The sequence below is a fragment of the Nocardioides caldifontis genome (assembly GCF_008087345.1).
Taxonomy (GTDB): Bacteria; Actinomycetota; Actinomycetes; order Propionibacteriales; family Nocardioidaceae; genus Marmoricola_A; species Marmoricola_A caldifontis.
This window is the reverse complement of record NZ_VHIB01000016.1, coordinates 54,430-100,021: the sequence shown is the minus strand read 5'-3', so window position 1 is coordinate 100,021 and position 45,592 is coordinate 54,430. Positions and strand designations below refer to the sequence as shown.

Here is a 45,592-nt window from a genome sequence, read left to right as displayed (position 1 = left end):
TGGCCCGCTGCCGCATCAACATCGTCGCCACCAACGACACCGAGATCGGAGCTGACACCATGCCAGCACTCACCGCCTGACCCCACCCGGATCACGCAGCGCTACACCACTCCCGGGGACTTGACCGTAGTTCCACGCGAGGATCGGCGACGAAAGCTCGCAGCATCCGCCCGTTGCGTGTCGCGGTCGCGCCAACGGCTCCCGCCAAGAGCACCGAAACCGCCGGAAGTTTGCGCAACGCGAGGAGTCTCTCGACGCCACCCCGCGTCTTACTGCCTTCCCGGGCAAGGCTGGCCACCAACTGCGTAGCGAGCATCTCTTCCTCAGCCCGACCCCGCGCGCCGAGCTCGCAGGATGCCTCGACGAGGGGGCCCGTCAGGTCGGTGAGGCCACGAACTCGAGCGACCCCGGCTTGAGAGAGGCTGCCCTCGGGCGGGCCGAGCGGGAAGCGCGCCGCGTCGTTCAACGCTGTCGATACTCGCCGGGCCTCTGCGATAACGAGCTCTGCAGCATCGGCTGCCCGCGCTGGGTTGCTGACGCCCTCTCGGATGGCGCTGACCAGCAGGGCACCCCTCGCGTCTTGGCTGGCGGTGGCAGCGACGTCGGTAGGCCTGGCGGTAAAGCGTCGGTCGCCCAGAAGTTGCTGAATCCGGGCCACAAGACGTGTGGTCTCCTCGGTCTTGGTCGGGCCGAAGAAGTTGGTCCAGTTGAGATCCGTCAGAACCCGGGTTGGGGTGATGTCGTATGCCGGCACGCTAACGTCATCCAGTCGCACTGAGAAGATCCAGGACTGATCCGGATCCATTTTGCGAAACTCCTCGATGGCGAGTTGAATTTCCTCCCGCATCTGCGACTTGTGTCGCGACTCGCTTGCAGTCGAGAAGACCGGCAGGAAGGCAAGAGCATCCCCCTGTATTGCCTCTTTGATTCTGCGCTTCCATGCGTCACCAGGAAAGAGGCTGTGCACGTCCCTCCATACCGGGATGCCAGCGGCAGAAAGCACGCGCTCCAGTTCATCCACGGCAACGGTGTCCTCGCGGACGTACGAAATGAATGCGTGTGGAGTTGACTCTGGCACACGGCTAAGGTTACGAGACCTAGCAGAAACCTGCTGGCCGCGGGCGCCTGCCGGGCCGGGAGAGGGCGCTAATAGGTCTGGGCCCGATCCGGCCGCAGGGTCTCTACGCGTGCACCGGCGATGCCCGTGCCGTCCTGCTGTTCCGACTGGCCGCTTGGGCACGTCGGGTTGTTTCGAGGCTGTTGTGCCGCGCCATTTGACGGTCGGAGTTAAGCAACTAGGCAAGTGAAGTACCAAGGCGACTGCCCCTCGGCGGGTAGCGACATACCGCCGCCTTTGACGCAGCAGCTCGCGCCACGCGATCGTTCCCTTCCGCCGTTGTGCGGGTCGACCGCTCCTGCCGCCGGTCAAGGCGGCCTGCTAGTCGGTGGATGAGGCCTGGGCTGCTGGGGTAGAGCCAAACTGAGGACCAAGGAGGTGCCGCGATGAACCCGTCCCAGGCATATGACCGCGACCTGCACGACGATGACTCGCCCGCCGCTCAGGGTCGCTGTTCCTACCACCCGTCAGGAGATTCGGCGTGCACCGGCGAAGCCGTGGTGTCATACCAGGACTCGGCTGGCGCGTGGCAGGCCGGCTGCTCGCGCGCCCTTGAGCAACTGGTCGAGCGGGGCGAGATCGAGCCCCTTGGGCAAGGGGCATGAGTCGTCCCACCCGACGCGGTCCACAGCTTGACAGTCGGTCAACGCTGTAAATCATGGGTGCCTCTCGACCGGGCGCCCTAAGACGGGCGCGAGATGTCGATCGACCGCTTCCGAAAAGGCTCAGGTGGCCGTCACTCCAGACTCCGCGCAGAGCGGGGCCGAGTGGGCGGTGAGCCCTATTGGTCGCTTACGACGGCTAACGCCCGCTGCCATCACCGGCGAGTTCTGGAGTCGGCTTGTTGGCCGTGGTCAGTCACACGCACGCAAGGAGGCTGCAGCCGAACTCCGTCGGCAACGCCACAAGGGGCGCCCGCGATGCGCGACGCCGGTCGTCCGGCGCCGCGCCCCGCGGTCGGGCTCAGCAGCCCGGGACGTTCTTCGCCTTGAACGAGGCGCCGTTGCCGGCGTTGGTGCCGCCGATGCCGGCGTCCAGCGTGTAGGCCTTGCCGCGCGGCAGCTTCACGGTGCCGACCGAGGAGACCTTGCCCTTCTTCACCCAGCCCGAGGTCCAGTTGGCGAGCTCGTCGCCGTTCTTGGTCACGTAAGCCATGCCGGTGACCTTCGACTTCGCCTTGCGCGCGTCGACGCGGAGCTTGACCTTCCAGTCGCCCGACTTCGTCGCCACCTTGCAGGCCTGCACCTTTCCGCCGTCGAACGTCGACAGCGTCTTCCAGTCGTTGCCGGCAGCCTGGGCGGCGCCGAACGACGGGACGGTGATCGCCACGGTGGCAGCGGCGACAGCAAGGGTGCGAGAGAGGTTGCGCATGAACGTCCTTCACGGAGGGGTGGGCGGCGCGAGTTGGCCGGCGCGCCACGCTAGCCCGGTCCGTGGGTGGTTCGTGGTGCTTTGCGCGAATGCGGTCAGCGCCCCGCTCGGCCGGGGCCGCCCACGAACGTGCCGGTCCGGGCGTCGGCCGGCTTCCCCTCCTCGGCCACCAGCTGCCCGCGCAGGTACGTGCGGACCACCCCGCCCGTCACCTGTCGTCCGTCGAAAGGCGTCCAGCCGGCCTTCGACAGCACCGTGTCGTTCGACAGCGTGCGGGTAGCCGACGGGTCGACGAGCACCACGTCGCCGTCGGCGCCCGGCGCGATGCGGCCCTTGCGCGGCCACAGCCCGTACGTCTTGGCGGGGGTCTCGCTGTAGGCGCGGACGACGTCCTCGTAGGCGAGGTGGCCGCGGGCAGCGGCGTCGAGCATCAAGGCCATGGTGCTGTCGAGCCCTGGCAGCCCGAAGTGGACGTTCCAGATGTCGCCCTGACGCTTCTGCTCCAACGTCGAGGGGGCGTGGTCGGTGGACATGTGGGTGAGGGTGCCGCGCCGCAGCAGCTCCCACATCTCGCGCTCGTCCTCGTCGTTCCGCGCCCGCGCCGGCGGCGTGAACTTCCGCAAGGACCCGTGCTCGTGCACCTCGTCCTCGCGGAGCAGGAAGTACTGCGGACACCCCTCGGCGGCCAGCGTGGCTCCTCTTGCTCGCTCGGCGGCGATGTAGCTCGCCACCTCCGGGCTGCTGACGTGCGCGACCGTCGCGCGGGCACCGGTGCGGCGTACCAGCAGCGTCGCGACGGCCACGGCGACCAGCTCCGCGTCGCGGTTGCGCCAGTCGACGAGTACGGCGTTGTCGTCGCGCCCGAGCTCGTGGAGCATCGACTCCGCGCTCGCGGTGAGCGACTCGTCCTCGCAGTGCATGAGGCTCACGGCGCCGGTGAGCGCGGTCATCTCGAGGTGCGCCTTCAGCGCCGCCGCGTCGTGGCCCGGCACCCCGTGCGTCGTGCAGGTGAAGACCTTGAAGAACGAGACGCCTGCTCCCCACAGGTCGGCCACCACCTTGCTGTGACCCGGCCAGGCGTGGGCCGCCAGCCCGAAGTCGACGTTGGCCCGGTCGCCGAGGTGGTCGAGCTTGCCGCGGAGGTCGTCGACGCTGCGGACGGGCTGCCCGTGCGAGTGCTCGATGATCGTCGTGACGCCCGAGGCCGCAGCAGCGTTGGTGCCGGTCGGGAAGTCCTCGCGCTCGGTGCTGCCCGGATCCATCAGGTGCACGTGGGTGTCGACCCCGCCGGGCATCACCAGCAGGCCGCTCCCGTCCACGGTCTCCCGGGCGTCGGGCCGGTCCGGCCCGACGTACGTCACCACGCCGTCCGCGATGGCGACGTTGAGGCGGCGACGACCGCTGGGGGAGACGAGGGTGCCTCCAGCGATGACCAGGTCTGCGTCCGGCACGAGCGCTCCTTCGGTGAGTGGCTGTCCGCGACCCTGACCACTCCGCCGCGACAGATCGTGCATTTTATAGGATCCTTCTCCGAGAGTTCCACCCATCTGTCCGAGGAGCGATGGCATGACCCAGTCCCGCGTGGCGATCGGCTCGCTCGGCGGCACCATCACGATGACGTCCGAGTCGGAGGCCGGCGTGACGCCGACGCTCGAGGCGGCCGACCTGGTGGCCGCGGTCCCGGCCCTCGCCACGGTGGCGTCGCTCGAGGCGAAGACACTCGCCGTTCTGCCCAGCGCATCCCTGCGTCCCGAGGACTGCCTCGCCGCCCTGGCGTGGGCGCGCGCGGCCGTCGACGGGGGAGCGGCGGGTGTGGTGCTCGTGCAGGGGACCGACACGCTGGAGGAGACCGCCTACCTCTTCGACCTCTACTGGGACCGCGACGAGCCGCTCGTCGTCACCGGCGCCATGCGCGCCCCGCAGCGCCCCGGCAGCGACGGGCCCGCGAACCTGCTCGCCGCCGTCGTGACCGCCGCAGCGCCGGAGTCCCGGGGGCTCGGCGTGCTGGTCGTGATGAACGACGAGGTCCACGCGGCCGCGCGGGTCGTCAAGGCGGACTCCATGGCGGTCGACGCCTTCCGGTCGCCGGTGTTCGGCGTGCTCGGCCGGCTGGTCGAAGGGGTCCCGGTGTTCGGCAACCGGCCTGCCAGGGTCCCCGCGCTCGACGACCCGGCCGGCGCCTCGCCCCGGGTCGCCCTGCTCGCCACCCATCTCGACGACGACGGCGAGCTGCTGCGCCAGGCGGTCGCGGCGGGGTACGACGGCGTGGTGATCGCGGCGCTGGGCGTGGGGCACGTCCCGGCGGCACTGGCGGAAGAGATCGCGGCCGCAGCGTCGAAGGTCCCGGTCGTGTTCGCCACCCGTACCGGAGCCGGGACCACCGCCCGGTCGACGTACGGCTTCGTCGGCTCCGAGAGCGACCTGCTGGCGCGCGGTGCGATCGCCGCCGGATGGCTGACGCCGGTCAAGGCACGGCAGCTCCTGTGGGCGCTCCTCGCCCAGGGGCTGGGACCCGAGGACGTCGCGCGGCAGTTCGCGGCGCGGGGAGGGGCGGTCGCGTGACCCGCATCGCCGCGCCGCGGGAGACCCGCACCGCGCACGAGTTCGTCTACAACACGCTGCGAGCGGCGGTGCTGAACGGCACGTTGGCGGGTGGCGCTCGGCTCGTGCAGTCCGAGCTCGCCCAGCAGCTCGGCGTGAGCACGACGCCCGTGCGGGAGGCGCTGCGGGACCTGGCCACCGAAGGGCTCGTGGTGCTGGACCCGCACCGCGGGGCGGTGGTGCGCTCCCTGGACCTCGAGGAGGTGCGCGAGGTCTACGAGCTGCGGATGACCCTGGAGCCCCTGATGGTGCGGCGCGTCGCCGCCTCGATGACGGACGAGAAGCTCGAGCGCGCGGCCGAGCTGCACCGTCAGATGGCGGACCCTCGGGACCCGCAGACCTGGTCCCAGCTCAACCGTGACTTCCACGCGCTGTTCAGCGAGAGCGCCGAGAACTCACGGCTCGCCGGCATCCTCGCGAGCCTCCGGGACAGCGCGGCGCCGTACGTCGCCATGTCCTTGGTGGCCCGGCCTGAGCAGGCGGCGCAGGCCAACGCCGAGCACGCGGAGCTGCTCGACGCCTACCGGACCGGAGACGTGGACCGCGCCATCGAGCTGACGCTCGACCACCTCCGCGCGACGTTGCGGGTCATCGAGGAGCACTTCCCTCCCCGGCCCTGACGGCAGCTGTCGTACGACGGGACAAGAGCCACGGGTCGCGGAGGTCCAGGAACTCCATCGGCCCGACGAGGAGCCGCAACGCAGCCTGGTCGCGCCGGCGTACCTCGGCCGGCATCGAGCTCTCACCGGCCCGCGCCTCTGCCTCCGTCGAAAAGTAGAGGACCCTGGTGAACCGGTTCCCGTCCTGCTCGACGGTCAGAGTGCCGAGCAAGCACGGCAGGTGCGTCGCGAGCTCGACCTGCAAGGCGTCCTTGTGGCGGCGGGCCTCGCAGAGGTCGGTGACCTGGCCCCGCACGACCTGCACGAACCGTGCGCCGGCGGTGTCACCCGTCGTGAAGACGTCGGTCCGCGTGCCGTCCTCGACCGCGAGCCCGTCGAGAAGGGCTTGCCAGTCACCGCCGGCCGCTCGCGCGGACTCCTCGGAGTCGCACGTCGTCACGGCGATGAACGCGCCGTCCTCGGTGACCCCGGCGGTGAGGTCGATGGCCTCGGCGGCGGAGGCCCAGCGTGCTAGTGCCGCTCGTACGGCGGAGAGGTCGTCCGCACGACCGCGGACGACCTGGCTGAACATCAGCTCAGCCCTGACGTGCGCAGGGCGGGGTCGCGGCCGAAGATCCGGAGCAGGATGCCGGCCGCGGGCTCGCGCACCTCGGTGCCCTCGCCCCACGCCCAGTCCGCGTCGGTGGCGACGAGGCGGGTCCCGCGCAGCCGCTTGCGTGGGCTGCCGCCGACGGGGATGGTCATCGGCCAGCGCGAGGCGAGGGTCCAGTCGGCGACGAGCCGGAACGCCTCGGGGTCGACGGCGTGGTGGCGCCCGAGGGGGACCCGCACGTCGAGCCCGTGGACGACGGCGTCGGCAAGTGCGCCCACCATGGGTACGCCGGTCGGCCTTGCGCCGCTCTCGGCGTTCTCGCGCAGCTGGGCGAGGATCGCCGGCCGACCCCGACGGGTCCAGCGCAGGGCGGAGTCGGCGATCAGGCGGTTGACGCTGAACCCCGCGCGCACGGCCGCTTTCGACATCTCGGTGGCACCGGCCACCGGTGCCCAGGCGAGGTGGGCGGCGACGTTCTCCACCGTCCAGGCGGTGCAGAGGGACTGCGCGGTCCACTCGTCTTCCGACAGTGACTCCAGCAGCTCCACGAACGCCAGCCGTTCGTTGCGTACGAGGTCGGTCAGCTCGGTCATGGTTCCTCCACGAGGATGTCGATGAGCTCGGTGATGCGGGGCGTGGGATCGAAGTCGTCGGTCGGGTGGGCGAGCTCGTGGAGCACCAGGCCGGTGACGAAGTTGGCGAGCACGACCCAGTCGCGCTCGGGATGAGGGGACCGGACGGCGCGGAGCCACTGCAGCGCCCAGGCGTTCACGTCCGCGCCTCCCTCCCTCATCGTCTGCTGCAGCGTCGGGCGCATCGCCGCCTCCACCAGCAGGGAGTAGCGCGCCAGCGTGAGGCTGCGGTTCTCACGGGTCGACGCGATAGCGAACCGGCCGATCGTCCGTCCCAGGTCCTCCGGGGTGACGACGACCTCCGTCCGCGCGATCGCCTCGAAGGCGGCTCGCTCACGTTCGACGAAGCGCTCGGCGACCCCGATCAGCAAGGCGTCGCGCGACCGGAAGTGGTTGGACGTCGACCCATGGGCGAGCCCGGCCGCGTCGTCGACGGCGCGGTGGGTCAGCCCCCGCAGGCCGATCGTGCCGATCGTCTCGATCGCTGCGTCGAGGAGCTCCGCCTGCCGCGGGGTCATCCCGTGAGACTACACCTGTTGTTCTGATCACGACAGATGTAGTCCTGCGAGATCAAGACGGCTGGGTCGGCCACCCGCCCGAGAAGCTGAAGGCGATGCGCGACGGGTTGGCCGGGCTACGGCGGCGGGGCGCGGCCGTCATCGAGACTGCGCACAGCCCTCACGGCCAGCCGCGCGTCTCCCCCCGAAGACGGTCGGCACGGCCGAACCACCACGCCGCGAGCCCGCCTCCGACGGCGCCGAAGAGGTGACCCTGCCAGGAGACCCCCGGCTGTCCCGGGAGGACACCCCAGAGCAGCCCGCCGTACACGAGCAGCAGGATGACGCCGAGCGCCAGCTGCCCGGCGTTCCAGGAGAAGAGCCCGCGGAGCAGCAGGTAGGTGAGCCAGCCGAAGACCAGGATCGAGGCGCCGATGTGGATCGTCCCGGCCCCGCCGGTCAACCACACGCCGGCCCCACCGACGAGCCAGACCGCAGCAGTCACGGCCAACCACCGCCGGACTCCCGCGAGCAGCACCAGGAACCCGAAGACGAAGAGCGGCACCGTGTTGGCCAACAGGTGCTCCCAGGTGCCGTGCAGCGCCGGCGCGAAGAGGATGCCGTCCAGGCCGTCGTTCTCGAGCGGCTCCACGCCGCCGGCTCGTTCGAGCCGGCTCCCGAGCGCCTGGTCGAGGAGCTCGACGGCGTACAGGCCACCGATGAAGAGCAGGGACACTCGCAGTGCCGTTCCTGCGGCTGACCGCCGGCGGACCGGAGCGGACGCCTGCTGCCAACTCATGCGGCAACGGTAGCCAGGCGGGAGAACCCGCGCACTGCCGCTGCGGACGAGGACCAGCCTTCGCGGGGATCAGGTCGAGGAGAGGCCCCGGTTCGTCTCCGCCCGACGCCGCAGCAGTGCCCGCTCGCTCGCGTTCCTCGTCAGTGCGGCCGCCTCGGTGAACGCCTCGCTCGCCGCGGCGTGCCGCCCCGCCCGTTCGAGGAGGTCGCCTCGCACGCTCGGCACGAGCGGGGAGGTGGCGAGCGCGTCGACGTCGAGCCGTGCCAGCACGGCGAGCCCTGCAGCGGGGCCGAACGCCCGGCCGTGCGCGACCGCCCGGTTCACCTCGACGACGGGGCCCGGCGCGGCCTCGGCCAGGACGTCGTACAGCGCCGCGATCCGGCGCCAGTCCGTCTCCCCGGCAGACCCGGCACGGGCGTGCTGGGCGGCGATCGAGGCCTGAAGGAAGTACTTCCCGACCGGCTTCCCGCGCGCGCCCAGCGCCTCGGCCCGGTGCAGTGCCGCCATCCCGCTCTCGACCAGCCGCTGGTCCCACAGCGTCCGGTCCTGCGCCTCCAGCAGCACCGGCGCGCCGTGCTCGTCGACCCGGGCCGGCATTCGCGAGCCCTGGAGCTCGAGCAGGGCCTGCAGCCCCAGCACCTCGGGCTCGTCGCCGGCGAGGTCGGCCAGCATGCGGGCGAGCCTGATCGCCTCGCCGGCGAGGTCGGGGCGCATCCAGTCGTCGCCGGCGGTGGCGGCGTACCCCTCGTTGAAGATCAGGTAGATCACGGCCATGACGTCGTCGAGCCGGTCCGCCCGCTCGGGCCCGGTCGGCAGGTCGAACTCGGCGTGCGCCGCGGACAGCGTCTTCTTGGCCCGCGAGATGCGCTGACCCATCGTTGTCTCTGCGACAAGAAACCCCCGTGCGATCTCGGCGGTGGTGAGCCCGCCGACGAGGCGCAGCGTCAACGCGGCTCGCGACTCGGGGCTGAGCGACGGGTGGCAGGACAGGAAGATCAGCCGCAGGACGTCGTCCTCGATGTGGTCGACGTAGCCGTCGAGGTCGGGCATCACCGGCTCCTCCTCTCCATGGGCATGGCCGAGCTCGGCGACCCGACGGCGCAGGTTGTCCGCACGGCGGAAGTGGTCGACGCCGCGTCGCTTCGCGGTGGTCATCAGCCAGGCGCCCGGGTTGGTCGGTACGCCGAGGGTGGGCCACTGCTCCAGCGCGGCGACGAGTGCGTCCTGCGCCAGGTCCTCGGCCAGCTCCAGGTCCCGGGTCATCCGGGTGAGAGCGCCGACGAGGCGGGCCGACTCGGCCCGCCACGCGGCGTGCACGACCCCGTTGACGTCATCCGCAGGGGTCGCCGCCGGCACCAGGCCAGCGTAGTGAACGGCGGTCAGGCGCCGGGCTCCTCCGGCCCCTCGGAGATCTGCCGCAGCGTCGCGACCACCGTGACCTCGGGCCAGTGCTTCGCGTGCAGCTCGGCGAACTCCTGCTGGTCGGCCACGGCCTCCTCGACGGTGTCGTACTGCAGCAGCGCCCAGCCGCCGACCACCTCCTTGGCCTCGGCGTAGGGCCCGTCGACCCGGCTGACCTCGCCCTTGCGCACGACGAAGTTGACGGCGTCCTCGGTCCCGTAGAGGCCGCCCCCGTCGAGGAAGATCCCCTTGGCGGCCCGCTGGCCGATGTAGTCGTCCATCGCGTCGAACAGGGACTGCGGCGGCGTACCGACGCCCTCTTCCATCCTCACGAGACCCATGAATCGCGGCATGTGGATCACTCCTCCTGGTTGCCGGTGGCTTGCTTCTCGCGCATACGTCGAACGAGTCTCGACCTTTTCGACATCGACCCTCGAACTTTCTCGTCGCGCGCGGGCCTTCGGTGCGCCGGAGCCGTGACCGGGCTCAGTACCGGTAGCCGGCCACGACGCGCCCGCCGGTCTTCCGGGCAGCGTAGGACGCCGCCTGCTTGGTGTAGGAGTCGCGAGGGGACTGGTCGATGATCAGGACCTTGCCCTTGCGGGCCATGTACCCGGGCTCGCACGAGTCCTCGAAGTCGCTGCTGCACGACAGCCAGTCGCGCCACTCGTCCAACGCCCGACTGGTGCTCACGTATGTGGTCAAGTAGTACTCGCGGCGGTTCTTCGTGCCCGCACCGACCACGCAGTGCCACGACTTCTTGACGCGCGCGTCCGTCGCCAGCCCCTCGCTCGTGCCGTACTTGCACCGCATCTTCTTGGCCAGCTTCTTGATGTACGGCGTTGCGGTGTGGGCGTTCGCCGGGGTGAACGAGGCGGTCGCCATGACCAGCCCGAGAGACAGCAGCAGCGCTGCCACGACCTTCTTCATCCGCTTCTTTCGATCTCGCAGTGACGCAGGGCGCCACCCTAGGCAGCGGTCCCGGTCGGCGTCCTGGGAACGGTCGAACTGCCGATCCCTCAGCGGACCGCTGCATAGGCCTTGCACCCCAGGCACACCCCGGTCGAGGCGTCGAGGACCGCGGCGCCCAGGGCCAGCGAGGTGAGCACGTAGCCGAGCACGTCGACACCCACCACGAAGGCGACCAGCCCGAGGGCGGTGAGGACGAAACCGACGACCTGGCCGAACCTCGGCGGTCGGGCGTCGACCAGCTCGGCGGGGGCACCGAGCCGCGGCCAGACGACGCGCGCGAAGAGCTGCGCCCACACCGACCACTGGAAGCTCACGAACCCGGTGAAGCCGAGCACCGCGACCTGGGACGCGAGGAGGCCGATGCCCAGCGGCCGGACGAGCCCGACCACAATCAGCGAGACAGCGAGGACGAGAGCAGTGGCACCGGCGGTGAACCGCAGCAGCCGCGGGTCGACCCGGGTCCGGAGCGGGCACGCGGAGACACTCGTAGGGGCCATCGGCTCACCGCGAGCGGACACCCGACGGCGCCTCGTCCCGTCTCACTGGACCGGCACGTCGCCGGCACCGACGAGCGGCGGTGCCAGCTCCGGTGCCGCGGCGATGGTCGGCAGGGTAGGCACCGTGAGCACCGGGAGCGGCACGACCGGCACGACCGGGGTCGCGGTCGGCTGCGGCGGCTGCGCCGTCGCGGTCACCGGGCCTGGGGTCTCGGTGGGAGACGGCGACGGGGCTGCCGACGGGGACGGCTCCGGCTCCCCGGACGGGGATTCCTCGCCGGCGTCCGGCGGAGGCTCGACGTCGTCGGGCGTGGGCGAGGGCGTGGGAGTGGGCGCAGGGACCGGCTCCGGCGCGGGGGCGGGTGCCGGCTCGGGTGCGGGGTCCGGCACCGGCTGGGGTGCCGGGTCGGGCGTGTGTGGCGTGGTGGTCCCGCCGGTGTCACCGGTCGGCTGGTTCGGCTTGTCGGTCGATCCGCCGGAGGTGTCGACGGTCACCGTGGTCGAGCCGTCCGGGACGACGGCTGGCACGAGGACGGCGGGCAGCAGCTCGGGAGGCAGCCCCTGGGTCGCGACCGGGTCCGCCGAGTCGGCGACGACGGGATCGGCGGCGGGGTCCGGACCAGGGGCGGGCGCGGTGACGGTGACGCTCTGGAGCGTCGTCGGCGGCATCTCGGCGGCCCGCTGGGGGTCGCTCGCGACGCCGAGGGTGGCGGCAGCGGTGCCGAGCGCGACCATCGCGACGCTCGCAGCGCCGATGCCAGTCCCACCGGTCACGGCACCCGCCGCGGCAGCGCTCGCGACGACGCCGGCCGTCGCCCCGCCCGCCACCGCGGACACGGCCCCGCCGGCCGAGACCCCGGCCGCCGCCGTCGCTGCTGCGGTCGTCGCCCCCACCGTGGTCGCCCCCACCGTGGTCGCCCCCACTGTGGTCGCCCCCACCGTGGTCGCCCCCGCCGTGGTGGCCGCCGCGGTGCCCGCCCCGGCCGCACCCACGGCACCCGCCGAGGTGCCCGCCGTGGCTCCGGTGGCGGTGCCCGTCGACGTGCCGGTGGCGCCGAGGAGCGCGTCGCGGACACGACCGACCAACGCGACGAGCGCGGAGACCCCGAGCCCCGAGCCGGTCCCGGCGAGGTACGCCGCCGCAGTCGCCCCGAGCAGCAGCGGCGCGAGGACACCGCGGAGGTTGGTGTTGATATCGGTGAGCTCGAGGTGCATCGCGGTGCAGGAGCGGCACGTCTCGAGGTGGGCCTGCACCTTGGCGCTGTCGCGCTTGGCCAGCCCCTTGCGGACGTACCCGCCCAAGTGCTCGACCGTCCACCGGCAGTCGGCGTCGCGGGTGGTGGCGAGGTGCTCGGTGAGGAACGCCTGGCGGAGCCCCTCCCGGGCGCGGTAGGCGAGGGCGCACACCGAGTTCGGGGTCATCCCGAGCAGCGGGGCCACGTCGGCCGGCTTCTGGTTCTCGACCTCGAGGTGCCACAGGACCAGCTGCCAGCGTTCCGGGAGGCTGGCGAACGCGCGTGCCGCCGCCTTCGACTCGAACTCGTTGACGACCGTGTCCTGGAACTGGACCCCGGAGTCGTACGCCGTCATGTCGTCGGTGTTCGTGAGCCGCGCGCTCCGGCGGACCCGGTCGACGTGCAGCCGCCGGACCGCGGTGAGCAGGTAGGCGCGGAACGCGACGTCCGGGCCGCCCCCCTCGGTCAGGGCCCCCATCACCTTCGTGAACGCCTCCGAGACGAGGTCCTCGGCGTCGGAGCCGCGGGTGAGCTGGCGTGCCAGCCGGTGGGCCGCGTCCGAGTGGCGGGCGAAGAGCTCGCCGTAGGCGTCGAGGTCACCGTTGCGCACGCTCGCGATCAGCTCCGCGTCTGTCGGCGGGTGGACGACGTCGAGCATCTCGGTCATGGTGGCTTCCCCGGATCACCGCACGGACCCACGTGCGGTCCTTGAGGCTAACCCCTTCGCTGGGCCAGACCGCTCGTTCCGACTGGCCCGCACAGCGGGCCGATGGTCCCGACCTGGGGCTGCGTCGGGGAGCGCCGATACGGTGGGTGGGGTTGCCCATGGAACCGAGGAGATGTCATGGACCTGTTCGAGATCGGTGAGCCCGAGCGGGTGAGCCGCGAGGAGGCGGCCGCGCGGCTGCACGCACTGGCCGACTCGCTGGCCCGGAACAACTCCGTCGAGCTCGAGCAGGACGGTCGTCGGATCACCGTCCGCGTGCCCGCCGAGGTGTCCCTCAAGGTGGAGGTCGAGATCGGCGACGAGAACGAGCTGGAGGTCGAGCTCACCTGGTGACGTCCCGCGTCGGCGGCTGCAGCGGCGGGAATCCAGGGTGTCGCGTCGTGGTTGTGGGGACGTGGCCAGCGACTCCGACGCGGAGCGCGGCGAGTCGGCAGGCTCGGCCGTGGTCCTGACCGACGAGGGCCACCTCGTCACCAACTCCCACGTGGTCGCCGGGGCCGGAGGCGGGACGGCGACGCCGACCAGCTCCTCGTCGGCTCGCTCGTCGTCGCGGTCGGCAACCCGCTGGGGCTGGCCGGATCATCGAGACGCTCAAGGACCACGGGCCGGTGCGTCGCGCGTTCCTCGGTCTCGTGACCACCCCGCTCCCGCTCACGCCGGCGCAGGTGCAGCGGGTTGCGCGCCGGCGACGTGGTGCTCGCGGTCGACGGCGTGTTCCTCGACGACGCGCAGTCCCTGCAGAAGCGGCTCTTCGCCGACGCGATCGGCCGGCGGATGGAGATCACCGTGCTGCGCAACGGCGCCCTCGTCGACGCAGTCGTCGTGCCGGGCGAGCTCACCGACTGACGCCCGGCCTCACCAGAGGGTCGGGATCGACAGCACGGCAAGCGCCGCCATCAGCCGCATGGCCCGGCGCCAGGAACCCGGCGCAAGCTTGGCTCGAAGGGCTGCTCCGAAGAGCGTCCACAGGCTCGCCGACGCGCACACCACCGCCAGGAAGCAAGCCGCGCCGAGCAGGTCGACGGCCACCCCGCCCGGGCTGCTCGGCCCGAGGAACCCGGTCACGAAGGTCAGGACCGCCAGCCACGTCTTGGGGTTGGCGAGCTGGAAGAGCGCCATCTGCCACCAGGCGAGCAGTGGTGCCGTCTCGCCGCCGGTCGGTGGCGTGGCTCGCCAGAGCGCGACGGCGAGGTACCCCATGTACGCCGACGCCCCGGCCGTCATCGCCAGCCGGCTGCCCGGCACCGCCTCGACGACGCCGCCGACCCCCGCGAGACCGGCGCCGACCAGGCCGACGAAGCCGAGCAGCATCCCGCCCAGGAGGGGGACGGTCCGCAGGTACCCGTTCCGGGCACCCGCTGCCGCGAAGATCAGGTTGTTCGGCCCGGGCGTCGCCGCCATGACGAACGCGAGGACGGCGATCGAGCCCAGCCACGCGGTCACGACGTCAGCGTGCGCGAAGCCGCTGACCATCGGCTGACAGGACAGCGGGTGAGCGGGACCGGCACTCGCGCGCGTCGTACCTCAGCCGTCAGGGTGGTGGCTGTGGCTCGCACCCCGCCCTTCTGGCCCACGGTGCTGACGTGCGGGTTCGTCGAGCTGTTCAGCTGGGCCGCGCTCTACTACGCCGTGCCGGTGCTGATGGACCTCGCGGCGCGCGACACCGGCTGGTCGCTGGCGTCGATGACCGCGGCGTACTCCGGGTCGCTGGTGGTCTCCGCGCTGGTGAGCCCACGCGTCGGCAGGCTCGTCGACCGGCACGGGCCACGCATCCTCGTCACCGTCGGATCCTTGGTCGGCGGTGTCGGCCTCGTCGCCGTGGCGGCTGCTCGCCACCCCGCGGCCGCCCTCGCCGGGATGGCGCTGGTCGGGCTCGGCCAGGCGGCGACCCTGTACCCGCCGGTGTTCGCGGCGCTGACGATCTGGCACGGCGAGCGGGCCGCGTCGGCGCTCACCGTCGTGTCGCTGTTCGGCGGCGCCTCGTCGGCCCTCCTCGCCCCGGTCCTGGCTCCCGTCGCCGAGTCCGTCGGGTGGCGGGAGGCGCTGCTCGGGGTCGCGGTCGGATACGTCGTGCTGACGATCCCGCTCGCCTGGTGGGGGCTCGCGGCGCCGTGGACCGCGCACGCCGAGCCACCGCCGCCCGGCCACGACGTGGGGGAGATCGTGACGTCGCGACGGTTCCGCGCGACGCAGGCGAGCATGTTGCTCGTCGGCCTGGCGTTGTACGCCGCGACGCTGAACCTCGTCCCGCTGGCGCGCGAGCACGGCCACTCCTACGCGACTGCCGCTCTGGCCTTCGGGCTGGTCGGCGCCGGCCAGGTGGTCGGGCGGCTCGCCTACCTGCCGATGGCCCGGTTCGGTGACCCGCGGCTGCGGACACTGGTGCTGGTCGCCGCGGCCGTGGTCGTGGTCGGCGGGCTGGCGCTGGCCCCCGGGACGGCCGGCCTGATGGTAGCGGCGCTGCTCGCTGGAGCCGTCCGCGGCGCGCACACGCTCACCGTCACTCTCGGGGTCGCCGACCGTTGGGGGCGGACGACCTTCGGTGAGCTGAGCGGCACGTTCCAGAGGCCGGTCGCCCTGGCCATCGCGGCCGCGCCCTTCACCGGCGCGCTGCTGGCCTCCGGCGTCGGCGGGTTCCGCGCCGCGGCGCTCGTCTTCGCGGCGCTCGCCCTGCTCGCCGTCGTCACCGCACGCGCCTCATGACCGCGTGTGCTCGGCGGGGCCGAAGACGACCACCACGCGCAGCTCCTCCTCGATGTCGACGAACCGGTGCTCCTCTCCGGCGGCGACGAACACGACGGACCCGGCCGTGACGGGGATGCTCACGTCGGGACCGGCGAGGCGGGCCCGACCGGCGAGCACGACGTACACCTCGTCCTCGGTGTGCGGCGACTGCGGGTCGGTGCCCCCGGCCGGCAGGACGTAGCTGCCGATGCTGAGGTCGGCGGACCGGTGCAGCTCGGCCCAGTCGGGTCCCGGGCCGTCCGCGGGTGGGGGGACGAGCTCGATCATCGGTGGCTCCTTCGGTGGATCAGGACAGCAGCGGCATCGCCGGGTCGTCGGTCGGCGTACGTCCGGTCGCGACGCGCACCAGGTCCAGCCCGGCCCACCCAGGCGGGCGACCGGTGACTTCGCGGTACCCGGCCGCCAGCACCGCGGCGACCCGGTCGACCGCGGCGGGGACCAACGGCGACGGGCGGCCGGGGCCGAACCCGCGGTGCAGGTCGTCGCCGTGGGTGACGAGCTCGATGAGCCTGGTCGCCAGGAAGTCGTCGCGACGCAGCGGCCCGCGGCGGCCGAGCACCACCGGCGGCAGGCCGGCGTCGAGCGCCCGCCACGCCTCGTCCGCGAGCTCGTCGATGCCGGCCAGCTCGCGGCCGCGCAGCGGCTCCGCGACGGTCTCGGTGTCGGCCGCGATCTGGCGGTGGGCGGGGGAGTACCCGGCGACGTAGGCGGCCAGGGTGATCGGCTCGAGCTCCGTCGCCTCGAGCTGCGCCACCATGCGCAGCCCGTAGCCGAGGTGCACGACCAGGTCGGAGACCGTCCAGCCGCCCAGCCCCGACGGCTCGTCCGCGTGGTCGAGGACGCCCTCGCCCTCGACCCAGGCCCGCAGCTGGTCCCACTGGTCACGCAACAAGTTCGTCGTGGTCACGGGGCGACGGTAGGGCGTCGCGCTGACAGGGTGCTGACGCCACGAGCGGCTGCCCCGTCGGCCGGTCAGCCGGCTGTCAGCGACGGACGCGATCCTGGGGCTAGTCTGCGAACCCGGCACGCCCGGCGTGCCCTGGAAGTGAGGCAGGTGGCGATGGCCGAAGCCGACGGTGTCGCGGCCCCGTCCCGACGTGCCCGTGAGCGTGCGTTGTGGCGGCTGGTCGAGGCGTACCACGCGCTGGTCTACTTCGCCCCCGAGCGGCCGGAGGTCTACACGGCGCTCGGGCTCAAGGGCGGCTGGATGGGCTACTTCGCGAGCCGGTCCGCGGCGCTCGGCGTCGTTGCTGCGGACGTGGTGACCGCCTGCTTCTACGGCTTCGCGCCGCGGATGGTCGAGCGGGCGCTGCCGGATGCGTGGCGGTACACGACGCCCGAGCAGGCGGCCGCGGCCCGGTTGCGCGTCTTCGACCGGGCGGTACGCCGGCACCTCGGCGACCGCGTCGAGGACCCCGTCGTCGCGGGGCTGGCCGGCCGGCTGGGCCAGGTCGTCGAGGCGCTCCCGTCCGCGGGCGCGCCACTGTTCGCCGCCCACCGCAGCCTGCCTCGTCCGGCCGAGCCGCACCTCGCCCTGTTCTGGGCGACCAGCGCGCTGCGCGAGCTCCGCGGCGACGCGCACATCACGGCGCTGCGCGCCGCCGACCTGGGGCCGGTCGAGAGCAACGTGGTCATGGTCGCCCTCGGGCTCGTCCCCGAGGACCAACGCAGCTACCGCGGCTGGACCGAGGACGAGTGGGCGGCCGCGGCCGCGTCGCTGACGGCGCGAGGCTGGCTCACCGAGGACGGCCGGATCACGCCGCACGGCCAGCGGGCCCGGGCCGAGGTGGAGGAGCACACCGACGCCATGACGGCTCTCGTGTGGAGCGGCTTCGACGACCAGGCGCTGGCCTCGCTCACCGCCGACCTGTCCGGGGTCGTCGAGCCGATCGTCACCGCGGGCGGCGTGCCCTACCCCAACGGCATGGGGATGGCGCCCACCTCCGAGCTGGCGGTCTCGGGATGAGCGACCCGCTGGTCCGGATGCTCGGCCCGATCACGATCCGTCAAGGACGTGGTGCCCCGGTGGCGCCGGCGCGGCTGGACCGCGTCGTGCTCGCGCACCTCGCGCTCGCCGAGGGCAGGGCGGTGTCGACGACCGAGCTGGTCGACGCGGTCTGGGGCGCCGAGGTGCCGGACGGTGCACGGAACGCCCTGCAGGTGAAGGTGTCCCGGCTCCGGCGTCACCTGGGGCCGCGCCGCGATGCGCTCCGCCACGACCAGGGGAGCTACCGGCTCGACCTGCCGGCGTCGGAGGTCGACCTGCGGCTGTTCGGCGAGCTCGCTGGTGCGGCGGCGGAGGCGCTGGCCGACGGCAGCGCGGACGATGCCCTCACCGCGGCGGAGCGGGCGCTCGCACTGTGGCAGGGTCCGCCGCTCGGCGAGCTGGACGACCACCCTCGGCTCGTCGCCGCGCGATCGCGCGCAGCCGAGCAACGCGCCGCGCTCGTCGAGGTCGCGGCCGAGGCGATGCTCGCGACGGAGAGCCGCGGGCCGCGGGCGGTCGACCTGCTCCGCGGGCTGCTGGCTGAGGACCCGCTGCGCACCCGCGCCCGGCTGCTGCTGATGCGGGCGCTTGACCGGGCGGGTCGCCGCGCCGAGGCGCTCGCGGTGTACGACGTGGGGCGGCGCGTGCTCGCCGAACACACCGGCCTCGCCGTCCCCGAGGAGCTGCAGCAGGAGTTCGACCGGCTCCTCGCCGCCGAGCGCACCGCCACCCGACGCGAGCGGGACCACGTGCGGGTGCACGCCGTCCCGGCGGGTGCGATGGACACCGCGCGTTGGCTGGCGAGCGAGGGCGCGGTCGAGGCGGCCCTGGAGCTGGCGCTGCGCGGCTCCTGGTGGTGGTGGCTGGGCGGTCGCCGCTCGGAGGGGCGGGACCTGCTGGAGGAGCTCGTCGGCGTCACCTCGAGCCGGAGTGCGGACGGGCCGGCGGTGCTCGGGGCGACCGCGTGGCGGGCGGTGTTCGACTCGGCGACGGCCTGCGCCGAGGAGGCGATCGCCGCCGGGGAACGAGCCCTGGAGGAGATGCGGGACGTCGGCTGGGGGCGGCACGAGTCCGTGGCCGGCGTACTGCTGGCCGAGCGGTTGCTGCAGCGCGGCGAGCCTGGTCGTGCGGCGCTGCTGCTCGCCGGCAGCCGCGCCGGCTTCGCGCGGACGCAGGACCGGTGGGGCCTCGCGCTCGTCGGCCTGACCGAGGCGAAGGCCGAGCTGCAGCGGGGCCAGGTCGCCCGGGCAGCAGCGGGCGGCCGTTCGAGCCAGCGCGCGTTCGAGGAGCTCGACGACGCCGCCGGCCAGATGATGGCGATGGACCTTCTCGGGTACTGCGCCGAGATCGTGGGCGACCTGCCGACGGCCGCGCGGACCCACCAGCGGGCGCTGGCGCTCGCCCGGGACGTCGACGCACCCGAGTGGCAGGCCACCCAGCTGACCCGGCTCGGGTCGGTGCAGGCCCTGCTTGGGGCCGAGCCGACCCTCGGCACGCTCCGGTCGGCGGTCGAGCTGGCGCGGTCGATCGGTTCGGCCGCCGGGGTTGCGCTGGCCCAGAACTCGCTCGGGCTCGCCCGTGGGCTCGGCGGCGACCACGACCGGGCAGCAGAGCTCCATGCGGGGACCCTCGACTGGTACGAGCAGCAGAGATCCAGTGCCGGCATCAGCTACACCACCGGCCGGCTCGCCTCCGAGCTCGCCGCCACCGTCGGCGACGAGGCCGTGCGGCTCGCGAACCGGTCGGTCGAGCTCGCCCACCGCACCGGCGACCCCCGCGCGGTCGCGCACGGGCTCGAGGCCCTCGCGCTCACCCGTGCCGACGCACCGACTCGCGCCCGCGCGCTCGGTGGCGCACGAGCCCTGCGGCGGCGGACGAGGTCGCCGCTGCCGCCGGTGGTCGCGAGGTCGCTGGGGCAGGCCCAGCGTCAGCTGGCCGACGAGCTCGGGGACGAGCTGCTGCCCCGGATGCGCGAGGGCGCCCGGGAGGTCGCGACCGCGCCCGGGTAGTCAGGCGGTCGCATCCTCGCCGGCGCGGCGCGGCATCAGCGCCCCGGAGAGCAGCAGCGCGAGCGCGACGACCGCGGAGCCGAAGAAGACCGCGTGCACGGCGGGCGCCAGCACGTCGGCGGGCAGGTGCTCGAGGTCGGTGGACCCGGACGATCCGCCGGCGATCCGGCTGTTCACGACCGCGCCGAACACGGCGACGCCGACGGCGCTCCCCATCGACCGGGAGAACATGTTGGTGCCGGTGGCCACCCCGCGGTTCTCCCAGCCGACGGAGGACTGGGCGACGATGACCCCGGGGGTGGCGACGTACCCGAACCCGATGCCCATCACCAGGCAGGGAAGGGCCAGCTCCCACAAGGCGCTGTCGGCGTCGACCGGGAGCAGCAGCGCCGCGCCGGCGACCACGAACAGCGCACCCATGAGCACCGTCCGGCGGAAACCGATCGTCAGGTAGAAGCGGCCGCTGGTCGAGGCGGCGAGCGGCCATCCGATGCTCATCGCCGCCAGCGTGAGTCCGCCCAGCAGTGCACCGTGGCCGAGGACGCCCTGGGCGTAGAGCGGGATGTAGGAGGTCAGCCCGAGCAGCAGCACGCCGACGACGAACGCCCCGGAGTTCGAGGCGTTCAGCACGCGCCGCCGGAAGATCCACAGCGGCAGCACCGGCTCGGTCGCGCGCGCCTCGACCGCGACGAACGCGGCGAGCAGGACGGCCGCCGCGGCGAAGATCCCGAGGCTCGAGGCGGAGCCCCACTCCCAGCGGACGCCGCCCTCGAGCAGCGCGAGGAGGAGCAACGAGCCACCGGCGGCCAGCAGCACGGCGCCGAGGTAATCGATGGAGTGGTTGCGCGACTCGACCTTCTCCTCGTAGCGGCGCCACATCACCCAGCCGGCCGCGATGCCGACCGGCAGGTTGACGAGGAAGATCCACCGCCAGGTCAGGTAGTCGGCGAAGAGGCCGCCCAGCGTGGGGCCGACGACGGAGGACATGGCCCAGACGCTCGCGATGTAGCCCTGCACCTTCGCGCGCTCGGCGAGGGAGTAGATGTCGCCGACGATCGTCATGCCGATGGGCTGCACGGCGCCGGCGCCGAGCCCCTGGACGAGCCGGAAGACGATCAGAGCCGGCATGTTCCAAGCGATGCCGCACAGCAGCGAGCCGACGACGAAGAGCCCGATGCCGACGAGCATCACCGGCTTGCGTCCGTAGAGGTCGGCGAGCTTGCCGTAGATCGGCACCGACACCGCCTGCGCGAGCAGGTAGATCGAGAACAGCCACGGGAACGAGGTGAAGCCGCCGAGGTCCTCGACCACCGAGGGCACCGCGGTCGCGAGGATCGTCGCGTCGATCGCGACCAGCCCGGTGCCCAGCATCACCGCCACAAGGATCGGCCCCCGCTCGCTGCGGAGGCCGACGCTTGCTCTGGTGATCTCGGGCGCGCTCACGGGTCACGTCAACCGACGGCAGCCGTGCTCTGTTCCCGCGGACGGCGCTTGCTCCGACGAGGGTCCTCCGGCCGCACGGTCCCGACCGGCCACTGCGCCACCGTCGGCACCTCCGGCCTCACGCTCGGCCGCGGGAACTTCGGTGTGGCGACCGAGTCCACCTTCGCCACCAGCGCGGCGGCTTCCGTCGGCTACACGGTCCTGCGCTGGGCGGACAAGGACACCGAGGCGGTCATCGCCGGTTGGCAGCAGTGGACGGCGCAGGACCCGGCGACCAACTGGGCCGTGCTCCACCTGTCGACCGCGTCTGACCGGGTGATGCCGAAGGTCATCGTGTACTGCCTCTCCGGCAGTGACATCCTCCGCCGCGCGTTGACCGGCAGCGAGATCGCCGCGATCTCCATGTACCTGCGGCGGTGGGCGAGGACGAACGCGTCGACGACGTTGTCCGGCTCTCAATTGGGAGGGCGGTGTGGTCAGTTCTGGGATGACGGCGAATCCGTGTCGAAGGTCCCTCGCGCGGTTGGACCGACGGTGCTCCGCTTGAAGGATGACGGCGGGGGACGGTGCGACCACCCAGGTCACGAAGGACGCGCTCGTCGCGGCGGTCGAGGCGGGACGGCCGATACCTCCCGGCCACGTCACGGGTGAGGAGCTGAGCTCGGTCCTCCAGGAGCTCCTCGCCGGCGACCGGCGTCAGCGATGGGTCAGCAACGCCGACATCGTCCTGCGCATCAGTGACACCCTCGTCGAGGGGGACGTGCGGCTGCTGCGCCGTCCCCGGAAGGAGCCTTACGCGGAGCGCGAGGCGCGGCCCGCGTTGCTGCTCGGCGGACCCCCGGTCGAGGAAGCTGGCAGTCCCGACACCGTTGACGTCGAGGAGTCGACCGATGACCCACCAAGGGTGGTGGAGGGCGATCTCGTGCTGACGGTCGGCGGACGTCCCGTCGTCCTGGAGCTCGACCGATGCGTCGTCGCCGGCACCGTGGAGATCGTGGGTGTGTGGGCGCGTCGCCTCGCGATCACCAACTCGCGGCTCCGCGGCCGACTCCTGGTGAGACGTGCCCACGTCGACGGCGACCTCGATCTCACCGGCACCACCAGGCCATTCATCGATACGGCGACCAGCACGATCGAAGGCCGCGTCCTCGAGGGCCTCGAGGGCGCGGCCGACGGGGACGTCGGGGGCGAGCCGATGCCCGTCGCACCCCGCGATGCTGAGTCACCGAAACCCACCTCCATCGACGCGGGTGAGGATCGCGGCGACAAGCCCTTCCCGTGGGACACGGTGACGCAGGTGGTCGGGCTGGCCGCCGCGCTGGCTGCGTGGATCGCGGTCATCGGCGGCGCACGGTTCTGGGCGAGGGCCGACAACATGGAGGTGCCGCCCATTCCGCTGCTCGCGGGCGCGGGTCAGGAGTGGCTGCTCACCGAGGGCCTCCAAAGCCTGACGCTTCCTGTCGTGCTCGCCGCGGTGGTGGCGCTCGGGGTGTACTTCGCGATCCCGGACGAGCCGACGAGGGACGAGACGACGAGGCTCCGGGGCGCCCTGGTCAGGAAGCTCCGGCAGTCGCCCGACCTCTGGCTCGTGGTCACGGTCGTTCTCGTCGCGCTCACCGTCGCAGCCGCCTGGCAGGCGCTCGTCGATCTAGAGGGTTGGTGGAAAGTGGCGAGCGTGATCCTCGCGGCGGTCGTGGGCACGACCATCGCTGCGGCGATGTCACGACGGCTTCAAGGGCGCATCCCATTCATGGTGTCGCTGGCAGGTCTGTGGCTGGGGTTCACCCTCAGCCTCGGTGCTTGGGCCGTCACCATCGGCTGGCTGACGGTCATGGCGATCTTCACCGCGGTCGTGGTGCTGGTCGCTGCGCTCGCCCTCACCCAGTCCGGGCGGCGCGGCACTGCGCTCACGATCTTCGCAGCCATCGTCATCTGGAGCGGTGCCCTCAGCTTCTTCTACGAGGCCGGCGCCCGCGACCCCGAGGAGACGTACGCGCGCGTGACGCTCACCGACGCGACGGTGGTGGACGGCAGGTTGGTGGCTCGCTCGGGTTCGCGTCTCTACCTGGCGGGGGACTCCCCTGCCACCTCCGGCGGCGGCGGGCCGGTCGTGGAGGTGTTCGACAACGACAACATCGCGGCCCTGGAGCTCGCCGAGACCGACGTGTGGCCGGGGAGGCCGGGTGACGAACCCAGCGGGGACAGTGGCTTCAGCGGCGGCAGCCCCTCCGGCGGCGACGGCGGCGAGGACGGCGGGGCCGGCGAAGAGGACGGCGGGGCCGGCGGCGAGGACGGCGGGGGCGGTGGCGGAAGCGTCAGCGAGCCCGTCCCCGTGGATCCGGATGGACGTGGGGTCGCGATGGCGGCTGAACTGGGCGGCTCACCCCTGCACGTGGAGGCGCGGCGGCTCACGGTGCGCGATCGCTTCGTCGCCTTGGACCTGGCCGTCTTCAACCCCTCCGACGCGCCGGTCACCATCGGGAACCAGCTCAGCGACGACGAGGAACCCGAGCTGAGCAGCATCCGGCTCGTCGACACCCGGAACCGTTGGGCCTACCCCGTGGCACGCCACGACGACGGGTCCTGCGTCTGCTCCGGCGGTCTCGATCGCCCGCTGGAGCCACAGCAGTGGCGCAACCTCACGGCGCTCTTCATGCGACCCGATCCGCTTCCCGCGGCGGTCGACCTCCGGATCCGCGGTGTCCCGTGGATGAGAAGTGTCCCCGTCGACTAGGAAGCAGCTGGTGCTGCTGGTCACCGGGCTGATCGTCTTCGCCGGCTGCCAAGAGGTGATGGGCAGGTTGGCGCCCACCCTCGACACCGTGACGACCGACGCGGCCGGGAGCCGCCAGGCGATCGATGCGGACTCAGGGCGGATCCGCACGCGCGACGGAACGCCGGTCCGAGCGAAGCGCCTCGCCATCAGTGCCTCGCGGCTGCGCATCACGGGCAGCCGGCGACATCCGGGGGGCCATCCACCGGTGCTGATCATCCGATTTCCGTACGGGAAGGCCTGCCTCAGCCAGGCGGGTGCAGAGAAGGTCCGCCGATGGGCCGAGTTGCTCGCCCCGGTCACCGAGCTGTCCGTCGAAGGACACACGGACTCGCGCAACACCAAGCCGTTCAACCTCGCCCTGTCCCGGAAGCGGATCGCCACGGTCGTCCGCCTGCTCGACGGCCGGGTCATCCGGCGCCACGCGTACGGCGAGACCCGCCCCGTCAGACCCAACCGGATCGGCGGGTACGACAACCCGCGCGGCCGGATGCACAACCGCCGTGTCGAGGTGAGGCTGGTCGACGGCGCAGCCGCACGCGAGGCACTGGCGACGATCGCGCACCGCACCGTGGTCGGCCCGGACGCCTGTGATGGCTCCGGCTCATAGCCGAACGGGCAATGGTCAACCTGCGCGTCGTGGCACACGCTTGCCTCAACGGTCCATGCGACGAGGAGCTGCGGCCGCCAACGGGAGGAGCGCGAGCATGAACAACCCCGGCAGCTACGAGAAGAGACCACCCGACCTCGGGCCGGACGCCGAGCTCGGAACCATCTCGCCGGGCGGCGACTGGGTCTGGGTCGGGCCACCGAAGGGTTGGGAGCGTGCTGATGAGCCGCAGGCCGACGCCGTGCGTCCCATGGACCTCTAGGTCCGGTGGACGCAGATGAGCACCGACGTGGCGCCCCCGCTCACTCCGGAGGCCACCGACCCGCAACGCTGGGTCACCGCCAGCACCGGGGTGCGGGAGGCAGCGAAGTGGCTCGCCGGCTCGATCGGCTCGATCGCGGCCGTCGTCATCGGCGCGGGGCCGCTGATCGACGGCGACGTGGACGCCTCGACCTGGGGATGGCCCCGCTGGCTGCTGGTGCTCGCAGCTGCGGCGGCCGCAGCGCTCAGCGTGCTGGTCATCGTCAGCCGGTTGCTGCGGGCGATGGTTCCGGTCGAGATCACGCTCGACGCCCTGCCGAAGAAGCTCAAGAAGCGGATCGAGACCAACCTCCTGCACGAGTACCTCCCAGGTGACGCCCAGACGCTCGAGGAGTTCAAGGCGCGGCTCGTCGCCTACACACGTGCAGCCTCCACCTACGAGGTCATGGCCGAGCGAGCGACGACGAAGGCCGACGAGGAGCGGTTCGCCCTGTGGGCCAGGACCAATGCGCGGAAGCGTGACGTGTACCTGAAGAAGCGGGCGGAGCTCTACGCGCTCGCGAAGTACGAGCTGGAGGCCGGGCGGCTCGGGAGCAAGCAGGACCGCGGTGTGTTCGCGCTGTCGGTGGTGCTGGCGGCTGTCTCGTTGACCGTCTTCACGCTCGTCACGTCCGCGCCGGACGACGAGGACGAGGCGGGCACGAGCGTCGCGCCGACGGGTGCGGTGCTGATGTCCACACCTGGCTCGGAGGCGCTGTGGTCCGCGCTCTCGCTCGACGAGTGCGAGGTCGAGGTGTCAGGCGGCGTTCCCGTCCTGCTCCTCTCGGAGCCCTCCGACGACAGCTACCGCGTCCAGACGCTCGGCACCCCGCACGGTTGCGGTCGCCACGTCTTCACCGTCCCGGCTGACCACGTGACCGCCATCGTCGTCGACCCGATCGAGGTCGAGGTCACGGTCGAGGAGGAGCCAGCTCGACGATGACCGGCACGTGGTCGGAGCGGCCGGAGGCGACCCGCTCCGTGTGGCTGCCGACGGTCGTCCGGATCCCCGACGCCCAACCAGGAGCGGTGCTAGTTGAGGACGCGCATGTTCGACGGCACGCCCTCGCCGCGCTCGACGACGCCCTCGGTCAGCTCCTGCAGCGCGGTGAGCGCGACGTTCTGCGACAGCGGACCGAAGGAGACCCGGGCGACGCCGAGCTCCTCGAGGCGGCGCAGGGCAGGGGTCCCCGGGATCGCGATGAGCGTGAGGCGTTGCGGGCCGAACGCGTCCACGAGCGTGCCCACCTGCTCCTCGTCGAGGAAGGCGGGCACGAACACCACCGGCGCGCCGGCGTCGAGGAAGGCCTTGCCACGCTCGACAGCGGCCGCCAGGTTCTCGGCCGGGTCCTTGTCGCGGCCGAGGTGGAAGGCGTCGGTGCGGGCGTTGAGCACGAAGTCGGGGACGCCCTCGGCCTCGGCTGCCTTCATGATCGCCTCGACCTGGCGGGCGGCCTCGGCGACCGGCTTCATCTGGTCCTCGATGTTGGCCCCCACAACACCGACGCCGATCGCCCGGCGGATCGTCTCGGCCGCGTCGCCGTACCCGCCCTCGAGGTCTGCACTGACCGGCAGCTCGGTCGACGCCACGATCCGGCCGACCGCCTCGAGCATCAGGTCGAGCGGGATGTTCTCGCCGTCCTCGTAGCCGTACGACGCCGCGATCGAGTGGCTTGCGGTCGCCAGCGCCGTCGTGCCCGGCACGTCCGCGACGACCTTCGCGCTGATGACGTCCCAGACGTTCACCACCGTGAGCAGCTTGGCGTCCTGGTGGAGCGACAGCAGCTCGGTGGCGCGGGAACCGGTGGACTCGTTCGACATGCGTGCCGCCCTTCGACGTGGAGACGTGAGCCGACCCTACGGCGAACGGTCTAGGAGCGGGACTCGAAGGAGATCGCCGCCGCGGCCTCGCGGACCAGGGACGCGGCCAGGTCGACGGACTCCGGCACTCGACGGCCCTCGTAGCGCCGCAGCACGATCCGTCGGTGCCCGATCCCCGGAAGGTCCAGGGTCTCGATCCCCGGCGGGGTCGGGCCGCGCAGCGCCAGCGACGGGATCAGCGCGGCGCCCTCCCCGGCGGCGACGAGCGCCAGCGCGGTCTGGGTCTCGACGTAGGCGTGGACGGTCGGCTCGTCGTTGCCGGTGGCGCGCCGGACCCGGCGCAGCGCCTGGGCGCCCGCGGCCGACGGGTGCACCCCGAGCCAAGGGAGCCCCAGCCGGCTCAGGTTGACCGGGTCGGCCGCGGCGACGGCCCCCGCCGGGAGGACCACCTGCCACGGCTCGTCGAGGAGCGGGATCTCGGTCATCCGGGACGGCAGGGCGCGCGGCGTCTCTTCCGCGTCGAGCTCGAGGACGGCGACGTCGATGTCCCCGGCGCGCAACCGACGCAGCAGCTCGTCCTGGTCCTCCTCGACGAGCTCGACCTGGAGCCGCGGCATGCGCTCCCTCCACTCCGGGAAGGCAGGCAGGAGGACGACCGCGAAGAAGCTGTAGAAGCCGCCGATCCGGATGGTCCCGGCCGGGCCGGTGTCATCTGGCATCAGCCGCGTCTCGGTCTCCTGGAGGAGCCGCTCGATGTCCTCGGCAGCCTCCACCAGCAGCCGTCCGGCGTCGGTGAGCACCGTGCCGGTCGGCGTGCGACGGACCAGGCTTCGGCGTGTCTCGGCCTCGAGCTTGGCCAGCTGCTGCGACACGGCGGAGGGGGTGACGGCGAGCTCGTCGGCTGCCGCGAGGACCCCGCCGGCACGGGCGACGGCGAGCAGGAAACGGAGCCGGCGAGGGTCGATCGACATGTTCAGCGATCCTAAATCAGGAATGCAGGAAAGTGCGTTTGATCTGAAGGCTTTCAGACCTCATCCTTGCTGTCGCCCCACCCCTCCGGACCACCCAGAACAGGACCAGCATGTTGATCGCGACCCTCGGGTGGTTGGGCACGTTGGGCACCTTCGGTGCCTACCTGCTGCTGTCGCGTGGCTGGCTCGCGTCGCACTCCCTGACCTACTCGCTGCTCAACGTCACCGGCGGCGTGCTCGCGGGTCTCGCGAGCATGGCGTACGGCGCGTGGCCGAGCGTGGTGTCGAACATCGTCTGGGCCGCGGTGGGGCTGCACGCCGCCGGCAGGACGCTGCTGGAGATGCACCGGGCCGGGCAGTTCGAAGGTCGGGCGGTGCTCCCCGAGCCCTGCGAACCGGCGCCCGAAGACTGCCTGGTCTGACTGAGAGGCGCCCGAGTCGTCAGCGGGCGGCGACGACCGAGGCGGCGACCTCCTCGAGCACCGAGACCGAGCCCGCGTAGGGCTCGTCGGCGCGTGGCCAGTGGGTGACGACGTCGGTGAAGCCGAGCTCCTCGGCACGGCCGACCATCTCCTCGAACACGCCACGGCTCTCCAGCGAGAACTGCGGCGTCGAGTCGAGGTTGAGGTAGCACGGGAACGACGCCGGGTCGCGACCGGCCGAGACGAGCGCCTCTTCCAGTGTCTGCCGCGCGGTGTCGAGCCCGGCCCACCACTTCTCGAGGTCGTCGGTCCGGGGCCCGATCGTGATCCAGCCGTCGCCCGCGCGGGCGGCGAGCCGCAGCGACCGGGGGCCGTTGGCGGCGACCAGCAGTGGCACGTCGCGCAGCGTTGGGAGGGTCCGGGCGTTGCGGGCGGAGAACCAACGGCCGTCGGCGTCGACGTGGTCCTCCGTCCTCAGCCGCACCAGGAGCCCGACGAACTCGTGGAACCGGTCGACCCGCTCGCGCGTGCTCAGCTCGGCACCGCCGAGGATCCGCGAGTCGAGGTCGCCGCCGGTGCCGACGCCGAGCAGGAACCGGCCGCCGGAGACGTCGTCGAGCGACTGCACGTCGCGGTGCAGCACGACCGGGTGGCGGAAGTTCGGCGACGACACGAAGGTCCCGAGTCGGATCCTCTCGGTCACGAGCGCAGCGGCCGTGAGGGTCGGTGTCGTGCCGTACCACGGCGACTCGGGCAGCCCGCCCCAGACGACGTGGTCGTAGGTCCAGGCGTGGTCGAACCCCATGGCCTCCGCCGCCTGCCACCGCGGGCGGAGCTCGGCCCAGGGCAGCTCGGGGAGGATCGTCAGTCCGAAGCGCATGACGTGACCGTACGACGCCGCCCCGACAGGTTCCCGCCGTCACGAGTGCGAGCGGGGGTCGTGCGTCGGGTCGGCGTACGGCGGAGGGCAGCCGTCCTCGACCGCCTCCGGACGGAGCTCGAAGTGCCACGGCTCGTTGCCGTACACCTGGCACAGGCCGTAGCCGGCGCCGAACCGCGCCAGCCACGCCCGTGCCTCCGCGCCGCCGATGTCGACGGCGTCGCCCGTCACGTGCGGCGAGGTGTCCGGGGTGGGCACCCAGCGCGCTGCCTCGGCCTCCGACCCGTGCTCGGCCACCGCCTGCTCCAGCAGCTCCTTCTGGTGGCTCGCGGAGCGCCAGCCGCTGGTGACGCGGACCTCGATCCCCTCCTCGGCTGCGTCGGCGGCCGCTTCGCGGAGGGCGTCCCTGAGGTCGTCGTCGAGGTTCTCCACCGCAGGCACGTCGGCGTCGACCGTCGTGCCGCCTGACACGCCGCCGTCGGCGGGGTCGGTCGAGGAGCTCCTCCACCAGTGCAGGGCGGCGGCGATGACCGCCGACGCCAGCACGAGGACCAGCAGGGACCGGGCGCCCGCCAACCGTCGACGGACAGGGAGGTTCGAGAGCATGGACCGAGTGAAGGCGGCGCCGTGTTGCCGGGGTGTCTGCGGTTTTCGATATGCCGGCGAAACACCGCGGCTCGTAGCATCGCGACTGCTATGCGCGTGCTGATCGTCGAGGACGAGCCCTACCTGGCGGAGGCCATCCGCGACGGCCTGCGCCTGGAGGCGATCGCGGCCGACGTCGCCGGCGACGGGACCACGGCACTGGAGCAGCTGGGGAGCAACGACTACGACGTCGCGGTGCTCGACCGGGACATCCCCGGGCCCTCCGGCGACGAGGTCGCGCAGCGGATCGTGGCGTCGGGGACCGGGATGCCGATCCTCATGCTCACCGCCGCCGACCGGCTCGACGACAAGGCTTCGGGGTTCGAGCTCGGCGCGGACGACTACCTCACCAAGCCGTTCGAGCTGCGCGAGCTCGTCCTCCGCCTGCGTGCGCTCGCCCGCCGGCGGGGCCACCCCCGTCCACCCGTGCTCGAGGTGGCCGGGCTCCGCCTGGACCCGTTCCGCCGGGAGGTCTACCGGGACGGGCGCTACGTCGCGCTGACCCGCAAGCAGTTCGCCGTGCTCGAGGTGCTCATGGCTGCCGACGGCGGAGTCGTGAGCGCCGAGGAGCTCTTGGCCCGTGCGTGGGACGAGAACGCCGATCCGTTCACCAACGCCGTACGCATCACGGTCTCGGCCCTGCGCAAGCGGCTCGGCCGACCGTGGCTGATCTCCACCGTCCCCGGCGTCGGCTACCGCATCGAGCCGATGCCGGCGTGCGCCGGAGAGCCACGTGGCTAGGCAGCCGGGCCTGAGCGTCCGGCTCAAGCTCACCCTGAGCTACGCCTGGTTCCTGATGGTGGCGGGTGCCCTGCTGCTCGCGGTCGTCTACGTCTTCCTGCTGCGCTACGTGCCCGACGAGGTGAACCTCGGCTCCGACCCGGCGGGACGGCGGCCGCGGCTCTTCGTCCCCAACCGGTCGGACCTGGAGCGTGCGTTCCTGCCACGGGCCTCGCTGGCGCTGGGAGCCCTCCTCGTCCTCGGGCTCGCCGGTGGCTGGTTCCTCGCCGGCCGGGTGCTCGCTCCGCTGAACCGCATCACGGAGGCCACCCGTGCCGTCGCGGGAGGCTCGCTCTCGCACCGGATCCGCCTGCCCGGGAAGCAGGACGAGTTCCGTGAGCTGGCGGACGCGTTCGACGCCATGGTCGGCCGGCTCGAGGCCCACGACGCCGAGCAGCAGCGATTCGCGGCCAATGCCTCCCACGAGCTGCGGACGCCGCTCGCGGTCACCCAGACCCTGCTCGACGTGGCCCGCAGCGAACCGGACCCGGACACCAGCCGGCTCCTCGAACGGCTCTGGGCCGTCAACGCCCGCGCGATCGACATCACCGAGGCCCTGCTGGTCCTGAGCCGCGCCGACCGCGGTTCGTTCGAACGCGAGGAGATCGACCTGTCGCTCGTCGCGGAGGAGGTCGCCGAGACGCTGCTGCCGTTGGCGGAGGAGCGCAGCGTGACCCTGACGACCGCGGGTGACCAGGTGCGGGCGGTCGGCTCCCATGCGCTCCTGCTGCAGCTGGCCACGAACCTGGTCCACAACGGGATCGTCCACAACCTGCCCGCCGGCGGAGGGGTGCGGACCAGCACCCGCGCCGACGGAGGCGGTGCCGTCCTGGTCGTCGAGAACACGGGTCCGGTCGTCGACCCCGTGCTGCTGCCGACGCTGGTCGAGCCGTTCCGGCGCGGCACGGATCGCGTCCGCAGCGACCACCCGGGCGTCGGGCTCGGCCTGGCGATCGTCCGGAGCATCACCGAGGCGCACGACGGTTCGCTGACCGTGCAGCCTCGCGACGGCGGCGGCCTTCGCGTCACCGTGCGGCTCCCGCGGTCCTGAGCACGGGACGGCCGGAAACCGCGCCGCGTTTGTCGCGCGCGCCGAGGCGGTATCTCTCCCGCAGGGTGGTGGCGCACCACCGGTCCGGCCGGGGGTGGAGGAGAGGGACGTGGGCACGGTCGAGCAGGTCGCAGGAGCACCGCGGAACAGTGAGGGGCTCAAGCACGGGGCGCGCGTCGGGCTGGTGGCGTACGGCGTGGTCCACCTCGTCATCGCCGCCACCGCACTCCCGCTGGCCTGGGGCGACAACAGCGAGGGACGGGCCGACCAGACCGGCGCCCTCGCCCAGCTCGCCGAGCAGCCGTTCGGCGACCTGCTGCTCTGGGTGATCGTCGCCGGGATGGCGGCCCTGGTCGTCTGGCAGGGTGCCGAGGCGGTCGTCGGGCACCAGGACGAGGACGGGGTGGAGCGCCACGCGAAGCGAGCCGTCTCCGCCGGGCGTGCCGTCGTCTACGCCGTCCTCGGGTGGACCGCCGCCTCCACAGCCACCGGGTCCGGCTCCAGCGGGGGCGGCACCGACTCGACGACGGCGCGGTTGATGTCGGCGCCCGGCGGCACGTTCCTCGTCGGGGCGATCGGCCTCGGCATCGTGGCCGTCGGCGTCGTCCTCGGCTACCGCGGCTGGGCAGAGAAGTTCACCGACCACCTGCAGCCGCAGGCCACGAGCGGCGGCACCCGTGCGCCGGTCATCGTCGCGGGCAAGGTCGGCTACCTCGCCAAGGGCGTCGCCCTGGCCGTGGTCGGGGTCTTGTTCGTCAGCGCCGCGGTGCAGCACGAGCCCAAGGAGTCCGGCGGTCTCGACGTCGCGCTCCACCAGCTCCTGGCCCAGCCGCTGGGCCCGCTGCTGCTCGCCGTCGTCGCGGTGGGGCTCGGGTGCTTCGGCGTCTACTGCTTCTTCTGGGCGAGGTACCTCCGCCGCTGAGGTGTTGGTCCGCAAATGCGGGGATCGGCCCGGTCCCGGGCCATGTGGTCCTGTGGGCTCCCGACCTGCGGGCGTTGCGTGGGTGGCAGGAGCCCGGGAATGGCCCCGGGCGCTTTCTGAGGAGGCCGCATGCGACGCAGCTACGGGGCAGCAGCCCTGACAGCCGTGGCTCTCGGGGCAGCGGGGTGGTGGATCCTGCCGGCAAGTGCGGGAGGCGGTGGTGGCGGCCACGACGACCGGGGCGACACCTTCCGGGTGGAGGTCCGTGAGGTCGACGCGGTCGACCTCGACCTGGGGGAGCGCGGATTCGGGATCGGCGACCGGTTCGTGTTCACCGAGGACCTGGTGAAGCACGGCAAGGTGGTCGGCTCCGACCACGGCGAGTGCACGCTCACGCGGTTGCACGGTGCCGGCGGTTGGTTCCAGTGCACGGCGACGGCTGTCTTCTACGGCAAGGGCCAGATCACGGTCCAGGGCGCCTTCCGGTTCTCCGAGGGCGCGGAGAGCCAACGGTTCGCCCTCCCGGTGACCGGGGGAAGCGGCAAGTTCACCGGCGCCGACGGCGTCGTGATCGTCGACGAGGACGCCGATTCCTCGTCGCTCACCTTCAAGCTGAGGTGAGGCCGCAGGTGGGGACGGCGCCCCTCCGCCGCCCCCACCGTCCCGGCGCGGACCGGTCGGCGGGTCCTGCCCGGCCACCCGGAGCTCGGCGCCATCAGCTCGCTCAGCACCTCGCTCAACGGCCGGCGGGGAGGACGACGACCTTCCCGAGCGCCCGGCCCTCGCCGACGTGGGCGAGCGCCTCGGGGACCTCGTCCAGCGTGAAGGTGCGGTCGACGTGGATCCGCAGCTCGCCCGTCGCGCAGAGCTCGGCGACGGGGCGGAAGTGCTCCGGCCCCTGCTCCACGACGAGGACCCCGATCGAGCGGCCGGTGGCCAGCCCGACCGCCGTACCGGCGGTGAGGACGCGGAGCAGCGTCCGCACCGAGCCGCCGACGCAGCGGTAGCTGCCGCCGCGGGCCGTGGCGCGCCGGTAGGCGAGCACCGACCGGTGGGCGACCAGGTCGAGGACGACGTCGTAGGGCCCGGTGCGGGTGTAGTCGACCCGCTCGTGGTCGAGGACCTCGTCGGCGCCGACCGCGCGCATGTGCTCGAGCTTGGTGGAGTTGTCCACGCCGGTGACGTGTGCGCCTCGGCGTCGGGCCAGCTGGAGCGCGAAGGCGCCGGTCCCTCCGCCGGCGCCGTTGACCAGCACGCGGTCGCCTTCCCGCACGCGGGCCGTGCCCTGCACGGCGATCGCTCCGGCCTGCGGGATGGTCGCGGCCTCGACGAAGCTCAGCCCGGGTGGCTTGTGCGCGAGCGCGGTCGCCGGCGCGACCGCCAGCTCGGCGAAGCCGCCCTTGAGCGCGAGGTTGTCGCCGTACACCTCGTCGCCGGCCCGGAACCCGCTGACCCCCTCGCCGACCTGCTCGACGACGCCCGCGACGTCGGAGCCCAGCGTCGGGCGGGCGGGGGAGCGCAACCCGCCGATCCGTGCGTACGCCGGGGAGCCGCGCAGGCACTCCCAGTCGCTCAGGTTCACCGACGTCGCGACGACCCGCACCAGGAGCTGGCCGGGCCCCGGTGCCGGCGCAGGGACGTCCGCCAGGCGGAGCACGTCGGGAGAGCCGTATCGGTCCTGGACGACGGCTCTCACCCGTCCCACGCTAGGCGGCACGGGCCGGTTCGCGCACCACCTCGAGTGTCGCGGTCCGCCCACGCGGCCGCAGCTGGACCAGGGCGACCGAGGCGAGGACGAGGATCCCGCCGACCAGCTGGACGGGCGTGAGGAGCTCGCCCAGCGTCACCGCGGCGAGGACCGTGGTGGTGACCGGCTCGAAGGCGGAGAGGATCGACGCCGTCGAGGGGCCGACCAGCTTGAGGCCGGCGAAGAACGCGAGCATCGCGCCCACCGTCGAGACGACCGCGATGAAGGCGATCCAGAGCCAGCCGGCGGACTCGAAGTCGAGCCGCACCCCGCCCGTCAGCGCGGCGCGGAGGGCGAGGGCCGCCGCGGCACCGGTCATGACGAGCGCGGAGAGCGGGATCGGGTGCAGCTGGTGGACCGTCGTGTCCGCGACGAGGATGTAGACGGTGTAGGTCAGCGCGGCGCCGAAGGCGAAAGCGACCCCGGCCGCCTCGAAACCGACCGCACCGGCGCCGACCAGGACCAGCAGCGTCCCGGCGGAGGCCGCGACCAGGGCGGCCACCCGGGGACCGGAGAGCCGCTCGCGGCCGAGCAGCACCGCGGCCACCGTGACCAGCGCCGGGTAGGTGTAGAGCACCAGCGACACCATCGGGGCGTCGACCCGGTCCAGGGCGGAGAAGAACAGGCTCGCCTGCAGGGCGTAGCCGAACGCCCCGAGACCGAGTGCGGTGACGACCGGTCGCCAGTTCCTGACGGCCGAGCCGTCGATCGTCGTGCCTGGCCGGAGGGAACGACGGTCCCTCGACACCGCATGCAGCAGCCACAGCAGCGCAGCCGCAATGGTGAACCTGACAAGAACCAGCTCCTGCGGCGTGACGTCGGCGTCGTACGCCAACTTGCCGAAGATCGCCATCGCGCCGAACAGCGCGGCTGACAGCAAGCACAGTGCGGGTCCCATGGGTCAAGGATGCGGCGAGGGAGTCGTCAGCACCAGCGAACGTTCCTGTACCTCACCGGTTAGCATCGCTGAATGGTTGGATTCGACCTCACCCGGCTCCGGATGCTCCGCGAGCTCGAGGAGCGCGGGACGCTGGCCGCGGTGGCGACCGCCCTCGGGTACACCCCGTCGGCGGTCTCCCAGCAGCTCGCCGTCCTGGAGCGCGAGGCCGGCGTGGCCCTGCTGGAGAAGGCCGGCCGGGGCGTCCGGCTGACCGACGCCGGACGGCTGCTCTCCCGGCACGCCGAGCTCCTGCTGTCGGCGGCGGAGGACGCGCGCGCCGACCTCGCCTCGCTCGCCGGGGAGGTCCGCGGCACGGTGCGCGCGGGCGGCCTCCAGTCGGCGACCAAGCACGTGCTGATCCCAGCCGTGGTGCGCAGCCAGGTCGACCACCCGCAGGTCCGCGTCGAGCTCACCGAGATCGAGCTGGAGCAGGCGCTGCCCGAGCTGCGGCTCGGGGCGCTGGACCTGGTCGTCAGCGACGAGTACGACGGGCACCCGCGCCCCCGGCCGGCGGGACTGACGTTCGAGGTGCTCCACGAGGAGCCGCTCCGGCTCGTGCTGCCGCCGGCCAACGCGATGGCGCGGCGGAAGGGTCCGGTGTCGGTGGCCGCCCTCCGCGAGGACGTCTGGACGGCCTCCGAGAGGGGCACCGGCCACCTCGCCGTCGTGGAGAGCACCTGCCGGGCCATGGGCGGGTTCGACCCGGACGTGCGCCACCGGTCGAACGACGCCGACGTGCAGCTCGAGCTGGTCCGCAGGTGCGGCGCGGTGGCACTGCTGCCCGCCCTTGCGCTGCCCGCCGCGGACCGCGGGCTCGTGATCCGCCCCGTGGCCGAAGGGTCCGTCGGGCGCCGGCTGGTCATGATCACGCGGGAGGGGTCGAAGGCGCCCGCGCTCGCCGGCTTCCTCGAGGCGGTCCGCGAGCAGGCTGCCCGGCTGCACGCCTGAGTGCGCCACAGGAGATGGCGTCAGACTGTCATCGATTGTCCGCGGTCGTCGAGGGGCGCGAACCGATCAGCTGTCCGGCGCGTTCGATCATGTCGGTGGCGAAGCGCTCGCTGAAGCCGGCGGCGAATCCCAAGAAGGCGAACAGCGCGAACGAAGACGATCCGTTCTCGGCCTCCGCTCCGCTGGCCAGGATTCCCGTCACCGTTGCGAAGTACGCGACGGCGCCGAAGACCGCACCGACCACGGGACGCAAGGCTCCCAGTGCCACCCGCTGGCCCCGGGGAGCAGTGAAGTCGACGACGAGGTCGCCTGAGGACATCCGTTGCACGACGCTGATGACCGACCCGAGCGTCGCCATGGTCATCGCACCCACCAGGTGAGGGGCCGAGATCACCTCGTCCCAGCGACGTGTCGAGACGAGGCCCAGCAGGCAGATGATGAGCAGCATCGGCAACACGCCAGTGAGGACCCCGAGGAAGTACTCGTAGCGTGCCTGCCGCTGCAACAGCGCACCGACGCGGCCCCGTGCGGTGGCCACTTCTTGGCTGGCTGTCGTGAGGGCCTGTGCCTTCTCCTGCTCGCTCGCGTCGGGGTCCGCGAACGAGTTCGCAGAGGCAAGAACGCGCGTCAAGGCCGAGTACGCGTGGTCGACGGCTTCGTGGAGCTGTGGCTCCAGGCCGGAAGCGGCGAATCCCAACCCAGCTTCGCGGACCAAGATCTTGCACTCGATCTCGAGGTTGACGTGGTCGGCGGATGCGGAGTTCAGGATCGAGTGCAGTGTCGCGTCCTCGCCCAGCAGGCACCCTCCGACGACGTGCTGGCAGTAGTACTCCTTCGCGATGCCGCCGTGATCGGCAGCGAACCGCTCCCGCACGCGAGGCAGCAACCACTCGGCGGCCTCGATGTCACCCTCCGCGTGGGGTTGCTCCATGAGACGTCGCGTCTGCACCAGGTGCTTGAAGGACGGCGGCCCGACCGTCGCAGCCTCGTAGAGCTCGGGATAGGCGCGTGCATGGGTTGCTCCCACGTCGTCCGATCGCTCGCCCGCACCGGAGATCGGGATGGGTTCCGGCGACATCTCGGCCATGGGTCTTCCCGGGGAGGGACGGCTTCGCTCAGGTGGTGCCGAGCGGGTCAGCCCGGGTGATCTCCTCCGGCACGAGGGGCTCGTCCGATTGCTCGGTGGGGCTCTGAGACGGACCGGGAGCAGCCACAGGTGGCATTCGGAGTGGTGGATCAGCCTGTTGCGCATCAGCGGCTCCCTCGAGCCGAGCACGAAGCCGGGGATTGCGCAGGGGTACCTCTTCCGCACTCATCTTTGGACGGTAGACCTGCCTGTGCCCGGAGGGCAATGGCGGTCGAGCGGTGTGGACCCGCCCCGATGACCGTGCCGGATCGCTTGGGCCGGGTCCCTCGTCTGGACCAGCGGCGGTCGCCCGTCCTGGTGGGTACACCTCCACCAGCACCGAGGTCGCGTACCGGACCTCGACGCCCCGTCGCTGGAGGTTCCTTGACCCGTCTCCGCACCCTGGCGCACTCGCGCGCGCTCATGGTCGTGGGCATCCTGGTCGCGCTGGCCGTCCCGGCGCTGACCCTGCCGACCCTGCCGGACGTGAGCGTGGTGCCGGTGCTGCTCGGGCTGCTGCCGTGGGTGGTCGGCAAGTACGTCCTCTGCCCGCTGCGATGGCGGGCCCTGACCGATGCCGGGCTGAGCCGCTGGTGGCACGTCCGTGCGTACGCCGAGTCCGAGCTGCTCGGCCTGTTCACCCCCGGCCACGTCGGGGCGGACCTGTGGCGGATGCGCCGGCTCACCACGAGTGGGCTAGGGCGGTCGGACGCCGTGGCCAGCGTCGCGCTCGACCGGTTCGTCGGCGCCGTCGGGCTCACCCTCTTCGTCGCGTTCGCCGGCGCCGCGCTCCAGGTCCGCATGGTCGTCGTCGCGCTTGCCGTGGCCGCCGCGGTGCTCCTCGTCCTCCTCGTGCTCCGGTGGTTGCGTCCCGACCTGATGCCGCGACGCCCGCTGCCCGGTCCGAAGCCGCTGGCCCACGGGCTGCTGCTGTCGGTCGGCTACCAGGCGACCACCGCGGCGCTCCTGCTCGGGTCGCTCGCCGCCACCGGCCACACCCTCGCTCCGCTCGAGGTGCTGGCGGCCTTCGGAGCCAGCCAGGTCGCCGGCGCGGTCCCGGGTCCCCACGGGGCGAGCCCACGGGACGGTGCCCTGGTCGTCGGCCTGGTGGCGTTCGGGGTCCCGTGGGTGGCGGCCGCCGCCGCGGTCGCCCTGAAGGCGGCGGTGGCCTGGCTCCCGGCGCTGCTGCTCGGCGGCACCAGCCTGCTGCTCACCCGCCGGGAGGTGCGCCGCCGGCTCCTGCCCGCCGGCACACCGGCCTGAGTCAAGGCCGATGGTCCGTTGGAGGGCCGCTCCCGCCGTTGAACACTGGCGGTGTTGGAGGGAGTGCCCATGCTGCGTCCACGGCCTCGGGACGACCGTCGTACCCGCCTGATCTGGGGGCTCGGGCAGGCGGCCTTCGTGGTGTTCTGCATCTACCTCTACTTCCGGATCCGGAACATCACCGAGGGCTCCTACGACATCGCCGCCGCCCACGCCGACCAGGTGCTCGCGCTCGAGGGGCAGCTCGGCATCGCCGTCGAGGACACCTTGCAGCAGCCGTTCCTGGAGTCCGACGTGCTCGCCCGGATCGCCAACAGCGTCTACATCTACGGCCACTGGCCGGTGATCGTCGCCACGATGATCTGGACGGTGTGGCGCCACCGTGCGGTGTTCCTCCGGCTCCGCGACGGGATGATCGTCTCCGGGCTGATGGGGATGACGGTGTTCGTGAGCTGGCCGCTCGCGCCGCCGCGGCTCGCCGACAGCGGCATGGTCGACACGATCACCCAGGACGACCCGGGCTACCGGGTGCTCCAGCCGTCGCAGTTCACCAACCAGTTCGCCGCGATGCCCAGCCTGCACGCCGGTTGGGACCTGCTGGTCGGCATCGCGATCGTCACCGCGGCGAGCACCGCGCTGCTCAAGGCCGTCGGCTACGTCCTGCCGGTGCTGATGACCGTCTCGGTCGTGGTGACCGGCAACCACTACGTGCTCGACGTGGTCGCCGGCATCGCGTTCGTGCTCGTCGCCCACGCCGTGGCGCTCGGGCTGGAGCACAGACGGCTGCGGCGCGCGGCGGTGCACCGATCGCCGGCCGTGGCCGAACGGGTCGAGGTCGCCGGTCGCGCCGGGTGAGGCCGCCGCTCGCGATCGCGCACCGGGCCGGCAACTCGCTCGCCGGGCTGCGACGCGCGAACGAGCTCGGCGTCGACGTCATCGAGTGCGACGTCCACGCGGGGCGCGACCACCTGGAGGTGCGCCACCTCAAGACCGCCGGCCCGTTGCCGTTCCTCTGGGACCGGTGGGAGCTCGCGTCGGCGTCGGCACCCCGGCTCGGCCTCCACGAGCTCCTCGAGGCCGACCAGCACGGCGCCGTGTTCATGCTGGACCTCAAGGGCCGCCGCGCCGGGATGGCGGAGGCCGTCGCCGACCTGCTCCACGAAGGACGCCGGGAGGTGATCGCCTGCGGACGGTGGTGGCCCGCGGTCGACCGGCTCGCCCGGCTCCCCTTCGTCCGTCCGGTGCTCTCGGTCCGCAACCGCGTCGAGCTCGGTCGGCTGCGCCGCCGGCTCGCCTCGCCGAGCACGACCACCCCCACGCCGTACGGCGTCTCGGTGCACCGCACCCTGCTGACCCCGACCCTCGTGGCGGAGCTGCACGACGCCGTCGAGATCGTCATGACCTGGCCGGTGAACGACGTGGCCGCCCTCGACGCCGTGCTCGGGCTCGGAGTGAGCGGCGTGATCAGCGACGAGGCCGACGTGCTCGCGGAGCTGCTCCTTCGCCGGTCGTGACGCGCCGCTCCGGACGTGCCTATCGTGGGCGGGAAGGAGGAGCCATGGCTGCTGCGAACGAGATCGTCGTCCTCTCCCGCGCTCTCGACCAGGCCGGTGACGTGCTCGCCGCCGTGCACCCGGACCAGCTCGGGCTGCCCACCCCCTGCCGTGACTGGACCGTCGGCCAGCTGGTCGGCCACCTCGTCCGGACTCCGGTCAACTTGCTGCAGATGGCGCGCGGCGAGCAGCCCGACTGGTCCGCGGAGCCTCGCCCCGCCGAGGGCGACTGGGCCGCCGACTTCCGCTCCCACGGCGACGACCTGCTCCACCACTGGCACCAGGTCGGCGACGCCGCCGATCCCGGCCAGGTGGACTGGCAGGTCGCGGAGCTCGCCGTCCACACGTGGGACCTCGTCCAGGCGACCGGGCAGGACCGCGCCCTGGTGCCCGAGGTGGCCGAGCGCGGACTGGCCTTCATGTCGTCCGCGCTGACGCCCGAGAACCGAGGGGAGGCGTTCGGCCCCGCGGTCGAGGTGCCGGACGACGCGCCGGTCTACGACAAGCTGGCCGCGTTCGCGGGCAGGGTTGCCCCATGGAGCACCGCTACGCACTGACCGTCACCTGGACCGGCAACACGGGCGAGGGGACCGCCACCTACCGCGGCTACCGCCGGACCCACACCGTCACCGCCGAAGGACCGCCCGAGCTGCTCGGCTCGGCGGACCGCACCTTCCACGGTGACCGCGACCGGTGGAACCCGGAACAGCTGCTGCTGGCGGCGCTGTCCCAGTGCCACCTGCTGTCCTACCTGCACGTCTGCGTGGACGCCGGGGTGGTCGTGACGGAGTACGTCGACCGGGCGACCGGGTCGATGCGGACCGAGCGCGACGGCAGCGGCCGGTTCACCGAGGTGGTGCTCAGCCCCGAGGTCACCGTCGCGGACGCGTCGATGGTCGAGGCGGCGACGGCTGCCCACCACCGGGCGAACCAGCTCTGCTTCATCGCGAACAGCGTCAGCTTCCCGGTGCTGCACGAGCCGGTGGTGCGCGTGGGGGCACCGGGGCCGACTGACCCGACCGGTCAGGTCACAAGAGGAAGATGAGCAGCAAGACGACCGCGATGACGAGTGCGGCGATGGCGATGGTACGAGTGTTCATGGCGCCCTCCCTGGAACCTGGTGTGAACCCTGGCGCACGACTTCTACCCAGGTTGACACGAAATCGACCACCGGGCGCCTGCGAGGTCACTCACGGGTCACGAACTCGGCCACGACCTCGCCCAGCCGCGTCCCGGCGTCCTCCTGCAGGAAGTGGCCCGCACCCGTGACGACAAGGTGGTCGAGCCCCGAGGCGCCGGGCACGAGCTTGCGGAACACCGGAGCCATCGCGCCCGTGACCGGGTCCCCGTCGCTGAACGCCACCAGGAACGGCTTCTCTCAGCTCTGGAGCGCCTCCCAGGCCCGCCGGTTCGCCTCGGTCGCCGGGTCGTCCGTCGCGGTCGGCACCAGCGTCGGCATCACCCGCGGACCCACCTTCGACGCCTCGTCGGGGAACGGGGCGTCGTACGCCGCGCGCGCCGAGGTGTCGAGCTCCGACAGGCACCCGGAGGCAACGAGCCGGGCGATGTCGAGCACCGGCGCGGACTCCACCGCCCGGCGGAACTCCCACCACACCTCCGGCATCCCGAAGTCGCCGGCAGCCCGGTGTTGGCGGCCACCACGCGCGCGAAGCGGTCAGGGTGCTCGGCGACGAGCCGCAGCCCGATGAGCCCGCCCCAGTCCTGGCCGACGAGCGTGATGCCGTCGAGCCGCAGGTGGTCGAGCACCAGCGAACGGACCCACTCGACGTGCCGCGCGAAGGAGTGGTCCTCGAGACGTCTCGGCTTGTCGGAGCGCCCGAAGCCGAACAGGTCCACGGCCACAGGACGACCTGCCCGTCAGCCGGCTCCCGCCTCTCCGTCAGTCCGCTCGGCGCCCCTTCCGCAGCGCCGTGGTCAGCGCGTGCGCCTCGTGGAGCAGGCGGGCGCCGAGCTCGGGGCGGCGGGCGGCGGTGAACCGGTGCTCGACACCGGTGAGGCTCAGCGCCCACTGGGGCCGCTCCTGCTCGTCGAAGACGGCGGCAGCCATGCCCCAGCTGCCCTGGACGACGAGCCCAGGGTTGACCGAGTAGCCGGTCCGGCGGGTCCGGGCGACGTGCTTGCGCACCTTGTCGGCAGCGTGCTGGGAGCCGTGGCGGGCGGTCAGGTCGGTGCGGTCGAGGTAGTCGTCGATCTCGCGCGGGGACAGGTGCGCGAGGATCACCATCCCGGCGGAGACCACACCGAGGGGGAAGCGGGTGCCGACGTCGAGGACGTGGCTGCGGAGCGGGAAGGCCCCGTCCTCGCGCAGGAGGACGACGGTCTCGTCGCCGCGTCGTACGGAGAAGAAGGCGCTCTCGCCGGTCGCCTGGGCCAGGCGGCGGACGACGGGCTGGGCGAGCTCGGTGACGTCGTAGCGGGCCGCCGCCGAGGTGCCCAGCAGGTAGGCCTCCGGGCCGAGCACCCACCGTCCGTCGCCGGCCAGCCGCTCCGAGAGGCCGTGCTCGAGCAGGGAGGTGAGCAGCCGGTGGGCGGTCGGCCGCGCCAGGGAGACGGCCCGGGCGAGCTCGGAGGTCGTCAGCCCGTGGGGCTCGGCGCCGGCGAGCGCGCGCAGCACGGACGCGACCCGTCCGACCACGTCGACGGGTGCGGAGCGAGGGGCAGCGACGGCGTTCACTGGATGGACGCTACCTCGCCGCGGCGGTCATTGGGCGACCAGATGACGGTGACACGGGCGTCCACTGGTTGACCGCAGGGGCCCGGTCGTCCTTGCATGGCTCCATGGACAAGGTGGTCGCATCGGCGGCGGAGGCCGTCGCCGACATCCCGGACGGCTCCCGGCTCGCGGTCGGGGGGTTCGGCCTCTGCGGGATCCCCGCGATCCTGATCGAGGCGTTGCTCGAGGCAGGCACCTCCGAGCTCGAGGTCGCCTCGAACAACGCGGGCGTGGACGGCTGGGGGCTGGGGCAGCTCCTCGCCGCCGGGCGGCTGCGGAGGGTCATCGCGTCGTACGTCGGCGAGAACAAGGAGTTCGCCCGCCAGTTCCTGTCCGGTGAGCTGGAGGTCGAGCTGACCCCGCAGGGCACGCTCGCCGAGCGGATGCGGGCCGGCGGCTGCGGCATCCCGGCCTTCTACACCGCGACCGGCGTCGGCACCCAGGTCGCCGACGGCGGGTTGCCCTGGAGGTACGACGCCGACGGCAACGTCGTCAAGGCGTCGCCGCCCAAGGAGACCCGGACCTTCACCACCGCCGAGGGCGAGCGTGAGTTCGTGCTCGAGGAGGCGATCGTCGCCGACTACGGGCTGGTCCGCGCCTGGAAGGGCGATCGGCACGGCAACCTCGTCTTCCGCCGGGCCGCCCGCAACTTCAACCCGCTCGCCGCGATGTGCGGCCGCGTGACGATCGCGGAGGTCGAGCACCTCGTGGAGCCCGGGGAGATCGAGCCCGAGGAGGTGCACACTCCCGGCATCTACGTCCACCGGGTGGTGGCCCTGACGCCCGAGCAGGCGGCGGACAAGCGCATCGAGAAGCGCACGACCACGCCGTGAGCGGCACCCCCTCAGCAGCGATTCAGGAGGAGCGAGGATGAGCTGGACCCGTGACGAGATGGCGGCGCGCGCCGCGGCCGAGCTGGAGGACGGCATGTACGTCAACCTCGGGATCGGGCTGCCCACCAAGGTGCCCGGCTTCGTCGCCGACGACGTCGAGCTCGCGCTGCACAGCGAGAACGGCATCCTCGGGGTCGGTGCGTACCCGGCCGAGGACCAGGTCGACGCGGACCTGATCAACGCTGGCAAGGAGACCGTCACCGTCCGTCGCGGCGCCAGCTTCTTCGACTCCGCCACGTCCTTCGGGATGATCCGCGGCGGCAAGGTCGACGTCGCGATCCTGGGGGCCATGCAGGTCTCGGAGCGGGGCGACCTGGCCAACTGGATGATTCCCGGGAAGATGGTCAAGGGGATGGGCGGCGCCATGGACCTCGTCCACGGCGCGAAGCGGGTGATCGTGCTGATGGAGCACGTGGCGCGTGACGGCTCCCCGAAGATCCTGCGTGAGTGCTCGTTGCCGTTGACCGGGCTGGGTGTCGTCCAGCGCATCATCAGCGACCTCGGGGTCATCGACGTGACGCCCGACGGGCTCGAGCTCGTCGAGCTGGCGCCGGGCGTGACCGTCGAGCAGGTGCAGGAGAGCACCGAGCCCGAGCTCCGCACCAGGTCGCTCGTCACGGGATGATGCGGCGCCCGGGCCGGCCGGGTCCTGCGTCGGGTCAGCGGTCCGGGCCGTACAACCCGAAGTGCAGCGCGGGGTCGGCCGGGTCCCACGTGTTGGTGAACTGGGACCGGGCACCCATCTGGGCGACCCGGCTGAGCAGGTTGTTGCCCAGCGCCAGCCGGTCCGGCTCCCACTGCGCGAGCGCCGTGGGGATGTCCGGCTCGGCCGCGAGCGCGTCGACCAGGGACCACGCGTCCGCGGCGGCCTTGGCCGTGCCGGCCGCCGCGTGCGGCCTGGCCGCGAATGCCGCGTCGCCGATCAGCGCGATGCGGCCGAACGCCATGTTGCGCACCGCGATGTCCAGCAGCACCTGGATGTAGGGGTGCTCGGTCCGCTTGACCAGCTCGGCCGCGGCAGGTGGCAGCAGCTCGGAGGCCTCCGCGCGCATCTGGTCGACGTAGCGCTGCTGCACCTGGCCCGGGTGGACCGAGACCGGCGCGGTGAAACCGCGCAGGTCGGTGACCATCTCGTCGAGCTCGGGGCCTTCGGGGACGTTGCGGTACCAGATGTAGTTCAGCTGCCGGTCCCCGCGGGCCAACCCGCCGTCGACGGCCGGGATCGGGTACATGCACATGTGCGAGTTCTCGATCACCGCGTAGGCGGTCGCGTCGTCGATGAGGTCGGCCGTCTCCACCGACACCTCGCGCTCCGGCACGGTGCCCCGCCAGCCGATGTAGCCGGCGTAACGCGGCTTGGCGCGCGGCTGGAGGCGCCGTCGGCCCACGGACGAGATGCCGTCGGCGAACACGACGAGGTCGGCGCGCTCCGTGCGGCCGCTGAGGAACCGCACCTCGGCCTGGTCGTCGTCCTGGCCGACGCCCACGGCGAACTCGCCGAGGTGGTAGTCCTCCAGGCCGAAGTCGTCGAGGAGGACCCGGTACATCGTCGTCCAGGAGCTGAACCGCCAGGCGGCGGGCTCCTCGTGGACGACGCAATTGTCAGGGCCGAGATAACGGGTGCACGACGAGCCGATGCTGACGTCCTCGAGGCTGAACGGGTGCGGCCGCTCCACGATCCAGCGCACGGTGTCGGGCTGCAGCACGATGCCGCCCCCGCGGCCGTTCAGGTGCTCGGGCGACCGCTCGAAGACGCTGACGTCGAACCCCTGCTCCCGGAGCAGCAGGGCAGCGGTGAGGCCGGCGAAGGAGCCGCCGACCACGAGGGCCCGGCGGGCCTCAGTCATGGTCGTACCTCTCGCGGTCGAGCACCGGCGCCTTCGGGTGGTCCTCGAGGTTGACGACGATCGCGTCCTGCGTCGTGCGGGCGACGATCATCTTCACCGGCTCGGTCTCGCTGGCGTTCTC

Annotated in this window: 53 protein-coding genes (1 of these 53 cut by a window edge); 25 read left to right on the top strand and 28 right to left on the bottom strand. The window is 72.5% G+C overall.

Annotated features, from left to right (window positions below; genetic code table 11):
• Positions 1-91 precede the first annotated feature (91 nt).
• From FIP57_RS21485 to FIP57_RS21475, 3 genes are all read right to left on the bottom strand, one after another.
• Entirely contained in the window at positions 92-1,078 is a 987-nt protein-coding gene (locus FIP57_RS21485) for a toll/interleukin-1 receptor domain-containing protein (RefSeq protein WP_275266189.1), read from the bottom strand.
• Between the two features lie 1,002 nt (positions 1,079-2,080).
• On the bottom strand, positions 2,081-2,488 hold the full coding sequence (locus FIP57_RS21480) for a hypothetical protein (protein ID WP_148575619.1): 408 nt from the start codon (positions 2,486-2,488) through the stop codon (positions 2,081-2,083).
• A gap of 95 nt (positions 2,489-2,583) precedes the next feature.
• On the bottom strand, positions 2,584-3,939 hold the full coding sequence (locus tag FIP57_RS21475; protein WP_148575617.1) for a dihydroorotase: 1,356 nt from the start codon (positions 3,937-3,939) through the stop codon (positions 2,584-2,586).
• A gap of 115 nt (positions 3,940-4,054) precedes the next feature.
• Here FIP57_RS21475 and FIP57_RS21470 point away from each other — a divergent pair, with 115 nt between their 5' ends.
• Together FIP57_RS21470 and FIP57_RS21465 are read left to right on the top strand one after the other, a co-directional pair.
• Complete coding sequence (locus FIP57_RS21470) at positions 4,055-5,050, top strand: asparaginase (RefSeq protein ID WP_148575615.1); 996 nt, start codon at positions 4,055-4,057, stop codon at positions 5,048-5,050.
• Positions 5,047-5,709, top strand: a complete 663-nt coding sequence (locus tag FIP57_RS21465; protein WP_162529920.1) for a GntR family transcriptional regulator — start codon at positions 5,047-5,049, stop codon at positions 5,707-5,709. Before FIP57_RS21470 ends, FIP57_RS21465 begins: the two co-directional genes overlap by 4 nt.
• On the opposite strand, the gene FIP57_RS21460 is transcribed toward FIP57_RS21465, so the two are convergent.
• The 9 genes from FIP57_RS21460 to FIP57_RS24360 form a co-directional block, all read right to left on the bottom strand.
• The gene (locus FIP57_RS21460) at positions 5,678-6,280 is read right to left on the bottom strand and encodes a hypothetical protein (RefSeq protein ID WP_148575611.1); all 603 of its coding nucleotides are present in this window, start codon (positions 6,278-6,280) and stop codon (positions 5,678-5,680) included. The two genes, FIP57_RS21465 and FIP57_RS21460, sit on opposite strands and share 32 nt — an antisense overlap.
• The gene (locus FIP57_RS21455; protein WP_148575609.1) at positions 6,280-6,894 is read right to left on the bottom strand and encodes a maleylpyruvate isomerase family mycothiol-dependent enzyme; all 615 of its coding nucleotides are present in this window, start codon (positions 6,892-6,894) and stop codon (positions 6,280-6,282) included. The genes FIP57_RS21460 and FIP57_RS21455 overlap by 1 nt, the downstream gene beginning before the upstream one ends.
• The gene (locus FIP57_RS21450; RefSeq protein ID WP_148575607.1) at positions 6,891-7,451 is read right to left on the bottom strand and encodes a TetR/AcrR family transcriptional regulator; all 561 of its coding nucleotides are present in this window, start codon (positions 7,449-7,451) and stop codon (positions 6,891-6,893) included. The genes FIP57_RS21455 and FIP57_RS21450 overlap by 4 nt, the downstream gene beginning before the upstream one ends.
• 160 nt (positions 7,452-7,611) lie before the next feature.
• Positions 7,612-8,229 (bottom strand): rhomboid family intramembrane serine protease, encoded by a 618-nt coding sequence (locus FIP57_RS21440; protein WP_148575605.1) that lies wholly within the window; start codon positions 8,227-8,229, stop codon positions 7,612-7,614.
• Between the two features lie 69 nt (positions 8,230-8,298).
• Entirely contained in the window at positions 8,299-9,585 is a 1,287-nt protein-coding gene (locus FIP57_RS21435) for an RNA polymerase sigma factor (protein WP_148575603.1), read from the bottom strand.
• Between the two features lie 23 nt (positions 9,586-9,608).
• Positions 9,609-9,983, bottom strand: coding sequence for a YciI family protein (locus FIP57_RS21430; protein WP_148575601.1), 375 nt, complete (start codon positions 9,981-9,983; stop codon positions 9,609-9,611).
• 133 nt (positions 9,984-10,116) lie between these two features.
• Complete coding sequence (locus FIP57_RS21425) at positions 10,117-10,560, bottom strand: hypothetical protein (RefSeq protein ID WP_148575599.1); 444 nt, start codon at positions 10,558-10,560, stop codon at positions 10,117-10,119.
• An 89-nt stretch (positions 10,561-10,649) separates the two neighbouring features.
• Positions 10,650-11,099 carry a DUF4395 domain-containing protein gene (locus FIP57_RS21420; RefSeq protein ID WP_148575597.1) on the bottom strand — a complete coding sequence of 150 codons (450 nt, stop codon included), beginning with the start codon at positions 11,097-11,099 and terminating at the stop codon, positions 10,650-10,652.
• Between the two features lie 42 nt (positions 11,100-11,141).
• A complete protein-coding gene (locus FIP57_RS24360; RefSeq protein WP_148575595.1) occupies positions 11,142-13,001 on the bottom strand; it encodes a sigma-70 family RNA polymerase sigma factor in 1,860 nt (619 codons plus the stop codon).
• 177 nt (positions 13,002-13,178) lie between these two features.
• Between FIP57_RS24360 and FIP57_RS21410 the strand changes: the two genes are divergently transcribed.
• Both FIP57_RS21410 and FIP57_RS23810 read left to right on the top strand, forming a co-directional pair.
• Positions 13,179-13,394: an amphi-Trp domain-containing protein gene (locus FIP57_RS21410; protein ID WP_148575593.1), complete on the top strand. Its 216-nt coding sequence runs from the start codon at positions 13,179-13,181 to the stop codon at positions 13,392-13,394.
• A 342-nt stretch (positions 13,395-13,736) separates the two neighbouring features.
• Positions 13,737-13,907: a PDZ domain-containing protein gene (locus tag FIP57_RS23810; RefSeq protein ID WP_203231395.1), complete on the top strand. Its 171-nt coding sequence runs from the start codon at positions 13,737-13,739 to the stop codon at positions 13,905-13,907.
• A gap of 9 nt (positions 13,908-13,916) precedes the next feature.
• Here the strand turns inward: FIP57_RS23810 and FIP57_RS21400 are convergent, their stop codons facing one another.
• Complete coding sequence (locus tag FIP57_RS21400) at positions 13,917-14,504, bottom strand: LysE family translocator (RefSeq protein ID WP_162529919.1); 588 nt, start codon at positions 14,502-14,504, stop codon at positions 13,917-13,919.
• Positions 14,505-14,606: 102 nt separating this feature from the next.
• Between FIP57_RS21400 and FIP57_RS21395 the strand changes: the two genes are divergently transcribed.
• Positions 14,607-15,764, top strand: coding sequence for an MFS transporter (locus FIP57_RS21395; protein ID WP_162529918.1), 1,158 nt, complete (start codon positions 14,607-14,609; stop codon positions 15,762-15,764).
• On the opposite strand, the gene FIP57_RS21390 is transcribed toward FIP57_RS21395, so the two are convergent.
• Entirely contained in the window at positions 15,759-16,073 is a 315-nt protein-coding gene (locus tag FIP57_RS21390; RefSeq protein ID WP_148575589.1) for a cupin domain-containing protein, read from the bottom strand. The genes FIP57_RS21395 and FIP57_RS21390 overlap by 6 nt on opposite strands.
• A gap of 19 nt (positions 16,074-16,092) precedes the next feature.
• Positions 16,093-16,713, bottom strand: coding sequence for a maleylpyruvate isomerase N-terminal domain-containing protein (locus tag FIP57_RS23450; protein ID WP_162529917.1), 621 nt, complete (start codon positions 16,711-16,713; stop codon positions 16,093-16,095).
• A gap of 153 nt (positions 16,714-16,866) precedes the next feature.
• On the opposite strand from FIP57_RS23450, the gene FIP57_RS23445 reads away from it, so the two are divergent.
• Both FIP57_RS23445 and FIP57_RS21375 read left to right on the top strand, forming a co-directional pair.
• On the top strand, positions 16,867-17,772 hold the full coding sequence (locus FIP57_RS23445; RefSeq protein WP_162529916.1) for an SCO6745 family protein: 906 nt from the start codon (positions 16,867-16,869) through the stop codon (positions 17,770-17,772).
• Positions 17,769-19,802, top strand: coding sequence for an AfsR/SARP family transcriptional regulator (locus FIP57_RS21375; protein WP_148575586.1), 2,034 nt, complete (start codon positions 17,769-17,771; stop codon positions 19,800-19,802). Before FIP57_RS23445 ends, FIP57_RS21375 begins: the two co-directional genes overlap by 4 nt.
• Here FIP57_RS21375 and FIP57_RS21370 read toward each other — a convergent pair whose 3' ends face one another.
• Complete coding sequence (locus tag FIP57_RS21370) at positions 19,803-21,245, bottom strand: MDR family MFS transporter (protein WP_238993653.1); 1,443 nt, start codon at positions 21,243-21,245, stop codon at positions 19,803-19,805.
• 144 nt (positions 21,246-21,389) lie between these two features.
• On the opposite strand from FIP57_RS21370, the gene FIP57_RS23440 reads away from it, so the two are divergent.
• The 5 genes from FIP57_RS23440 to FIP57_RS21355 all read left to right on the top strand — a co-directional run bounded on the left by FIP57_RS23440 (position 21,390) and on the right by FIP57_RS21355 (position 25,871).
• Positions 21,390-21,896, top strand: a complete 507-nt coding sequence (locus FIP57_RS23440) for a hypothetical protein (protein ID WP_162529915.1) — start codon at positions 21,390-21,392, stop codon at positions 21,894-21,896.
• Entirely contained in the window at positions 21,796-23,979 is a 2,184-nt protein-coding gene (locus tag FIP57_RS23435) for an MFS transporter (RefSeq protein ID WP_162529914.1), read from the top strand. The genes FIP57_RS23440 and FIP57_RS23435 overlap by 101 nt, the downstream gene beginning before the upstream one ends.
• 10 nt (positions 23,980-23,989) lie before the next feature.
• On the top strand, positions 23,990-24,628 hold the full coding sequence (locus FIP57_RS21360; RefSeq protein WP_148575585.1) for an OmpA family protein: 639 nt from the start codon (positions 23,990-23,992) through the stop codon (positions 24,626-24,628).
• Between the two features lie 97 nt (positions 24,629-24,725).
• On the top strand, positions 24,726-24,890 hold the full coding sequence (locus FIP57_RS23430) for a hypothetical protein (protein ID WP_162529913.1): 165 nt from the start codon (positions 24,726-24,728) through the stop codon (positions 24,888-24,890).
• Positions 24,891-24,905: 15 nt separating this feature from the next.
• Positions 24,906-25,871 (top strand): hypothetical protein, encoded by a 966-nt coding sequence (locus FIP57_RS21355; RefSeq protein ID WP_148575584.1) that lies wholly within the window; start codon positions 24,906-24,908, stop codon positions 25,869-25,871.
• Positions 25,872-25,960: 89 nt separating this feature from the next.
• On the opposite strand, the gene FIP57_RS21350 is transcribed toward FIP57_RS21355, so the two are convergent.
• Positions 25,961-26,749: an isocitrate lyase/PEP mutase family protein gene (locus FIP57_RS21350; protein ID WP_148575583.1), complete on the bottom strand. Its 789-nt coding sequence runs from the start codon at positions 26,747-26,749 to the stop codon at positions 25,961-25,963.
• Between the two features lie 50 nt (positions 26,750-26,799).
• Positions 26,800-27,720 carry a LysR family transcriptional regulator gene (locus FIP57_RS21345; RefSeq protein WP_148575582.1) on the bottom strand — a complete coding sequence of 307 codons (921 nt, stop codon included), beginning with the start codon at positions 27,718-27,720 and terminating at the stop codon, positions 26,800-26,802.
• A gap of 110 nt (positions 27,721-27,830) precedes the next feature.
• On the opposite strand from FIP57_RS21345, the gene FIP57_RS21340 reads away from it, so the two are divergent.
• The gene (locus FIP57_RS21340) at positions 27,831-28,142 is read left to right on the top strand and encodes a CBU_0592 family membrane protein (protein WP_148575581.1); all 312 of its coding nucleotides are present in this window, start codon (positions 27,831-27,833) and stop codon (positions 28,140-28,142) included.
• 19 nt (positions 28,143-28,161) lie between these two features.
• On the opposite strand, the gene FIP57_RS21335 is transcribed toward FIP57_RS21340, so the two are convergent.
• A complete protein-coding gene (locus tag FIP57_RS21335; RefSeq protein WP_148575580.1) occupies positions 28,162-29,022 on the bottom strand; it encodes an LLM class flavin-dependent oxidoreductase in 861 nt (286 codons plus the stop codon).
• Positions 29,023-29,061: 39 nt separating this feature from the next.
• Entirely contained in the window at positions 29,062-29,628 is a 567-nt protein-coding gene (locus FIP57_RS21330; protein WP_148575579.1) for a M15 family metallopeptidase, read from the bottom strand.
• Between the two features lie 90 nt (positions 29,629-29,718).
• Here FIP57_RS21330 and FIP57_RS21325 point away from each other — a divergent pair, with 90 nt between their 5' ends.
• From FIP57_RS21325 to FIP57_RS21310, 4 genes are all read left to right on the top strand, one after another.
• On the top strand, positions 29,719-30,408 hold the full coding sequence (locus tag FIP57_RS21325; protein WP_148575578.1) for a response regulator transcription factor: 690 nt from the start codon (positions 29,719-29,721) through the stop codon (positions 30,406-30,408).
• Complete coding sequence (locus FIP57_RS21320; RefSeq protein WP_203231394.1) at positions 30,401-31,498, top strand: sensor histidine kinase; 1,098 nt, start codon at positions 30,401-30,403, stop codon at positions 31,496-31,498. The genes FIP57_RS21325 and FIP57_RS21320 overlap by 8 nt, the downstream gene beginning before the upstream one ends.
• Before the next feature lie 109 nt (positions 31,499-31,607).
• Complete coding sequence (locus FIP57_RS21315) at positions 31,608-32,420, top strand: DUF1206 domain-containing protein (RefSeq protein WP_148575577.1); 813 nt, start codon at positions 31,608-31,610, stop codon at positions 32,418-32,420.
• 129 nt (positions 32,421-32,549) lie between these two features.
• On the top strand, positions 32,550-33,041 hold the full coding sequence (locus FIP57_RS21310) for an allene oxide cyclase barrel-like domain-containing protein (protein ID WP_148575576.1): 492 nt from the start codon (positions 32,550-32,552) through the stop codon (positions 33,039-33,041).
• 115 nt (positions 33,042-33,156) lie between these two features.
• Here the strand turns inward: FIP57_RS21310 and FIP57_RS21305 are convergent, their stop codons facing one another.
• Together FIP57_RS21305 and FIP57_RS21300 are read right to left on the bottom strand one after the other, a co-directional pair.
• The gene (locus FIP57_RS21305) at positions 33,157-34,116 is read right to left on the bottom strand and encodes an NAD(P)-dependent alcohol dehydrogenase (RefSeq protein ID WP_148575575.1); all 960 of its coding nucleotides are present in this window, start codon (positions 34,114-34,116) and stop codon (positions 33,157-33,159) included.
• A 10-nt stretch (positions 34,117-34,126) separates the two neighbouring features.
• Positions 34,127-35,065, bottom strand: coding sequence for a DMT family transporter (locus tag FIP57_RS21300; protein ID WP_148575574.1), 939 nt, complete (start codon positions 35,063-35,065; stop codon positions 34,127-34,129).
• 72 nt (positions 35,066-35,137) lie between these two features.
• On the opposite strand from FIP57_RS21300, the gene FIP57_RS21295 reads away from it, so the two are divergent.
• Positions 35,138-36,055 carry a LysR family transcriptional regulator gene (locus FIP57_RS21295; RefSeq protein WP_148575573.1) on the top strand — a complete coding sequence of 306 codons (918 nt, stop codon included), beginning with the start codon at positions 35,138-35,140 and terminating at the stop codon, positions 36,053-36,055.
• 28 nt (positions 36,056-36,083) lie between these two features.
• Here FIP57_RS21295 and FIP57_RS21290 read toward each other — a convergent pair whose 3' ends face one another.
• Positions 36,084-37,142, bottom strand: coding sequence for a hypothetical protein (locus FIP57_RS21290; protein WP_148575572.1), 1,059 nt, complete (start codon positions 37,140-37,142; stop codon positions 36,084-36,086).
• 423 nt (positions 37,143-37,565) lie between these two features.
• Between FIP57_RS21290 and FIP57_RS21285 the strand changes: the two genes are divergently transcribed.
• The 5 genes from FIP57_RS21285 to FIP57_RS21265 all read left to right on the top strand — a co-directional run bounded on the left by FIP57_RS21285 (position 37,566) and on the right by FIP57_RS21265 (position 41,042).
• Positions 37,566-38,444: a lysylphosphatidylglycerol synthase domain-containing protein gene (locus FIP57_RS21285; RefSeq protein WP_162529912.1), complete on the top strand. Its 879-nt coding sequence runs from the start codon at positions 37,566-37,568 to the stop codon at positions 38,442-38,444.
• Positions 38,445-38,513: 69 nt separating this feature from the next.
• Positions 38,514-39,299, top strand: coding sequence for a phosphatase PAP2 family protein (locus FIP57_RS21280; RefSeq protein WP_148575570.1), 786 nt, complete (start codon positions 38,514-38,516; stop codon positions 39,297-39,299).
• On the top strand, positions 39,296-39,958 hold the full coding sequence (locus tag FIP57_RS21275) for a glycerophosphodiester phosphodiesterase (protein WP_148575569.1): 663 nt from the start codon (positions 39,296-39,298) through the stop codon (positions 39,956-39,958). The genes FIP57_RS21280 and FIP57_RS21275 overlap by 4 nt, the downstream gene beginning before the upstream one ends.
• Positions 39,959-40,002: 44 nt before the next feature.
• On the top strand, positions 40,003-40,554 hold the full coding sequence (locus FIP57_RS21270; RefSeq protein ID WP_148575568.1) for a TIGR03086 family metal-binding protein: 552 nt from the start codon (positions 40,003-40,005) through the stop codon (positions 40,552-40,554).
• Complete coding sequence (locus tag FIP57_RS21265; RefSeq protein ID WP_148575567.1) at positions 40,533-41,042, top strand: OsmC family protein; 510 nt, start codon at positions 40,533-40,535, stop codon at positions 41,040-41,042. Before FIP57_RS21270 ends, FIP57_RS21265 begins: the two co-directional genes overlap by 22 nt.
• 141 nt (positions 41,043-41,183) lie before the next feature.
• Here FIP57_RS21265 and FIP57_RS23805 read toward each other — a convergent pair whose 3' ends face one another.
• The 3 genes from FIP57_RS23805 to FIP57_RS21255 form a co-directional block, all read right to left on the bottom strand.
• A complete protein-coding gene (locus FIP57_RS23805) occupies positions 41,184-41,360 on the bottom strand; it encodes a hypothetical protein (protein ID WP_203231393.1) in 177 nt (58 codons plus the stop codon).
• Positions 41,361-41,455: 95 nt separating this feature from the next.
• A complete protein-coding gene (locus tag FIP57_RS24570) occupies positions 41,456-41,854 on the bottom strand; it encodes an alpha/beta fold hydrolase (RefSeq protein ID WP_420846721.1) in 399 nt (132 codons plus the stop codon).
• 43 nt (positions 41,855-41,897) lie between these two features.
• On the bottom strand, positions 41,898-42,692 hold the full coding sequence (locus FIP57_RS21255) for an IclR family transcriptional regulator (RefSeq protein ID WP_203231391.1): 795 nt from the start codon (positions 42,690-42,692) through the stop codon (positions 41,898-41,900).
• Between the two features lie 104 nt (positions 42,693-42,796).
• Between FIP57_RS21255 and FIP57_RS21250 the strand changes: the two genes are divergently transcribed.
• Both FIP57_RS21250 and FIP57_RS21245 read left to right on the top strand, forming a co-directional pair.
• Positions 42,797-43,564 carry a CoA transferase subunit A gene (locus FIP57_RS21250; protein WP_148575566.1) on the top strand — a complete coding sequence of 256 codons (768 nt, stop codon included), beginning with the start codon at positions 42,797-42,799 and terminating at the stop codon, positions 43,562-43,564.
• Positions 43,565-43,601: 37 nt separating this feature from the next.
• Positions 43,602-44,249: a CoA transferase subunit B gene (locus tag FIP57_RS21245; RefSeq protein ID WP_148575565.1), complete on the top strand. Its 648-nt coding sequence runs from the start codon at positions 43,602-43,604 to the stop codon at positions 44,247-44,249.
• Positions 44,250-44,283: 34 nt separating this feature from the next.
• Here the strand turns inward: FIP57_RS21245 and FIP57_RS21240 are convergent, their stop codons facing one another.
• On the bottom strand, positions 44,284-45,471 hold the full coding sequence (locus tag FIP57_RS21240) for an FAD binding domain-containing protein (RefSeq protein ID WP_148575564.1): 1,188 nt from the start codon (positions 45,469-45,471) through the stop codon (positions 44,284-44,286).
• On the bottom strand, positions 45,464-45,592 hold the 3' portion of the coding sequence (locus FIP57_RS21235; RefSeq protein ID WP_162529911.1) for a cupin domain-containing protein. 354 nt of this gene lie beyond the right edge of the window; only the last 129 of its 483 coding nucleotides appear in the window; its start codon lies off the right edge, out of view — the gene reads right to left on this strand; the stop codon is at positions 45,464-45,466. The genes FIP57_RS21240 and FIP57_RS21235 overlap by 8 nt, the downstream gene beginning before the upstream one ends.

Excerpts from the sequence above, each read along its gene's own strand:
- FIP57_RS21430 (WP_148575601.1), bottom strand. The coding sequence starts at position 9,983 with ATGCCGCGATTCATGGGTCTCGTGAGGATGGAAGAGGGCGTCGGTACG.
- FIP57_RS21470 (WP_148575615.1), top strand. The coding sequence starts at position 4,055 with ATGACCCAGTCCCGCGTGGCGATCGGCTCGCTCGGCGGCACCATCACG.
- FIP57_RS21410 (WP_148575593.1), top strand. The coding sequence starts at position 13,179 with ATGGACCTGTTCGAGATCGGTGAGCCCGAGCGGGTGAGCCGCGAGGAG.
- FIP57_RS21460 (WP_148575611.1), bottom strand. The coding sequence starts at position 6,280 with ATGTTCAGCCAGGTCGTCCGCGGTCGTGCGGACGACCTCTCCGCCGTA.
- FIP57_RS21270 (WP_148575568.1), top strand. The coding sequence starts at position 40,003 with ATGGCTGCTGCGAACGAGATCGTCGTCCTCTCCCGCGCTCTCGACCAG.
- FIP57_RS23435 (WP_162529914.1), top strand. The coding sequence starts at position 21,796 with ATGACGGCGGGGGACGGTGCGACCACCCAGGTCACGAAGGACGCGCTC.
- FIP57_RS21390 (WP_148575589.1), bottom strand. The coding sequence starts at position 16,073 with ATGATCGAGCTCGTCCCCCCACCCGCGGACGGCCCGGGACCCGACTGG.
- FIP57_RS21240 (WP_148575564.1), bottom strand. The coding sequence starts at position 45,471 with ATGACTGAGGCCCGCCGGGCCCTCGTGGTCGGCGGCTCCTTCGCCGGC.
- FIP57_RS21480 (WP_148575619.1), bottom strand. The coding sequence starts at position 2,488 with ATGCGCAACCTCTCTCGCACCCTTGCTGTCGCCGCTGCCACCGTGGCG.
- FIP57_RS21325 (WP_148575578.1), top strand. The coding sequence starts at position 29,719 with ATGCGCGTGCTGATCGTCGAGGACGAGCCCTACCTGGCGGAGGCCATC.
- FIP57_RS21420 (WP_148575597.1), bottom strand. The coding sequence starts at position 11,099 with ATGGCCCCTACGAGTGTCTCCGCGTGCCCGCTCCGGACCCGGGTCGAC.
- FIP57_RS23445 (WP_162529916.1), top strand. The coding sequence starts at position 16,867 with ATGGCCGAAGCCGACGGTGTCGCGGCCCCGTCCCGACGTGCCCGTGAG.
- FIP57_RS21350 (WP_148575583.1), bottom strand. The coding sequence starts at position 26,749 with ATGTCGAACGAGTCCACCGGTTCCCGCGCCACCGAGCTGCTGTCGCTC.
- FIP57_RS21425 (WP_148575599.1), bottom strand. The coding sequence starts at position 10,560 with ATGAAGAAGGTCGTGGCAGCGCTGCTGCTGTCTCTCGGGCTGGTCATG.
- FIP57_RS24360 (WP_148575595.1), bottom strand. The coding sequence starts at position 13,001 with ATGACCGAGATGCTCGACGTCGTCCACCCGCCGACAGACGCGGAGCTG.
- FIP57_RS21265 (WP_148575567.1), top strand. The coding sequence starts at position 40,533 with ATGGAGCACCGCTACGCACTGACCGTCACCTGGACCGGCAACACGGGC.
- FIP57_RS21295 (WP_148575573.1), top strand. The coding sequence starts at position 35,138 with ATGGTTGGATTCGACCTCACCCGGCTCCGGATGCTCCGCGAGCTCGAG.
- FIP57_RS21250 (WP_148575566.1), top strand. The coding sequence starts at position 42,797 with ATGGACAAGGTGGTCGCATCGGCGGCGGAGGCCGTCGCCGACATCCCG.
- FIP57_RS21345 (WP_148575582.1), bottom strand. The coding sequence starts at position 27,720 with ATGTCGATCGACCCTCGCCGGCTCCGTTTCCTGCTCGCCGTCGCCCGT.
- FIP57_RS21440 (WP_148575605.1), bottom strand. The coding sequence starts at position 8,229 with ATGAGTTGGCAGCAGGCGTCCGCTCCGGTCCGCCGGCGGTCAGCCGCA.
- FIP57_RS21245 (WP_148575565.1), top strand. The coding sequence starts at position 43,602 with ATGAGCTGGACCCGTGACGAGATGGCGGCGCGCGCCGCGGCCGAGCTG.
- FIP57_RS21300 (WP_148575574.1), bottom strand. The coding sequence starts at position 35,065 with ATGGGACCCGCACTGTGCTTGCTGTCAGCCGCGCTGTTCGGCGCGATG.
- FIP57_RS21375 (WP_148575586.1), top strand. The coding sequence starts at position 17,769 with ATGAGCGACCCGCTGGTCCGGATGCTCGGCCCGATCACGATCCGTCAA.
- FIP57_RS21455 (WP_148575609.1), bottom strand. The coding sequence starts at position 6,894 with ATGACCGAGCTGACCGACCTCGTACGCAACGAACGGCTGGCGTTCGTG.
- FIP57_RS21335 (WP_148575580.1), bottom strand. The coding sequence starts at position 29,022 with ATGCGCTTCGGACTGACGATCCTCCCCGAGCTGCCCTGGGCCGAGCTC.
- FIP57_RS21330 (WP_148575579.1), bottom strand. The coding sequence starts at position 29,628 with ATGCTCTCGAACCTCCCTGTCCGTCGACGGTTGGCGGGCGCCCGGTCC.
- FIP57_RS23430 (WP_162529913.1), top strand. The coding sequence starts at position 24,726 with ATGAACAACCCCGGCAGCTACGAGAAGAGACCACCCGACCTCGGGCCG.
- FIP57_RS21290 (WP_148575572.1), bottom strand. The coding sequence starts at position 37,142 with ATGGCCGAGATGTCGCCGGAACCCATCCCGATCTCCGGTGCGGGCGAG.
- FIP57_RS21280 (WP_148575570.1), top strand. The coding sequence starts at position 38,514 with ATGCTGCGTCCACGGCCTCGGGACGACCGTCGTACCCGCCTGATCTGG.
- FIP57_RS21355 (WP_148575584.1), top strand. The coding sequence starts at position 24,906 with ATGAGCACCGACGTGGCGCCCCCGCTCACTCCGGAGGCCACCGACCCG.
- FIP57_RS21310 (WP_148575576.1), top strand. The coding sequence starts at position 32,550 with ATGCGACGCAGCTACGGGGCAGCAGCCCTGACAGCCGTGGCTCTCGGG.
- FIP57_RS21450 (WP_148575607.1), bottom strand. The coding sequence starts at position 7,451 with ATGACCCCGCGGCAGGCGGAGCTCCTCGACGCAGCGATCGAGACGATC.
- FIP57_RS21340 (WP_148575581.1), top strand. The coding sequence starts at position 27,831 with ATGTTGATCGCGACCCTCGGGTGGTTGGGCACGTTGGGCACCTTCGGT.